Origin of the sequence: Pseudomonas sp. KK4 (assembly GCF_001984065.1) — a bacterium.
Lineage (GTDB): Bacteria > Pseudomonadota > Gammaproteobacteria > Pseudomonadales > Pseudomonadaceae > Aquipseudomonas.
Map to the genome: position 1 here is coordinate 1 of NZ_LYVP01000030.1, position 57,307 is coordinate 57,307.

The following is a 57,307-nucleotide window of genomic DNA, read 5'->3' on the forward strand; positions in this document are numbered from 1 at the left end:
TTACTCATGTTATGCCCGAACACAAAATTTCTGACACCCTCGCTCCCGTCGACTGCGCAGCAGTCACCTTGGGGCCGCTTCGCAGCCCAACGGGAGCAAGCTCCCTCGCCACAAAAGCTCATCTGCCACAAAAAACTCGCCTCGCTGCAAAAACCCTCAACCAGCAGCCGCCATCTGCATCGGCCTATTCAACCGCTTGTTGAACTCCAGCCACGCCCCCAGCAGCGCCATCAACCCGGCACCCACCAGTGCGGTAAAAATCTGCATGGCAAAGGCGTCGTCGGTCAGGGCATTGAGCATGTCGGCCAGGGGGGCGAGCAGTACGCCCAGGCAGAAGATTTCCAGGGAGAAACGCCCCATGCGGCAGCTTTGCCGGGCCAGCCAGTGTTGCGTCCAGCCGTTGTCGGGCAGCAGTTTGGCGGTGACGTAGGCCAGGGCGAGGAAGTGCAGCAGGCGGGCGGGTGACAGGTTGGTCTTGCTGATCGGGTACAGCCACTCACTCACTTGGGCCGGCACCAGGGCGTCGTGTATTTGCGGCCAGCGCCAGGCAAGGCTCATTACCCCGGTGATCACCACGTACACCGCCGCGGTCATGAACAGCGGCTGGCGGATCAACGGCTGCGTCTGCGGCAGACGCGGGCGCTGGGTGTGGATCGCCGCCGCACCGCCCAGCACGAACAGCAGTTGCCAGGCGACGGGGTTGAAGTACCACACGCCGTCCTTGATGGCGGCCAGGTTCCAGCCGAACCACTGCGCGCCCAGGTACACCGCCAACGACAGTGCCACCACCACCCAGGTGTTGCGCACCATCAATGGCAGCGCCAGCGGCAGGCCTGCCAACAGCACGATATACAGCGGCAGCGGGTCCATCAGGTTGGGCTTGAAGCGCAGCAGCAGTTCATCGATCAGGGCTTGCTGCGGGTCGCTGATGAAGTGATGCATGCCCATTTCTTCCACCAGGTCCCGGGTTTCCACGTGGCTGTTGGCGAAGAACACGATGCCCATCAGCATCGCCAGCAGGAAGATATGCACCACGTACAGCACCCAGGCGCGGCGCAGGATTTTCACGCAGGCAATCAGGAACCCTTCCCGCGCCAGCACTTTGCCGTAGGCCAGCACGGCGGCATAACCGGCCAGGAACACGAAGACTTCGGCCGCATCGCTGAAGCCGAAGTTACGCAGGGTGATTTGCCCCAGAGGGTTGTGGGGGACGTGATCCCAGAAGATGAAGATCAGTGCCAGGCCGCGAAAAAAATCGATCCGGTGATCGCGCGCTATCGTCATGACGGCATGCTCGTAAACAGGTGTTGAACAAAGGACTAGCCGAAGCCTCGGAATGTTGCCCGCCGCTCATCGGCGGCGCGCAGGGTGGCCGCAAATGCCGGCAATTGCAAAGTCGGGGTATTACCGGATGTTGATAAGGCGTTTAACCGCTGGTCTGAAAGGTGCCGTTGCCTGTGATTTCTGACAGTAGACGGGCTCCAATGCTTGAGTGACTTTGAACCGTACTCAGCCAGGGACTTCACTATGAGCAGGTTGTGGAAGGGCTTTTCCAGCTACACGGTGATCGGCGTCGCCAACACCCTCATTCACTGGCAGATCTTCTTCCTGCTGAGCGTGGCCGCGGAATTTCGCCAGGCGGTCAGCAATCTGGCCGCGTTCTGCGTCGCCGCTTCGTTTTCCTTCTACATGAATGCCCTCTTCACCTTTGAACACAAGATGTCGGTTGGCGGCTATCTGCTGTTCCTGGCAGCGATGGGCGCGCTGAGCTATGGCGTCGGGCATTTCGGCGATGCGTGGCGACTGCATGGCCTGCTGACCGTGGCGTTGTTCTCTGCCCTGAGCCTGGTGTGCGGTTTCCTGTTTTCCAAGTACGTGGTGTTTCGCGAGCGTGCAGCATGAAGGTTTCGCTGATCGTCCCGGTATTCAACGAAGAGCAGGCGATCGAACTGTTTTATCGCGCCGTGCGCCGCGAACTGACGCTGGTCGACACCGAGGTGGAAATCGTCTTCATCAACGACGGCAGCAGCGACAGCACGGCACAAAAGGCCGCTGCGCTGGCAGAGATGGACGACCTGGTGGTGCTGATCAATTTCTCCCGCAACTTCGGTAAGGAACCGGCGCTGTTCGCCGGCCTGGAACATGCCACCGGTGACGCCGTGATCCCCATGGATGTCGACCTGCAGGACCCGATCAACGTGATTCCGTTGCTTATCGAGCAATGGCAGAAAGGCGCCGATGTGGTGTTGGCCAAACGCCGTGACCGACGTTCCGACAGCTACTTGAAGCGCCACAGCGCGTCGATGTTCTATCACCTGCTCAACCGCATCTCCTACACCCGCATCGAAGAAAACGTCGGCGATTTCCGCCTGATGGATCGCAAGGTGGTCGATGTGATTCGCGCATTGCCCGAGCACCAATTGTTCATGAAAGGTGTGCTGTCCTGGGCCGGTTTCAACACCGTGGTGGTCGAGTACGAGCGCGCTGCGCGGGTGGCGGGCAGCAGCAAGTTCAACGGCTGGAAGCTGTGGAACCTGGCGTTGGAAGGCGTGACGTCGTTCAGCACCGTGCCGTTGCGGCTCTGGACTTATGTCGGTGGCCTGGTGTCGTTGTTCGCGGTGCTGTACGCGGTGTACATGGTGCTGGACAAGGTTTTCAACGGCAACAGCGTTCCCGGTTACCCCTCCTTGATGACGGCCATTCTGTTCCTGGGCGGTGTGCAACTGATCGGCATCGGCATCCTCGGCGAGTACATCGGGCGCATCTACATCGAGGCCAAGCATCGGCCGCGGTATGTCATCAAGGACATCGTCAAGCGTGCTCGCCAGACCGCAGAAAAACCCTCGATGACCAAGAGCCTGTGAACACCATGACGCGGTTGGCTGAGGCGCCGGTGAGCCAGCAACGGCTGTATCGTTCAGCGTTGATGGCGTTGGTTGTTCTGGCGTTGGTGCTCAGGTTCCACGGGATTTCAGTGCCAGTCATCTGGTATGACGAAGCCTTCAGCGTGTTGCTCAGCCAGCGCTCGCCAGCGCTGATCTGGGCGACGACGGCCCGTGACGTTCACCCGCCGCTGTATTACGTGATTCTGCATTATTGGGGGCTGTTGTTTGGCAACAGCGTGATGTCATTGCGTGGGCTGAGTGCGGTGGCCGATGTCGGCACGCTGGTGCTGTGTCTGAAACTGATGAGCCTGGTCGCTACCCCAAGAGCGACCTGTTTTGCCGCACTCATGCTGGCGCTGTTGCCGATATCCGTTCGCTACAGTCAGGAAGTGCGGATGTACGCCATGCTCGGCTTCTGGCTGATGGCGGCCACGGTCGCATTGGTGTGCTGGCATCGGCAATCGCAATCCAAAAGTTACGCGGCCCTCTACGCAATGCTGATGAGTGCCGCGTTCTATACCCACTATTTTGCGGCGCTTTGCGTGTTGGTGCATTGGCTGTACTGGTCGGGATTGGGGACGGGGCAAACTGTCGCATTGCCGGCTCGAAAATGGTTGATGGCCAATGTCGCGATAGTCGCGTTGTACCTGCCGTGGCTGCCTCATCTGGTGGATCAGATGAGGCGCATGAACGGCCTCGAATGGGTGCCGCCAACGACATGGTCGATGTTGCCGGGGCTCGTGTCCCAATGCACGGCGATGATTTCGGCGGTCGATGGCGGGTTGTGGTGGGCGCTGCTGCTTTGCGCCTTGATGATCGCCTGTTGCGTCATCGCGCTGTTCAAGGCACCTGTCGACCGTCGCGCAACCGTGCTGCTGATCAGCTATTTCTTTGTCCCGGCCATCACGGTGTTCCTGGTTTCCTTGATCGTTCCCGTGTTCGTCACCCGCTACCTGGCCTTCGCCGCCGTCGGCTTACCATTGATTGCGGCGCTGGCGCTGCAGGTAATGGCCAGGCACCGACCGGTAATGGCCTTGATCTGTTTGAGTCTGTTCGCTGCCTTGGAAGTGCAGGGCGTGCTGACGGTGTATGCGCAGCAAGATGCCTCGAACGGGACCGAGGTTCGCAGGTTGGCCCGGCTGGACACGATCGCCGGGGCAATCAATCGTCAGGCCCAGGCGGGCGATGAGATTATCGTCGACGGCTTGTTCTGGTATTTGCCGTACACCTACTACAACAGCACGGGCATACAGCCGCGGTTGTACATCAGCCAATCCGCCAGCGGGACGGCGCGCAGGCCCAGTGACTACGGCGGCTGGAGTCTGATCCCGCAGCGTCTGGACTGGATTTTTTTCAGCGATGTCTCGAGGTTCAAGCCCGCTGCGAAAAGAGTCTGGTGGGTGACGGGCAAGCCCAAGCCAGAGGACGTGGTGACTTTCCCTGAGAGGTGGAAGCAAACCCTCAAGATCGACGGTGGCGGTGTCGAAGCCTGGTTGTTCATCCTGGACGGCGGACGCTGAAGTCTGCCCAGACCTTCAGCGCCGCATGATCGGCATCAGGCCGCTGCGATTTCATTGGGCTCGAAACTGTCCGCCCGCGCCATCTGCCACATCCGCGAATAGAACTCGCCATTGACCTCGCCGGTCAGCAGCTCGCCCGGTTTGAGGAACACATGCAACTGCGAGAACAGCTTGATCTCGGTGGCCGACATGCGTCGCACCAGGTGCTTGGCCGACAGTTGCGACGGGTGTTCCAGGCCCGCAGCGGCGAGCATTTCCGCCAGGCCCTTGAGGGTGTTGCGGTGGAAGTTGTAGACGCGCTGGGCCTTGTCCGGCACCACCAGTGCGCGCTGGCGCAGGGTGTCCTGGGTGGCGACGCCGGTCGGGCATTTGTTGGTGTGGCAGCTTTGAGACTGGATGCAACCGATGGCGAACATGAAGCCGCGCGCCGAGTTGGCCCAGTCGGCGCCGATGGCCAGGACGCTGGCGATATCGAACGCACTGACGATCTTGCCGCTGGCGCCGAGCTTGATCTTGTCCCGCAGGTTCAGGCCCACCAGGGTGTTGTGCACGAATAAGAGGCCCTCGCGCATCGGCACGCCGATGTGGTCGGTGAACTCCACGGGCGCGGCGCCGGTGCCGCCTTCCTTGCCGTCGACCACGATGAAGTCCGGAAGAATGCCGGTCTCCAGCATGGCCTTGGCGATGCCCATGAATTCCCACGGATGACCCAGGCAGAACTTGAAGCCCACCGGTTTGCCGCCGGACAGTTCACGCAGTTGCGCGATGAAATGCATCATCTCGATCGGCGTGGAAAACGCACTGTGCCGCGACGGCGAGACGCAGTCCTCGCCCATCAGGATGCCACGGGTTTCGGCGATCTCTTTAGTGACCTTGTGCTTGGGCAGGATCCCGCCGTGGCCGGGCTTGGCGCCCTGGCTCATCTTGATTTCGATCATCCGCACCTGAGGCGTTCGTGCCTGGGCGGCAAAGCGTTCCGGGTCGAAACGACCGTCGCTGGTGCGGCAGCCGAAATAGCCGCTGCCCAGCTCCCAGGTCAGGTCGCCGCCGTGTTCGCGGTGGTAGGGGCTGATGCTGCCTTCGCCGGTGTCGTGGGCGAAGTTGCCGAGTTTGGCGCCCTGGTTCAACGCACGGATGGCGTTGGCGCTGAGCGAGCCGAAGCTCATGGCCGAAATGTTGAACACCGACGCCGAATACGGCTGGGTGCATTGCGGACCGCCCACCGTGACCCGGAACCCGGCGGGATCGCTCAACGGCGCCGGGCGCATCGAGTGGCCGATGAATTCGAAGCCGGATTGATACACGTCGATCAAGGTACCGAAGGGTTTGTCGGCGCTTTCATTCTTGGCCCGCGAATACACCAGCGAACGCTGGGCCCGGGAAAAGGGCAGGGCATCGCTGTCGGATTCGAGCAGGTACTGGCGGATTTCCGGGCGAATGGCTTCGACCAGATAGCGGATGTTGCCCAGGATCGGGTAGTTGCGCCGCACCGCGTGAGGGCTTTGCAGCAGGTCGCCGATGCCGATCAGGCTGAGCACGAAGGTGACGGCGGTGATTGGCCAGAGCCAGTCGTGGTGGAGAAAGGGCAGGCTGGCGAGGGTGAATATCACGCAGACGGCAAAGAAGGCGTAGCGGCTCAGGAGTGACAGGCTCATACGGTTTCCTTGGGTTCGGACTCAGTCAATGTGGCTACATGCAAAACTGCTGTTGCTCGCGAAAACGGTGTGTCAGCCGATATCGATGTTGGATGCGATGGCCTCTTCGCGAGCAAGCCCGCTCCCACATAAAAGCGGTTCAGTTTTGTTTCAGGCGTTCTGGGCCTGGAGAAAAATTGAAAACAGCTCCGACTGGGACTTGATCCCCAGCTTGCTGTACATGTGTTTCTTATGGACTTTCACGGTTTCGATGGAGATTTCCAGTTTGCGGGCGATTTCCTTGCTGGAGCAACCGCTGAGCATCAGGCGCCCCACATCCAGCTCCCGGGCGGTCAACTGCGCGCCCTTGAGCTGTTGCACCGACTCCTCCAACTGCACCCGCCAGTCGCCTTGCACCGACGCCGGCACAAGGGCCACCACTTCGTTGATCTCGTAAGGCAGGCGCTGACGCAGCAAGCCCAGTACCCACGGCTGGATCAGCGACAGCAAGGCAATCTGCTCGGCGCTGAAGCGCTGCTTGCTGCCCAGTGACAGGCACAGCGTGCGGTCGCCCTCCAGTTGACAATTAAACTGGATTTCGTCGGCCACGACATTCACACGAAAGTATCGTTGATAGTACTCGGTGAGTTCGAAATGCTCCGGCGCCACCTCCGACAAACGGTACAGACCGGTGCGCGACTGCTCGCGGCAGGCGATGTAGAAGGGATCGAGCAGGTACAGGCCGCGCAGGTAATCCTGGAACAACTGGTCGGGGCTGCCGTCCTCTCCCGGGCATTCGGCGAACACCTGGGGGTGCTGGTCGGCGCTGAACAGCAGCGCGACCCAGCTGTCACAGGGCACGTACTGACCCAGCAGGCGCACGAGTTGGGTCCAGAAGTTAGGCTTGTCCAGGGCGTCGATCAGTTGCCCCACCGAACGGTGCCAGGCGATGTCGTCCAACGAGAGTGTCATGCATCTACCCCTATCGTGTTACCCCGGCGGCGTAATTCCCCGGCCGCGTGCTTGCTGCGCATACTGGCGCACAGACAGCGACCGGGCAATCTTTCCGGCGCCCAGAACAAGGACTACCCATGAAAGTCGAACTCGCCCAATTGGCGGGCCGTGACAACGACACGGCTTACAACCTCGAGCGCGCCCTGGCGGCAATCAATGCCTGCGCTGCCGACACGCAACTGATCATGTTCCCGGAAAGTCATTTGATGGGTTTTCCGTCGGCCGAGTCCGTGGCGGCAGTCGCCGAGCCGCTGGACGGCCCGACCGTCAGCGCGATCATCACCGCCGCCCGTGAACGCAACATTGCGGTCGTCATCGGCACCGCCGAGAACGACAACGGTCGTTTCTACAACACCACCTTGCTGATCACCCCCGAAGGCATCGCGCTCAAGTACCGCAAGACCCACCTGTGGGCGTCGGATCGCGGTGTTTATGAAGCGGGCGATCGTTACGCCACCTGCCTGTGGAACGGTGTGCGCGTGGGCCTGCTGATTTGCTACGACATCGAATTCCCCGAGTCCGCCCGTGCCCTGGCGCAACTGGGCGCCGAAGTGCTGCTGGTGACCAACGGCAACATGGACCCCTACGGTCCCACCCACCGCACCGCGATCATGGCCCGTGCCCAGGAAAACCAGGCGTTTGCGCTGATGGTCAACCGGGTGGAAGCGGGTGATGGCGGGTTGCTGTTCGCTGGGGGGAGTGCGCTGGTTGATCCGCTGGGCACGCTGTTGTTCGAGGCCGGGCGCGAGGAAGGGCAGTTTGCCGTGACGCTGGACCTGAACCGGTTGAAGGCCGCGCGCCAGGATTATCGCTATCTGGATGATCAGCGGCTGAAGTTGCCGGGGGAGCTGGTTGAGCAGGCTGGTGGATTGCGCGAGCTGCTGATTCCCAAGGGCTGATCCGGACTCAGTGGTGTCCGGCCTGGCGCCTTCGCGAGCAAGCCCGCTCCCACAGGGGTAAGCATTCCAAAGGTGGGAGCGGGCTTGCTCGCGAAGAGGCCATGACAGGCAACACAGCTGCCTGATCGATCACCCAACAACAATAATCGCAACACCCGAAACTCTCTGCGCCGAACTCGGCTCTGCCATAAATCCAATAACATCCGGAGTAGTCGCTCATGGCTCGTTTGCAACGCACCCTGTCATTAGGGTCGGTGGTGCTGTTTGGCATCGCCTACATGACGCCGATCATTGTCCTCGGCACCTTTGGCATCCTCGCTCAATCCACCGCTGGCATGGTGCCGGCCGCTTACCTGGCGGCGCTGGTGGCGATGTTCTTTACCGCCATGAGCTACGGCCGCATGGCTTCGGCCTTCCCGGTCGCCGGTTCCGCCTACAGTTATGTGCGCAAGGCCATCAGCCCGAAACTGGGGTTCATCGCCGGTTGGGCGGTGCTGCTCGATTACCTGTTCCTGCCCATGGCGATCTGGCTGATCGGCGCCGCCTACCTCAATTCCGCGTTCCCGGCCGTGCCGCAGTGGATCTGGGTGCTGGCGTTCATCGGCATCACCAGCGCCATCAACATCGTCGGCCTGAAACTGGCCAACGGCATCAATGCCCTGCTGATGCTGGTGCAGTTCCTGGTGCTGGTGGCCTTCGTCGCGCTGTGCGTGCACTACGTCGGTGGCGATGCGAGCACGCCGTTGTGGTCGATCAAACCGTTCTTCAATGGCGACATGCAGATGCCGTTGATCATGAGCGGTGCGGCCATCGCCTGCTATTCGTTCCTGGGTTTCGATGCGGTCAGCACCCTGACCGAAGAAACCCGCGACCCGCGTCGCACCATTCCCCGGGCGATCATGCTGATCACCCTGATCGGCGGGTTGATCTTTGTCGGCGTGTCGTACTTCGTGCAGATCGCCCATCCATCGTTCCAGTTCGACAGCGTGGATTCGGCCGCCTATGAAATCGCCCGCAACATCGGCGGCGACCTGTTCGTGTCGATCTTCCTCATCGGCCTGATCGTCGGCCAGTTCGCATCGGGCCTCTCCGCCCAGGCCAGCGGTTCGCGCCTGCTTTACGCCATGGGCCGCGACGGGGTCTTGCCCAAATCGTTTTTCGGCACCTTGCACGAGCGCTTCGGCACGCCGATCAACAGCATCCTGCTTTGCGCTGTGGTGGCCTTGCTGGCGTTGAAACTCGACGTCACCACCTCGACCTCGTTCATCAACTTCGGCGCGTTCCTGGCCTTCAGCCTGGTGAACCTGTCGGTGATCTTCCATTACTGGATCGGCGGCGAAAAACGAGGACTGCGTGAGTTCGTGCTGTTCCTGCTGTTCCCGTTCATCGGCCTGGCAGCGGACCTGTGGCTGATGGTCAGCCTCGACCACCTGGCGATCTACCTCGGCCTGAGCTGGCTGGCGATCGGTGTGGTTTACCTGGCAGTGCTGACCGGCGGCTTCCGTCGTCAGCCACCGGAGATGGATTTCCAGGAAGCCACCTGACCGCCCCCAACCTGTAGGAGCGAGCTCGCTCGCGATGGACTTCAATACGCCGCGGGGCATCAGGCACCCAGCGTCATCGTTGACGACCATCGCGAGCAAGCTCGCTCCTACATGGCGGACATGTGATCCTTGCCGTTTTCGAGTCAAAGGCCTTTTTCATGTCGACCTGTATCCATATCGCCGCCGCCCTGTTGATAGGCCCCGACAGCCGAACCCTGCTGGTGCGCAAGCGCGGCACCGAGGCGTTCATGCAGCCGGGGGGCAAGATCGAAGCCCATGAGCTGCCAACCCACGCCCTGGCCCGCGAGCTGGAAGAAGAGCTGGGGCTGGTGATCGATCCGGCGCAGGCGACCTTCCTCGGCCAATTCTCCGCCCCTGCCGCCAACGAACCGGGGTTTGTCGTCAAGGCCGAGATTTTCCTGCTCAATATCGATGCGGATGTCACCCCGGCAGCCGAGATCGAAGAGGTGATCTGGATCGACCCGGCCACCGACGGCGGTCTCTTTCTTGCGCCATTGACACGGGACCTGATCCTGCCGTTTTATCGGGCTTCGCTGACCGCGATCGCCTGATCCTCCACGCCAGGGAGCCACCATGATCCCGCTTCAAGACTTGCTGATTTTCGCCGCGGCGCTGCGCCTGATGCTTGAACAACGGCGGATGGTCTGAGCATGTGGATCGAGCGGCTGCATGCCAGTCATGCACTTGCCTACCGGGAGCTGATGCTTGAAGCCTATGACCGCCATCCGCAGGCGTTCACCTCCAGCGTGCGCGAGCGGGCGTCGATGCCGTTGAGTTGGTGGGAGTCGAGGCTGACCGGCAAGCTGGACGTGGTGTTCGGTGGGTTTGAGGAGGGGAGGTTGGCGGGTATCGCGGGACTGGCCTTCGAGCCCCGAGAAAAGGCTCGGCACAAGGCGACGTTGTTCGGCATGTATGTCTCCGACAATGTGCGTCAGCGGGGGCTTGGGTATCAACTGGTGGAGACAGTGCTGGCCGAGGCGCGCAGCCATCAGGAATTGCGGTTGATAAAGCTGACCGTCACTGCCGGCAACGAGGCTGCGTTCAACCTCTATCGGCGCTGCGGCTTTATCCAGTTTGGTCTGGAGCCCATGGCCGTGCGAGTGGGGGAAGAGTACTTCGACAAGATTCACATGTGGCGCAAGATCTGAGGATCACCGCCATCCCCCTGTAGGAGCGAGCAGGCTCGCGATGGTCGTCAACGATAACGCTGCAAGCCTGACGCCCCGTGTCGCTCTCAGGTCCATCGCGAGCATGCTCGCTCCTACAGGGGATCATCGCTTTAGCGAACGGCGCTGACGCCATCCAGCGTCGAAAACGACGTGTCCTTGGCCGTCAGCAGGAAATCGCGCATGTACGGCGCGTCCAGCATGTCCGCACGAATCGCCGCGTACAGCGTCGCAAACAATCCTTTCTCCCCCAGGCGCTTGCCCTTCACGTAGCCCCGTGAGCTGTATTCATGCAGCGCCCAGTGGGGCATGCCGCATACGCCGCGGCCGCTGGCCACCAGTTGCATCATCATCACCGTCAATTCCGAAGTACGGACCTGGGCCGGTTCGATGTCGGCCGGTTCCAGGAAGCGGGTGAAGATGTCCAGGCGATCGCGCTCCACCGGGTAGGTGATCAGGGTTTCCGTGACCAGGTCCTCGGGGACGATGTAGGCCTTGCTCGCCAGCCGATGCTGGTTCGCCACCGCAAGCATCGCTTCGTAGGTGAACAACGGCACATAGGTGATCCCCACCAGTTCCAGCGGGTCGGAGGTCACCACCAGGTCCAGGTCGCCACGGGCCAGGGCCGGCAGCGGCGCGAAGGAGAAGCCCGAGGCCAGGTCCAGCTCGACTTCCGGCCAGGCATCGCGGAACTGGTCGATGGTCGGCATCAGCCACTGGAAGCAACTGTGACACTCAATGGCCATGTGCAGGCGCCCGGCGGTGCCACCGGCCAGACGACCGATGTCGCGCTCGGCGGCACGCAGCAGCGGCAGGGTGGCGTCGGCCAGTTGCAGCAGGCGCAAACCGGCGCTGGTGAAGCGCACCGGTTTGGTCTTGCGCACGAACAGCGGCATGCCCATGCGCTCTTCCAGTTCCTTGAACTGGTGGGACAGCGCCGACTGGGTCAGGTGCAGCCGGTCGGCTGCATCCACCAGGCTGTCGGCTTCGCGCAAGGCGTGCAGGGTCTTGAGGTGACGGATTTCAAGCACCGGATGGCTCCATGAGGAAAACTTGTGATCAACACGAAAAGGTTGAGTTTGTCTCATGTTGGTCTGGCTGTCGACAATAGCGCCATCTTTTACCCGGGAGCAATTTGACATGGCCGTGGCCCACACCCTAGGTTTTCCGCGCATCGGCGCCGACCGCGAACTGAAAAAAGCCCTGGAAGGCTACTGGAAGGGCGACCTCGACCAGGCCACGCTGCACAACGTCGGCCGCCAGTTGCGCGCCACCCACTGGCAGTTGCAGAAAGACGCCGGCATCGACCTGCTGCCGGTGGGTGACTTCGCCTGGTACGACCAGGTGCTGACCCACTCCCTGACCTTCGGCGTGATCCCGGAGCGGTTCGACAGCACTAAGGACGAACGCGGCCTGCCGACCCTCGACACCCTGTTCGCCATGGCCCGTGGTGCCACGGCGAGTTGCTGCGGCGGCGAGCATGGCCAGGCGCAATATGCCCAGGAACTGACCAAGTGGTTCGACACCAACTACCACTACCTGGTCCCGGAATTCACTGCCGATCAGCGCTTCAAGTTGAGCTGGGAGCAGTTGTTCGATGAAGTCGAGCAAGCCAAGGCTCTCGGTCACAGCATCAAGCCGGTGATCATCGGCCCGTTGACTTACCTGTGGCTGGGCAAGGCCAAAAGCAACGACTTCGACAAACTCGACCTGCTGGAACGGCTGCTGCCGATCTACGGCGAGATCCTCGGCCGTCTCGCTGCCCAGGGCGTGGAGTGGGTGCAGATCGATGAGCCGATCCTGACCCTCGACCTGCCGCAGGAATGGAAAAACGCGTTCGAACGCGCTTACCACATCCTGCAGTATTCGCCGTTGAAAAAACTGGTGGCGACCTACTTCAGCGGCCTGCAGGACAATCTCGGCCTGGCGGTCGGCCTGCCGGTGCAGGGCCTGCACATCGACGCCGTGCGTGCGCCGGACCAATTGCTGCACGTGCTCGATCGCCTGCCCATCTACAAGGTTCTTTCGGTGGGACTGGTCAACGGTCGCAACGTCTGGCGCTGCGAACTGGAGCCGGTGCTGGAGCAACTGCAGTTTGCCCAGGAGCGATTTGGCGACAACCTGTGGGTCAGCAGTTCCTGCTCGCTGCTGCACAGCCCGGTGGACCTGGAGCGCGAAGACAAACTCGACCCTGAGCTGAAAAGCTGGCTGGCGTTTGCCGTGCAAAAGTGTGGCGAAATTGCCGTGCTGCGCGATGCGCTCAACGATCCCCAGGCACCGACAGTACAAGCCGCGTTGGCCGAAAGCCGCGCCACTGCCGCCAGCCGTGCGCAGTCGCCACGTATTCATAAAACCGAAGTGCAGGCACGGATCAACGCCATCGGTGCCCAGGACAGCCAACGTCAGTCGCCGTTTGCCCAGCGCATCGAGCAGCAGCGCGCACGCCTGAAACTGCCGACGTTCCCGACCACCACCATTGGCTCGTTCCCGCAGACCGGTTCGATTCGGCTGGCGCGTCAGGCGTTCAAGCAGGGCAAGCTGTCGGCCAACGATTACAACGATGCCATGCATCACGAAATCCGCCATGCAGTGCAGATTCAGGAGCGCCTGGGACTGGACGTGCTGGTGCACGGTGAAGCCGAGCGCAACGACATGGTCGAGTATTTTGCCGAGCAGCTTGACGGGTATGCCTTCACCCGTTTCGGTTGGGTGCAGAGCTACGGTTCGCGCTGTGTGAAACCGGCGATCATCTACGGCGACCTTAGCCGCCCGAAAGCCATGACCGTGGACTGGATCAGCTATGCCCAGCGCCAGACCGACAAGGTCATGAAGGGCATGCTAACCGGCCCCGTGACCATGCTGATGTGGTCGTTCCCCCGCGAAGACGTATCGCGCAAAGTCCAGGCACAGCAGTTGGCGCTGGCCCTGCGCGACGAGGTGGTGGACCTGGAGGCTGCCGGCATCAAGATCGTGCAGATCGATGAAGCGGCGTTCCGTGAAGGCCTGCCGCTGCGCCGTGAGCAATGGCGCGAGTATCTGGATTGGGCGGTGGAAGCGTTCCGCTTGAGCGCCAGCGGCGTGCGGGATGAAACCCAGATCCACACTCACATGTGCTACAGCCAATTCAATGATGTGATCGAGGCCATTGCGGCGATGGACGCCGATGTGATCACCATCGAAACCTCGCGCTCGGACATGGAGCTGCTGGAGGCGTTCAAGGCGTTCGACTACCCCAACGACATCGGCCCGGGCGTCTACGACATCCACTCGCCACGGGTGCCGGACACGGCCGAGATGGTCAAGTTGATGAGCAAGGCGGTGCAGCGAATCCCCGCCGAGCGCCTGTGGGTCAACCCCGATTGCGGCCTGAAGACCCGCGCCTGGCCGGAGACCGAAGCGGCCCTGGTAAACATGGTCGCCGCCGCGCGGCAGCTGCGCAGCCAATTGGCGTAAACATAACCTGTGGGAGCGGGCTTGCTCGCGAAGGCGGTATTCCGGGCACAGCAACTGTGTTGGATGTACTGGCCTCTTCGCGAGCAAGCCCGCTCCCACAGGGTGGTGACTCAGAGGTTATTGAAGTACGGCAGCACCGCCGATTTTTTGCCGATGTCGGCATAAGGCAACTCGGCATTGTCGGCGTGGGTCAGGAAGCGGTGCTCGGGCAATTTCAGATGCGCTTTTTCGAAGCCGCCAAACGCCGGCGCGGCCTTGGAATAATGGAAATGGGCATACCACAGCACTCTGGGCGGTGTGTGCGTACGGTCCCAGATCTCGTACTCCTGCATGAAATCGTGGCGACCATCCTTGCGCTTGCTCAGGTGCTTGAGCGGGCTGGTCTTGCGGATCTCGACCGCGTCTTGCCTGAGCAGATCCTCGAGCATGCCATCGGTGGGGTTCTGGCTCGCCAGCGACTGGCGGGTGCGTAGCCTGCGGCCGGTGGCGATCAACTCGCTGGCTTTGTCCCGCAACTGCTGCACCAGCACATCCCTTGGAGCCAGCTCTTCGATCGCCAGGGCGCGACGGCTCAGTTCCTTCGCCTCGCTGAGCATCATGTGTTCCAGGTCCACCGGCAGCATGTCCTGATTGGCGTAGGCTTCGACCCGACCTCGATAGGTGTCCTGGGATTGCAGGCGCTGTCGGGCCTCGGCCAACAACAACTCGAGGTTGCGGGGTTGGGCCTGAGCGGGCTGTGGCGGCGGGTTCAGCAGTCGGGCCTTGCCATTGGCGCCCAGCTCCCAGGTCTCCAAGTAACCCCGTTGCCCGGTCAGGGTATAGCGATGGGTCCGGGTCGTGGGCTCCCAGCGCTCCTCGCCGATCAGCCATTGATCGTTCTCGGCGCGGAAGACCTTTTTGCTGCTCGGCCCTGCTGGCGTCGCCGGAGCAGGCAGGTTGATCGCCTTGCGTGCGCGATCGGTCAACTTCAGCAGGCCGTCAATCAGCCGCGGCACCGCCGCCAGATGAAAATGCTGTGGGTAACTGGCCGTCCAGGCATTCATCTCGCGCAGGAACTCGCTGTACTGCTCGATGCAATCCTGAAGAATCTGGCTGCGTTGGGCGCGGGTCGCACTGACCTGCGGCAGACTGAATTGGGTGAACAGCGCCCGTTCGACCCGCTCCCTGATATTCAGCATCTGCCCCTGAAGAAAGAACCACGACAAATCCGTGCTGGTGTCAAAACGCGTCACCACATCCAGCAGGTGGCCGGTTTTCAGATTGAGCAGGTTCACCTCGGTCAGGCGTGAGTTGAACATCATCACTTCCGGGGTCAGTTTGGCCTTGTCTGCATTGATCGTGATGCGCTGGTACCAATGGTTGAGCTCGCGCAGGTGAGCTTCGATCGAGTCGAAGGTATCGAGCATTTCAAGTCGCAGTTTCCTGATGTCTTCCAGTACCCGCAGCCGTTGTGCCAGGCCGGCGACAGGCATCGTCGACAGCGTGTCCGTGAGCGCATCAATGCTATCGAGCAACTCATCGGCGCGATGATTGACCAGAAACGTGCGCTGCTTGAAACGGTCGGCGAGTATCAGCGCGGCATCGCTCTGGAAGTCCAGGAGCACGCGCTTTTTGTTGCCGTGGGTCAACGGCGCCAGATCAGCCAGGGTCTGGTAATAGCGCCCGGCCATTTCGATATCGGCTACGCAGGCGGCTTCCGCTTGTTGCCTGAGCGTCAGCACACGATCGCTTCGCAACCCCTCGTTGTAGGCGGCCAGAGTGGCTTCGGTCTGTTTAAGGCGCGCATCGATTCGCGGCGCGAAATCATCGGCGGCCTGGGTCAAGGCATGCACACGGCGGAAGGTCTCGTCGACCCACCAGCGCGGCAGGCGCTCACGGATCGCCTGTGGCCAGACCGGGTCGAGGGTGTCCGCCAGATGCCCGAGCATATTGCCGCCACCCAGGCCGCCGCCTTCGAACGCCACGCCATACACGCCAAAGTAGGTATCCCAGTGTCCAGTTTCATCCAAAGCGATGGGCTGCTTGAAGGTCTTCTGGGTGGTGCCTTTCAAACGCCAGTTGCGCGAATCCTTGCTGCGCTCGACCTGGAACACTCGCCCCTGACGCACGATGAAATCGCCATCGGCATGCCGATAAATATTGCGATAAACGCCATGGGCGGCTGGTCGCCGCCCCGCCAGCGAGAGCGGTCTTTCATACTCGTAACCGTCGAAGCGCTGAGCCAGTCGGCGAGCAATGTCCAGGGTGGACGATTGCAGGGCGCCCCGTTGATGCATGGCCGTCATCTGGCGCGTTCGGGTCGCTGCGCGAGCGCTGTTAGGCGGGCCGACGACAATGCCGGGCAGGATGTCCATGGCCGCATCGATCAGGCACAGCAGCACCGATTCGACTTCTGCCAGACCATCGCCCACCTCGCCGCGCACGAAGGCCGAAACCGCCAGGTTGGCGCTGTTCCAGGCATCGTACAAAGCCAGCGCGGTGCCGACGAAGGGCACCATGCCGAGGGCCATCTTCATGTAGTTGAAGGCGCGTGGACCCTGCAGCGCATAGCGCTCCCGGTACAGGTCCGCGTTGGAGCGGGAGGTGACGCGATGGGCTTCGATCAGGCGGCCCATGTGGGTGTTGAGTTGGTGCGCGGCCAGGGAGGTGGTGGCGGGCCAGCGCGTTCCCAGCGCGATCATCCCGTCAAAATGCTTGAGCATGGCCTGATTGATCCGGCTGGCGTGGGCCTGCACCGAACCCTGCAAGGCGCGCCCCGCCAGGTAGCTGACCATCTCGTCGCGCAGGCACAGGTTGAACAGGGCTTTGCGCGCCGCCTCCAGGGTGTCGTACCGCCGCAGGAACTGCCCGTCGGGGCTGTCCGGCAGATAGAGCAGGGTCATGCCACTGTGCCGTTCTTCGATGAAAGTCACGCCGGCCAGGGTGACGGGGCCTTCATTGGGCGTGTCCTTGCCGCCGGCACTCAGGATCGCTGGCCACAGCGCGATGCGTTTGCCGTCGGTGGCCCAGGCCTGTGGGGTATCGGCGTCGATGGCGATGTACAAAACCTTGAGCTCATCACTATTGATCTGCTGTTGCAGGCGAGCGGTTTCGCCTTGCAGTTTGAGCATCAGGCGCCAGGGTTCGAGCAGGCACTCACGTCGATGCTCGCTGACAAATGTCGCCTCGTCGTCGGCGCCCATGAAGGTTTTGCGGATCAACGCTTCATACGCCTGCGCCAGATCCAGCTCGGGCAGAACCTTGCGCAGCCAGGGCAGGGTGATGGCGCGGCTCAATGTCTGGCGCTCATTGGCATCGGTGCTGCCGACCTCCACCTTCATGAACGACAGGCGCAGCAGCAAGGGCTCCAGGTTCATCGACGGTGTGTTGTCGATGTTGAGCTGGGCCAGGTCTTCGAGGGCCATTTTGCTGCGGGCGGTACTGGGGATCAGCGCCAGCTTCTGCGGGGTACCGGGTGCGCCGGGGGCGGGGATGGACTGTTTCTGCCAGGACACCGAATCGGGCAGATCGAGCAGCACCTGAAAGTCCCCCTTGATGGCGAAATCCTTCTTCAGCCGGGCATGCAGTCGCTGCCGAGTGAAGTCCTTGCGCGGCATCAGGGCGATTTCCAGTTGCTCGTGGCTGCGGTGCATCGCCTGGATGTAAGCCTCGATCAGCCCCTTGAGCTCGATGTTCTCTTCCTTTTTCCTCAGCCAATCGGGCAGGTTCGTGGCCAGGGTAGCGCTGCGGTTCTGTTCCAGGCGCTGGGAGAACATCAGGCTGCGGGCGGCATGCACCGGCACCTGCAAATGGGCGAGGGCCTGGCGGCGACAGTCTTCCAGCTGTGCCGCCCGGGAGTCGCCAGGTGGGCGCTGACGGATCTGCGCGGCGTTTGCTTCAAAGTCATCGGTCAGTTGATTGAGGCTGTACTGGAGCGGGTCTTCGCCGATGGGGTTCAAGCGCAACGCCAGCCCCTCATCGGCGTCATGAATCTTGAACACCTCGCGCTCCAGTGCCTGCTGATTGGCGAAGCGTTGCAGGCCGCCGCCGCTGCCGGGCCAATACAGCAACAGGCCCGTGTGCGGTGATGAGCCCGAAGGCTTGATGACCCATGGGCCGCTGAGTTCGTGGCTGGTTTGATCGGCTTTTGTGGCGGTCAGGACCAGGCTGGCGACCATTGTATTGGCATCGGGTGCGGAGTCATCGGGCTGCTCCAACAGGTTTTTGATCAGGTGATATTCGTCTTCGGTCAGTTGCTCGAGCGCACGCTGCAATTCGATCTCCGCGCGCAGGCCAGCCTTGTGCGCCTGATACAAGGCGGTGAATTGATGATTGATCGTGGCCGTGTCCAGCACGCGTTCCCGGTAGAGCAAAGCGCTGGCGGCCTGATCGGCGGATTGGCCGGCGGTTTCCAGATCCGAGAGCCGTTCAGCGATTTGCTGATGGCGGGCGCTTTCCAGCTCCTCACCCAAATACCGGTCGAGCGCCTGGCGCTGAAGGTCGAGGGCTGCCTGGCGCACTGACCACGGGACATCGGCATACAGGGCGCCAAACAGAGCCGGTTGATCGTTGTAGGCGTTGATGTTCGGGGTCTGCTCAAGGGTGGGGGGCAAGGCGAATTCAGTGGTGCGGGCCAAATGTGCAGGTTGGCGCAGCAAGTCGGTGATGTCCTTGGCCAACGGCGGCGTGGCGGTGCCCTTGGCGAAGGCGACCTGGGCAACAGCCTCGCAATACTCACCATACAGCTCCACGGCCCGATCCCGTCGTGACAGCGGAGTGCCGGGGGCTCGGGCGTGCCAATAGGTGCTGGCCGAACCTGACGCAATCGGCACATTGGCAAACAACGCGTTCAAGCCAAGGCTGCTGTCGCGCCAGCGGGCTGTGGCGGTCAGCAGCAGGCCTTCGTCGATGTTGACCGGCAGGGGCGACAGGGTGGGGCTGAGGATCGGAGCGGGGGAAATGGCGTCAGGTAACAGTTTATCGGTCATGGGTACATGGCTCGGTCCGGGTGGCGCGGCAAATCCGCTCCACGAGTGGGCCATTTAAAAAAAGACCGGCGCGGCACTGGCGCTACATAGTTATCGCCTCGACCATTGGGCAAATTTCATCAAACTGTCACGCAACTGTGGCAGCGCGCTTGAACAAACTTCATCAGACTCGCGCTCTACTGGGGTTCTGCGTTTCGGTGTTTCTTCATGCGTGCTTTGTTTTTTTCCGCGGTCATTTTTTTTGCCGCATTGATCAGTCTGCCAAGCGTGGCAGCGTCGCGTTGCGATGTGAATGTTCCGACCGAACGGGTCGATCTGGCGCAGGTGAGCCTGGCGTACCAGAGCATCGGTCGTGCGTCCGATCCGGCATTGCTGCTGGTGATGGGCCTGGGCGGACAGTTGATCCACTGGCCGGACGAGGTGGTGGTTGCGCTGTGTCAGCAGGGTTTCCGGGTGATTCGCTATGACAATCGCGATGTCGGCCTGTCCACCTGGCGGCAGGCACCGCTGGAGGCCAACCTGACCTTCGAGGTGTTGCGCTACAAGCTGGGTTTGCCGGTGTCGGCGCCTTACTCGCTGACCGACATGGCCGATGACGGCCTGGGCCTGATGGATGCGCTGCACATCGATCAGTTCCACGTGCTGGGCGCCAGCATGGGTGGGATGATCGCCCAGCACATGGCGGCGATGGCGCCGCAACGGGTCGAGAGCCTGACGCTGATCATGACCACCTCCGGCGCCGAAGGCCTGCCCGCGCCGAGTGCGGCGCTGGTGCAGTTGCTCGCCCGACGTGGCGCGCCGAACCGCGAGGTGGCCCTGGAACAACAAGCCGATCTGCTCGCCGCGCTCGGCAGCCCACAGGTGACCGATGATCGACAGGCGTTGCTCCATCAAGCGGCGCTGTCCTACGACCGTGCGTTCAATCCCGAGGGCGTGAAGCGCCAGATCATGGCGATCCTCGCCGAACCGAGCCGGGTGCCGCTGCTCAATCAACTGCGGGTGCCGGCGCTGGTGGTGCATGGCACGGCCGACCCGTTGTTGCCAGTGATGCATGGCGTACACCTGGCGGCGCATCTGCGCGGCAGCCAGCTGAAATTGATCCCGGGCCTGGCCCATCGCTTTCAGGAGGCGTTCAAGGCGCCGTTGCTGGCGGCGGTGTTGCCGTATCTGCGGGCGCATCGTGAAGACACCTCGCACTGGGCGCAGATCGAGCCGGTGGCCGACCAAAATCTCCTATAACACTTGCAACCCCCCCTGTGGGAGCGGGCTTGCTCGCGAAGGCGGTGTGTCAGTCGACATGTATTTGGCTGGCCCACCGCATTCGCGAGCAAGCCCGCTCCCACAATGGATCTGTGTGTGTTCTATCTGTCGGGTGTATCGTTCGAACTTTCCGGCGCGTTTGAGCCAGCGAGGTGAGTGATGAGTGCTCCATTGAAAATCGATTTCGTCAGCGACGTGTCCTGCCCATGGTGCGCGGTGGGTTTGTACGGGCTGCTCAAGGCCCTGGATATCCTGCGCGACGAGGTTCGTGCCGAGATCCGCTTCCAGCCCTTCGAGCTGAACCCGAAAATGGGCCCGCAAGGGCAGAACATCACCGAACACATCACCGAGAAGTACGGCTCTACCCCCGAACAATCGCAGAAGAACCGCGAAATGATCCGCGCCCGCGGCGCCGAGGTCGGCTTTGCGTTTCGCACCGACGGCAACAGCCGAATCTACAACACCTTCGACGCTCACCGCTTGCTGCATTGGGCGCAGCTGCAAGGGCGGCAACAGGAACTGAAGGAAGCGCTGTTCAAGGCCTACTTCACCGACGGCGGCAACCCGTCTGACCCTGCACAACTGGTGCAGATTGCCCAAGGCGTCGGGTTGGATCGGCAGCGGGCCGAAGCGATCCTGGGGTCGGATGAATATGCCGAAGAGGTTCGTCACGAAGAACAGCTGTGGCTGTCCCGTGGGGTCAGCTCGGTGCCGACCGTGGTGTTCAATGGTCAGTACGCGGTCACGGGCGGGCAACCGGTGGAAACCTTCGTTGGCGCGATTCGGCAGATCATCAGCGAAGCGAAGGGCGGCACGGTCATCTGAGCAGGCGACTTGCTGCGAGAGGGGAGCGGTGCCTAGCGCACAATCTTGTCGACGTGAATGCCCAGCTTCTTCAGCCGGTACCAGAAGCTGCGTTCGGAGATCCCGATCAGTTGCGCCGCGGCTGCCTGCACGCCGTTGCTCTGCGCCAGCGCCGCCAGAATGTAGGCTTTCTCGACCTCGGCCAGCGCCGCTTCCAGATTCGCCGGCACGTTACCTTCGGTGATCAGTGCGTCGCTCTCGGCAGGACGTGAGGCAAACAGGTAGGCCGGCAAATCTTCCTCTTCAATGACTGCGCCTGAGGCGACGATGGTCGCCCGCTCCACACAGTTCTGCAGTTCGCGGATGTTGCCCGGCCAGGAATAACGGGCCATGGCTTGCAATGCCTGCGCGCTGAAGCCGGTAAACCTTTTTCCCGCCGTGGCCCCCAGCGTATGGGCGAAATGCCGGGCCAGGGGCGCAATGTCCTCGACCCGTTCGCGCAGGGCCGGCAAGGGAATCGGGAACACGTTGAGGCGGTAGTAGAGGTCCTCACGAAACTCCTTCCTGGCCACGGCCTCCAGCAGGTTTTTATTGGTGGCGGCGATCACCCGCACGTCGACCTTGCGTTCGCGGGGGTCGCCCACCGGCTCGATCACCCGTTCCTGCAGGGCTCGAAGGATCTTCGCCTGCAGGGCCAGGGGCATTTCGCCGATTTCATCAAGAAACAACGTGCCCTTGTCGGCCTGCAGGAAGCGCCCGATGCGATCGGCCACCGCGCCGGTAAACGCCCCCTTGCGATGTCCGAACATTTCGCTCTCGAGCAGCCCTTCGGGAATCGCCGCGCAATTGACCGCGACAAACGGGCGGTCGCAGCGGTTGCCGTGATTGTGGATCGCCCTGGCGACCATTTCCTTGCCCGTGCCGCTTTCGCCGGTCAGCAGGATCGTCGCGTTGCTGTCGCGTACCGAGTCGATGGCCTGCAGCACCCGTCGAAAACTCGGACTGTCGCCAATCAGGCTGTCGATCTGCCGGTGTTCATCGAGTTCGGCGCGCATGCGCTGATTGTCTTTGAGGATGTCGCGAAATTGCAGGGCTTTACTGACGGTGATGTCCAGCTCATCAATATCGAAAGGCTTGGGGATGTAGTCGAAAGCACCATTGCGCATCGACTGCACGGCGTTTTTCACCGTGCTGTAGGCGGTCATGACGATCACCGGCAATTGCGGGAAACGGCTTTTGATTTCCGCCAGTAATTGCGGGCCGTCCATGCCCGGCATGCGCCAGTCGCTGATGACCAGGTCGATGTCCTCGCTTTCGAGCACCTTCAGCGCATGCAGGCCATTGCCGGCGGTGAACACCTGGATACCGTTCTGACTCAAGGCCGAGGCCAGCAGGTCGCAGAGCTTGGGCTCGTCGTCGACCACCAGTACGTTATGTGTCATCGCTGCCCTCGTTCAAGTCGTTGCCGCTGGCCGGAAGGTACAGGCTGAACGTCGCCCCGGCATCCTTTTCACTGACGCATTCGATGCGGCCGTCATGACTCTCCATGATCGAGAAGACCTTCGCCAGCCCCAGCCCGGTGCCGGAGGCCTTTGTGGTGACGAACGGTGTGAAGATCCGCTCAAGCATGTCCGGTTCGATGCCATGCCCGGTGTCGCTGATGCTGATGACCGTGTAGTGCCGGTCACTGCTGATCCCCAGGGTCAGCCGCCCGCCGTCGGGCATGGCGTCGATGGCGTTGACGATCAGGTTCAGCCCGGCCTGTTTGATTTGTCGCGGGTCGGCATACAGGAAGGCGCCGGGAGCCTGATCGTCGATGCGCAAATCGATGTTATGGCTGACCAGTTCCGGTGTGCAGAACCCGGCCAGCTCATCCACCAATGGTCGCGCCAGTTGCGTTGAGCGCATTGGCTCACCGGGTTTGGCGAAATCGAGAAACTCAGTGATCAGGTCGTTGATCCGGCTGACTTCGCTGACCACGTATTCCAGATGTCGCTTGTCGTTTTCGGGCAGATCCGCCCGCCGGTGCAGCAACTGCGTGGCGGTTTTGATGATGCCCAGCGGGTTGCGGATTTCGTGGGCCAGCCCCATGGCCACTTCACCCAGCGCGTGCAAGCGGTCGCGTCGGCGCAGCTGTGATTCAAGGTGCTGCAACTCGCCAAGGCGTTCGCTCATGTGGTTGAAGGTGCTGCTCAGTTCGGCCAGTTCATCGCCCCCTGTCACCGGCAGGCGCTGGCGATAATCCCCGGCGATCACCGCTTGTACCCCTTTGGACAGGCCGCGCAAAGGTTGGGTCAAGCGCTGCGATACCAGCCAGCCGGCTGCCAGGGATGCCGCCGAGCTCAGCAGGAAAATCAGCATGAACAGGCTGCTCTGGTTGACCAGGCCGACCAGGCTGCTGTGGCGCAACAGGCCACTGAAAATCACCCCCTGCAGCTCGCCGTTTTCGTTGAGGATCGGCCGATAGATACCGCTGTAACGGTTGGTGAATTGCTCCATCGGTTGCTTGGTGCTGCGCAAAATCTGTTCGATTTTTTCCGGCACGGCCGCCGGGTGATCCTCGAAGCGCTGGGTGGAAAATATTTCCGAGAAGACATTGCCCTTGGCCAGGTAAAGGCGCAGGTCCAGGGAATGCACATCGGCCACGCTGGTGAGGAAACTGCTGTCGAGATAAGTGGCGATCACCAGTTTGTAATCGACCCCGGCCTGGTCGGTTTCGAAAGTCGAGACCACCGTGCCCGTGGCCACACCACCGACTTGCAGGGTCTGAAGGACGGCGTTCGGTGCGGTGCTGATCTGACGGACAATGTCGTCGGCGGCGTTGCTGTACACCACTTTGTGATCGCTGTTGCGCACCAGCGCCACCACGTCGATGCCAATGGCGTCGGCGATGTCGGTGGTCAGCTTGTCGTTCTTCACTGAAAGACCATCGATGGGGGGGCGGGTGTAGCCCAGGAACAACTGCGCGACCCGGGCGTTGTCGCGAAGGATTTCGCTGATCTCGTCCTCGACGATCTTGGTCGATTCCTGCAGCCAGATCCGTACGTTGTTGTCGAAAATCTGCGACAGCGTGGCGGCCGCCAGTTCGGCGGCGATCATGGTCGGGATCACGCTGACCAGCCAGAACGCCAACACCAGTTTGCGCTGCAGGCTCCAGCCGGAGAGGGCGAAAGGTCGGTTTGCGGTGCGGGAGTCTTTGATCATCTTGCTTCGCTTATCGCAGCAGCCATGGCGGGGTCGGAACGGTCCGGTCGGATGAACGTTTTCACCACGCGCAGCAGGTTGTCGAGCAGCCGGTTGCGATGGCGGAACAACAAGGTGTTGCCAATGAAGGAGCAACCCAGGCGCAGCTTAGTGGCATAACCGGCCTGGCCGCATGCGTAGATCGCAATGCCGTGCTCAATACAATAGTCGACATTGGCCAGCCAACTGCGCACGTACAGGTTGTGCTCGCGGGTCCGGGCCAGGTCGTGGGCGAAAAATTTGTCCACCAGCCGTTGCTCATCGAGCAGTAACAGGTTGAACGCCACCAGTTCGTCGCCGACCCAATACAGTACGCAGGCAGCGCGTTCATCAAGATTTTCCAGAACCTGGCGGAAGTAGTCCGGGGGCAGGCGTTCGAAGGTCAGGTCGCTGCGACTCAGTGTTGCGTCGTAAAGCTGCATCATGCGCGGCAGCAAGCCGTCGACACAGCGCCGCCACTCGATTCGCGGTCCGGGGGCGCGCAGCGTGCGACGCAAATCTTTACGGGTGGATTTGCCGAGGGTGCCGAGGTAAGCGTCCATTGATCCGAAGTTGATCGGCAGTTCGGCGCTGGGCAGTCCCGGCATGCTGTGAAGGCCGGCCGCCTGGCAAACCTGCAACCACTGCCCATTGCGGTGAGACGCGTCCTTGACGGCAAGCAGGCCGATCCCGAGCTGATTGGCATCACGGCGTGCCAGGCTCAATACCTGCCGCAGCAGATCGCCCCGCCGTTCTGATCCAACATGCCGCGCCGTGCCGACATGGCATTGCTCGGCCACGGGAGAGCCGAGGGCGTACAGGCGGATGTCGAACAGCCCCGGCCACCATCGACGCAGCTGTTCGCTGAGGCGCTTGACTGGACCCTGAAGTGTGGTGTCCAGCGAATAAGCCGTGGTAAATGCCACGGCGGCTGCGATCAACGCGCCGTCCTCGTACAGTGCCAGGTAACGCCACGCAAATCCGGGCAGCCTGGCCTGTTCAACGGCCCGGTAGTAATCCCAGTCCTCAAGTTCGGCAGCAAAACAGTCGTTCCAGGCGTCGCGGTCGATTGACTCGATCGTCGAGTAGGCAAGGGCTGTGATCACATCGCTTCCTTAAAAAATCTCACCATGGCGGCCATCGCCCTGCCACTGTCGGCGCGCTACGCAACAGCTGCAGCCGCGGGCGGCAGGCAGGTTCAGGCCAGTTGTCTGTATTGCCGTGGCAACGGTGGCGCATGGGTGCGTTGTTCCATGAAACGATGCTGGATGAAGTCCGCGCTCAGCTCTATGACGCGACGGTATTGCAGGTCGACCGTAATCATGTGGTAACAGTCGTCGAGCAGGACCTTGACCACCGGGCCGCCGAGTTTGCGTTCCACGTAGTCGGCGTTCCAGCGACTGGTGATGTCGTCTTCGCGCGAGTGCAGGACCAACGCCTGGGTGGTGATGGCCGGCATGCGTTTTTTTACCGCCGCCACCAGACGGTGCAGTTCCCGCACGCTCACGCCGGACATGGTCAGCAGCCCGGCATTGCTGCTTTCGCCGGCGTTCATCTGCCGCTCGACGATCGCGCGCAAGCGTTGGTCCTTGATTCCGAACGGGGACTTTTCGTTGAAGCGGCACAGGTGCACGCCAAAGGGAATCGACATCACCAGGCCACTCAATTTCGCGACCCAGGGCATGTTCCAGCCGTCGTAACGCAGGGTCGTTGAATAGAGCAGCAAGCCTTCGATCTGTCCCGGGTGCTCGGCGGCGAGGTACATCGACAGCACCGCGCCCATCGACAGGCCGCCGACGAACACATGCTCATGTTTTTTCCGGACACCGACGAAGGTGTTGCGGGCGCTCTCGTACCAATCGCGCCAACCGGTGGCCGCAAGGTCGGCGTTGTCCCCGCAGTGCCCGGCCAGCGTCGGCACGTATACCGTGCATCCCGCCTTGGCCAGACCGATGGCCACCCGCCGCAATTCAGTGGGGGTGCCGGTCAGGCCGTGGATCAACAGCACCGCGACCTCCCCGCTGCCGAGCACGAAACCGGCGTTGCCTTCGCCCATGTCGATCTGCGTGGCATTCATCGTTTCATGGCCCGGTCGAGCAGGCGGTCGAGCAGGGCAATGCCCAGGTCAATTTCCGGGTAGCTGATTTCCAGCGACGGCGCCAGGGTGATCACGTTTTTGTAGTAACCGCCCACATCGAGAATCAGGCCCAGGCGTCTACCGTCGATTTCAATGTCGCCCTTCATGCCTTCATCCACCATGAAATCGAGCGTTGCCTTGTCCGGCGTGAAGCCATCAGGGCCACAGATTTCGCAGCGCAGCGCCAGGCCCAGACCGTCGACATCGCCAATGATCGGGTAGCGCTTTTGCAGATCCCGCAGACCTTCGAGGAAGTACTTGCCCTTGTTCATGACCATCGAGCCGTAGTCGATCTCGCTGGTCATCTTGAACATTTCCAGGCCCACAGCGGTGCCCAGGGGATTGGAGGCGAAGGTCGAATGGGTCGAGCCAGGCGGGAACACCTTGGGGTTGATCAGCTCTTCCCTGGCCCAGATACCGCCCAGTGGATTGAGGCCGTTGGTCAACGCTTTACCAAAGACGATGACGTCCGGTTTGACGTCGAAGTGCTCGATCGACCACAACTTGCCGGTGCGATAAAAGCCCATCTGGATTTCATCGACCACCATCAGGATGCCGTGCTGATCCAGCACGTGCTTGAGTTCGCTGTAGAAGTTCATCGGCGGGATCACGTAGCCACCCGTGCCCTGGATCGGCTCGACGTAGAACGCGGCGTATTCGCTCTGGCCGACTTTCGGGTCCCAGACGCCGTTGTATTCAGTCTCGAACAGCCGGGCGAATTGCTGCACGCAATGGCTGCCGTACTCTTCCTTGGTCATGCCCTTGGGACCGCGGAAATGGTAGGGGAAGGGAATGAAATTGGCACGCTCGCCGAAGTGGCCGTAGCGGCGACGATAGCGGTAGCTGGAGGTGATCGAGGACGCACCGAGAGTGCGCCCGTGGTAACCGCCCTCGAAGGCGAACATCAGGCTCTTGCCGTTGGTGGCGTTGCGCACCACCTTCAGGGAGTCCTCGATCGATTGTGATCCGCCGACGTTGAAATGCACGCGACCGTCGAGTCCGAACTTGTTCCTGGCATCGACCGCGATCATTTCCGACAGCTCGATCTTGCCCTTGTGCAGATACTGGCTGGCGATTTGCGGCAGGGTATCGATCTGCTGTTTCAGTGCGTTGTTCAGACGCGGGTTGGCGTAGCCGAAGTTGACCGCCGAGTACCACATTTGCAGGTCGAGGTAAGCCTGGTCTTCGGTGTCCCAGACATAGGAACCTTCGCAGCGGCTGAAGATGCGCGGTGGATCGATGTAATGGACGGTGTCGCCGTAGGAGCAATACCGGGCTTCCTTATTCAGGAGAATCTGGTCTTCAGGGGTAGCGATGCGAGTCTCAGACATGGTGGAAGTGTTCCTGTGTTTCTGTGTCGAAAGAGGTGGCGTTGGCGGCGTTGGCACTGGGCAGCAAAGCCAGCAATGCAGGCAGTTCGGCGAAGCTGTCGAAGCGCGCGTAAGCGATGCCATTGCGTTCGCAGTGTTCGGCCAGGCGATCTTTGGCGAACACGAAATCGGCGGTGCCGGCCACGCACATGTCAGACTGACCGTCGCCGATCACCAGCACGCGCCGGGTGTCAGGGGTGGATTTGCATTTGCAGTTGCCGGAGGCGGCGCGGCAGGCGTCGCTGGCATGCGGGAAGTCGATGCGCCAACTGTCACTGTCGAGCTGGCGCAGGCGATTGGCGAGAATCGGCAACAGGCTGACGTAGTTGCGCGCCAGGATGCGGGCGATGCCCTGCTCAATGCCGTCACTGACCACTTCGAAGGAAGCGCCCAGGCCGATCACGTGGTCGACAAAGTCGGGAAAGTCCGGATCGATCTCAATGGTGTCGAAAAAATCGAGCAACTGCGACGGTGTGGCCTTGACCAGCGAGAGCTGGCGGCTAAGGCATTCACGGGAGCCGATGTCGCCCGCCAGCCATTGGGTCTCGATCGCTTCCCAGCTCGGGTCGGCGAACCGTTGGAGCATGCTGTCGATGACGTCGGTACGGGTGATGGTCCCGTCGAAATCACACACGATATGCCAGTCAATCATCTGCGTTACCTATTGGGCAGTTTGCGCCGTCTGCGCTTGCCAAGGGGGTAGAGCAGGGACTGTGCCAACCGGCCAGGACCCGGCGGGCCGGGGCTTGCGAGGATATCGGCAGCGGCGAAGCTACAATTTTTGTAGGTCGCTACAAACAACATGAGTGCTTGCGTGCATCGAACGATTCGGGGATTGATGCGCGGGTATCCAGCTGCGGGAACTGCCTCATGTCGAAAATGCCCTTTGCTCTGCTTGCTGCGCTGACCTGCGTTTCGGCCCATGTTTTTGCCGACGGCATGACCGGTGAGGCGGGTGCCGGCATCAGCTATCAACCCCACGATCCCAGTGGCAGCCGCTATGAGACCCGGCCGGTGCCGTACCTCGATTTGGGCTGGGGCGATGTCAGCCTCAGTACTGATGACGGACTGACCTGGAGCGCGTTGAATGCCAATGGTTTCAGCGCCGGGCCGTTCGTCAATTACCTGCCCGGCCGGACTTCGAACCGTCAGCTGCAAGGCCTGCGTGATGTTCCGGACATGGGCGAGGTGGGTGGGTTCGTGCAGTACGCCCCGGCCGATTTCTGGAGAGTGTTTGCCTCGGTCGGCCAGGCAGTGGGCGGCCGAACCGGGCAGGGTGGCGTGCTGGGGCAGGTCGGTGGGGAGGTCGGTTATCCAGTGGGTGGCGGGGTGATTGGCAGCACCAACCTGACGGCGCATTTCGCCGACGCCCGGCAAACACAGACCTTCTTTGGTGTCGGTGCCAGCGAGTCGCAGGCGTCCGGGATTCGCCCGTACAACGCCGGTGGTGGCTTGCAGAACGTGGCGCTGACCCAGAGCTTCGAATTGCCGCTGGCGCCGCATTGGTCATTGCTGACCAGTGCAAGCTGGATTCACCTGACGGGATCGGCAGCGGACAGCAGCCTTGTCAAAGAGGTCGGCCGTGTCGATCAGGTGCAGGTGCAGGCGGCGATTGCCTACAAGTTTGATTGAGCGCTGACGCCTTCGCCCGTTCAACAGGCGTCAGGTCTGTTCACCCTCGGCGAGCAAGGCGATTCCGCCCATGATGACCGCCACACCGACCCAGTGCAGTACGCTGATATGCTCGCCCAATCCCAGCCACGATCCCAGCAGAACCCCGATAAACACCAGCGAACTCAATGGAAACGCCAGGGACAGGTTGCTGCGTCGCAGAATCAGCATCCACACGAAAAATGCCCCGATGTAGCAAACGATCGCCAGCCATACCCCGGGCGTTACCGCCACGGCCATCAGCCATTTCAAGTTGAAATCCATCTGCCCCAGTTGATCGCCACCGACCTTGGTGGCGATCTGGCCGGCACTTTCAAACCCGATCAGCAACGCCCACAGCACCACCGTGCCAAGCCGCTCGTGTAACCAACCGACCTTACCGTTGGTCATCGATTGAGTCTCATGCATGGGCGACACACACGAGCATCACGCCCGCCGTAATGACGAAAGTACCGAGCCAGCGTCGGCGGCTGACGCGTTCACCGAGGATCAGCCTGCCGGCCAGCACCACACCGCAATACGCCAGCGCAGCGGCGGGAAACAGCAGGCTCAGGGGCGCGCGGGACAGGGCTTCGAGCCAGACGAAAAATTCGATCACGTAGGCGCCGATCCCGCACCAGAGCAGCGGTGCGTTGAACACCTGGCCCCAGAACGCATTCAAGCGAAACCCGCCGTCGAGTTCCGGCAATCGGTCCAGCCCCAGCTTGAAACAGAGCTGGCCAGCGACGTCCAGCACGATGGACAGCGCCACCAGCAAAATCACGGTCGCCGTCATGGAAACAATGCCTCGAACAGTTCGATCAGCGCCTGATTGGTCGCCGAATTGCGCAGCAGATCGTCGGCGCTCCAGCGTTCGGCGGGCGGCTGGTCGGCGTGGGCTTCCCAGCGTTTGAGAGCGTTGCTGAAAGAGGGGGCGGCGTATTCGCCGCAAATGTCGATGCCGATGATGCGCTTGCTCGCAGCCAGCTGGAGTATGGCTTGCAGCAAATGGGTCAGGCGCATGCCGCCCTGATCCCAGTTGGTCGCGGCGTCTTCGTTGGCCAATACGTCTTTGTCGATGGTGATCCACACGGCATCGGTGGGCAGGCTGGCAATCATCTGTTCCAGGAACACCGGCCAGTCCAGATCGGCGAGGTTGCGCCAGTGCAGCAGGTTTTCCTGCTGTTGATGGCCGGCGCCGTCGCCGACCACACCCCAGACTTTCGACGGCGGGTGCCGCCACGGGAACACCTGCAACACGCCACGTTTCAACGCGCCGAGGTTGCCGCCCTTGAGTTGCGGATTTTGCAGGTCATCACTGCACGGACCGAGTGTGACAATGCGCTCGACGTTCGGCAGTTTCAGCGCCTGGTTGACCCACGAACCACAGTGCCGACGCGGCGCAAAACGAACCCAGTCGGGGTGATTGTCGAAGTGGATCAGGCTCACCCTGGTTGGCAGGTCGGTGAGAAACGCGGGGGTCAGATGGTGGTAATCGCCGGACCCGACGAAGTAGATTTCCGGTTGCGGACCGCGATGGCGTGCACGCTGCCGCAGGCGTTCGGCAAACTGGCGCCAGGTGCGCTCGCTGGACCAGAGCCGCAGTTTGGGGCCCAGGTCCAGCAGGTCAAGACGCTTGGCACGGCCGCTGTCGAGCAACCGCGCGATGGGGGCCTGAGCCGTCAGGCTGTGATCGAGATCTAAAATGTTCAAGGTCGCTCATTACCCTTGGCAGACCCTGCCCGACACCAGCCTCATCGATCATGAAGGCCAGCCGGGCAGGCTGTCGGGGGTAAATGCAAGGGACGGGCCAGCGATGCGCTCACCCTCACCGCCGCCTCAAGGCACATCCGGTCGACCATCACTTGCAAGGTCGCCGGATTGCCGAAATGGGCGGTGATAATCAGCTGCCCACAGGTTTGGCTTAATGGCTCAGGCCGTACTTTTTCACTTTGTCGAACAGCGTGGTCTTGGCCATGCCCAGTTCCTGGCTGGCCTGGGTCAGGTTGCCGCCGCTGCGCTGCAAGGCATCGCTCAATAGATTGCGCTCAAAGGCTTCTACCGCCTCGGCGAAGGCCAGGCCCTGGGGGCTGCCTGCGGCGCCGGGCTTCTTGAAGGCCGGCAGGCCGAGGGCGAAGCGCTCGGCAACGTTGCGCAGTTCGCGCACGTTGCCCGGCCAGTCGTGGCTCATCAGGCTGGACAGGGTCTGGTTGTCCAGTTGCGGGGCGACGCGGTCGAAGCGCAGGGACGACTGCTGCAGGAAATACTCGAACAATTGCAGAATGTCTTCGCGGCGTTCGCGCAGCGGCGGCAGTTCCAGGGTGACCACGTTGAGGCGGTAGTAGAGGTCGCTGCGGAATTCACCGGCCTTGCTCGATTCGTCCAGATCGGACTTGGTGGCGGCAATCACGCGGCAATCCACCGCCACGCTCTGGTTAGAGCCGAGGCGTTCGAGGGTGCGTTCCTGCAACACCCGCAGCAGTTTGATCTGCAGGGGCAGGGGCATGCTTTCCACTTCATCGAGGAACAGCGTGCCGCCATCGGCGTGCTCGATCTTGCCGATGCGCCGCTTGCCGGCACCGGTGAAGGCGTTGGCCTCGTGGCCGAAAATCTCGCTTTCGAACAGGTTCTCCGGCAGGCCGCCGCAGTTGAGCGCGACAAATTGCCGGGTATGCCGACGGCTGAAGTCGTGCAGGCAGCGCGCGACCAGTTCCTTGCCGGTGCCGGTTTCGCCTTCGATCAACACGTTGGCCGATGTATCGGCGACGTTGGCGATCAATTCGCGCAAGTTCTGCATGGCGGGGGAACGGCCGATGATCCGGCCCTCAAGGGAGTCGCGCTCCGCCAGTTGCCGGCGCAACGACGAGACTTCCCGCGCCAGGCTGCGTTGTTCCAGCGCACGGCGAGCCACATCCACCAGGCGTTCCGGGGAGAAGGGTTTCTCCATGAAGTCGTAGGCGCCTTTCTGCATGGCGCCGACGGCCATGGAGATGTCGCCGTGGCCGGTAATCAGCACCACCGGCAGGCTGCGGTCACGCTCCTTGAGCCGGGTCAGCAGTTCCAAACCATCGATGCCCGGCAGGCGAATGTCGCTGATGACGATGCCGGCAAAGTTGTCGCCCACCCGCTCCAGGGCTTCTTCGGCACTGCCGACGCCGATGCAGGGAATGTCTTCCAGGGACAGCGCCTGCTGGCAGCCGAGCAGCACATGGGGGTCGTCTTCGACGATCAATACACTAAGGTCGTTGTTCATATTGGCTCGGCGGGAGTGGGGCTTACCAACGGTAAACTGAGGACGAATGCGGTGCCACCGCTGGCGGGGTGCTCGACACCCAGGTGACCGCCGGTGGCGGCGGCCAGGCTGGCGGAGAGGGTCAGGCCAAGGCCCAGGCCTTGCTCGCCGGGTTTGGTGGTGAAGAAGGGTTCGAACAGGTGCTTGCGTGCTTCGGCGTCGATGCCGTGGCCGTTGTCGCGGACACGCAGCCGATATTTGCCATCGACTGCGTCACCTTCCAGCCACAACACCGGCTGGGGTTGCGCCTGCATGGCGTCGAGGGCGTTGCCGACCAGGTTGACCAGAATCTGCTCCAGACGCGTCTGGTCGATCTGCACCTGTACATCCTCAAAATGACGATGCACTTGCAGGTGGGCGTTCTCCACCCGGGCGCCGAGCAATTGCAAGGCGGCGTCCACACCTTTGCCCAGGCACGCCTGGCCCTTGTCGTCACCGCGCCGAGCGAAGGAACGCAGGCTGGCGGTGATGCGGCCCATGCGGTCGATCAGTTCATTGATGGTCTTGAGGTTGGTGCTGGCCACGTCCAGTTGACCGCGCTCGAGGAAGCGCACGGTGTTGCCGGACAGGGTGCGCAGCGCCGCCAGCGGCTGGTTCAGTTCATGGGCGATGCTGGTGGACATCTGGCCGATGGCCGCGAGTTTTCCGGCCTGTACCAGTTCATCCTGGGCACGCCGCAAGGTCTCTTCCGCCTGGCGCCGTTCACGGATCTGGCCCTTGAGCCGTTCATTGCTGGCGCGCAGGTCGGTGGTGCGTTCGGTAATCCGACGCTCGAGTTGATTGTTGGCTTGCTGCAAGGCTTCCCGGGCGGCCAGGCGGGTGGCGATCACCTTGCGTCGCTCGTTCCAGGCAATCAGCAGGAAGGCCACCAAGGCAAACGCCACGGCCACCAGGATGCCCTGATTGATCGCTTCGCGACGCAGATCCTGCAACGGGGTGAGCAAGGTGAAGTTCCATGGGGTGTCGCTCAGTTGCCGGGTTTGCGACAGGTAACTGATGTTCTCGTCGTCGGACTCCAGCTCGCTGTTGGCGGGAAAGGTCAGTTTCTCCACGCCTTCGGACAGGGTTTCCCGGGCCAGCGGTTGCAGTTCGTTGAGCGGGAACCAGTAGTACTGCAGGCTGCGGGCGAGTTTTTCCTTGGTCTCGTCGCTCAGGGGGATCACTGACTTGAGACGCCGGGCAGGATCGCTGGAGAGAATGATGATGCCGTTCTCGTCGCTGACGAAGGCTTCCAGGCGCGCACGCTGCCAGCGTTCTTCCATGGCTTCGAGGCGCACCTTGACCACGGCCACGCCGATGATCTTGCCGTGCTCTTCCAGGCCATGGGCCAGGTAGTAGCCGGGTTCGCCGTTGGTGCTGCCGATGCCGTAGAACCGCCCCGGCTGGCCGCGCACGGCGTTCTGGAAATAGGCGCGGAAGGACAGGTCTTCACCCAGGTAACTGTCGACATCACGCCAGTTGCTGGTGGCCATGACCCGGCCGGTGGTGTCCATCACGTAAATGGCCCGACTGCGGCTGCGCCGGTTCAGGCCTTCAAGGTAATCGTTGACCGTTTGCCGGTGTTCCGGGGTCGGGTCGTCCAGCAGCTTGGAAACGCTGGTTTCGAGTTCCAGCAGGCTGGGCAGGTAGGTGTATTTGCTGATTTCGCTTTCGACGGCGCGGGCGTGCAATTCCAACTGGCGCTGGCCGTTCTCGCCCAGGCTGCGGATGCCGTAGTGCTCACTGACCCAGAAGCCGATGTAACCCAGTCCGATCATCAGGGCGATGATCAGCGGCGGCAGGAACAGATGGCGGATCAGACGGGGTTTCACGGCGAGTGATGGCGACGTGTCGCTGTAGGGATTGGGGTCGCATTTCATCACAGATGCCTTGGGTCAACCAGCGCCCGCCTGTGGGAGCGAGCTTGCTCGCGATGGTCGTCAACGATGACGCGTTCATTCTGGATGTACGCGGTGTCTTTGATTTCTTCGCGAGCAAGCTCGCTCCTACAGGGAAGGGCGTACAACTGTTAGTGCTGCAGAATCTTGTTGAGGAAGTGCTGCGTACGTTCGGCGCGGTGGCTGATGTCGCCGAAGAAGTCCTCTTTCTGACAGTCTTCGATGATCTTGCCCTGGTCCATGAAGATCACCCGGTCCGCCACTTTGCGGGCGAAGCCCATTTCGTGGGTCACGCACATCATGGTCATGCCTTCGTGGGCCAGTTGCACCATCACGTCCAGTACTTCGTTGACCATTTCCGGGTCCAGCGCCGAGGTCGGTTCGTCGAACAGCATGACGATCGGGTCCATCGCCAGCGCGCGAGCAATCGCCACACGCTGTTGCTGGCCACCGGACAATTGGCCCGGGTGCTTGTGGGCGTGGGCCGAGAGACCGACGCGCTCGAGCAGTTGCAGGCCTTTCTTGGTGGCTTCTTCCTTGCTGCGACCCAGCACCTTGATCTGCGCGATGGTCAGGTTCTCGGTGATGGTCAGGTGTGGAAACAGCTCGAAGTGCTGGAACACCATGCCCACGCGCGAGCGCAGTTTCGGCAGATTGGTCTTCGGGTCGGCGATGGAAGTGCCGTCAACCACGATGTCGCCTTTCTGGAACGGTTCCAGGGCGTTGACGCATTTGATCAGGGTCGATTTGCCGGAACCGGATGGCCCGCACACCACAATCACCTCGCCTTTCTTGACCTCGGTGCTGCAATCAGTCAGCACCTGGAAGTCCCCATACCACTTGTTGATGTTTTTGATAGAGATCATACGGCGAACCTTTTTTGCAGACGCTTGACCAGCTGCGAGGCGGCAAAGCTGATGATGAAGTACACGAGACCTGCGAAGATCAGGAACTCATTGGAGCGGCCAATGATGTCGCCACTGGCGCGCGAAGCATTGAGGAAGTCCACCAGGCCGACGGCGTACACCAGCGAGGTGTCCTGGAACAGGATGATGCTCTGCTGCAGCAGCAGCGGGGTCATCTTGCGGAACGCTTGCGGCAGGATGATCAGGCGCATCATCTGGCCGTAGGTCATGCCCAATGCTTGCGCGGCACCCATCTGGCCTTTGGGGATCGATTGCACGCCGGCACGGACGATTTCGCAGAAATACGCCGCTTCGAACATCATGAAGGCCACGATGCACGAGGCGAACGCGCCGATCGGTGTGTCCTCGCCGGTGATCCAGCGCAGCACGAACGGTACCGCCAGGTAGAACCAGGTGATGACCAGCAGCAATGGAATCGAACGGAAGTAGTTAACGTAGGCGCCGGCCAGGTTCGACAGCAGTTTGCTGTGGGACAGGCGCATCAGGGCCAGGATGGTCCCCAGGATGATCCCGCCGACCACGCCCAGGGCCATCAGTTGCAGGGTCATGACCATGCCGTTCCACAGGCCCGGCAGGGATGGCACGATGCCAGAAAAGTCAAATTCCATCATTTACCCCCTGCGGAGATCAGGCCCGGTACGGCGACTTTCTTCTCGACCAGGCGCATCAGCAGCATCAGGCTCATGTTCAGGGTGAAGTAGATCAGCGTGGCCAGGGTGAAGGCTTCGAACAGGTTGGCGGAGAACTCGGCGGTCTGTTTGGTCTGCGCGAGCAGCTCCATCAGGCCGATCAGCGAGGCCACGGACGAGTTCTTGAAGACGTTGAGAAATTCCGAGGTGAGCGGCGGAATGATGATCCGGTAGGCCTGGGGCAGCAGCACGTTCCAGTAGATCTGCGGCAGCTTGAAACCCATGGCGCGAGCCGCCGATTCCTGACCCTTGGGCAGCGCCTGGATGCCGGTGCGCACTTGTTCGCAGACGCGGGCGGTGGTGAACAGGCCCAGGCACACGACGACGCTGAGGAAGGCCGAGGTGGTCGGGTTCAGGTCCTGTTTGTACCACTCTTGCAGGTCCGGTGGCAGCAGGTCGGGCACCAGGAAGTACCAGATGAACAGCTGAACCAGCAGCGGCACGTTACGGAAGAGTTCGACGTAGCAGGTGGCGATGCCTGATACGAGGCGGTTCGGCACGGTACGCATGACGCCCAGGATCGAGCCCAGTGTCAGGGCAATGATCCAGGCCGCGACGGCGATGGCAATGGTCCAGCCAAGCCCCGAAATGTACCAGTCGAGATAAGTCTCGCTGCCCACGCCGGTGGACTTGAAGAACACGCCCCAGTCCCAGTTGTAATTCATTAGGGTCTCCCCTTGAGTCAATCGATGTACAAGTACCCGCTTGGGGGAAGCTCCGTTCCCGCCCGATCTTGACGATCAGGCACACGCGAACGGCTCGATAGCCACCGGTTCGAGTGTTTCCAGAAATGCCAGCAGGAAGTGACACCTCCTGAAAGGGCAGTGCCCTGTCAGGAGATAAGGTTAGTCAGAAATCAGGACTTTTTTTCTGCAGCCTTGTCGTCAGCCGCTTTATCAGTCGGATTGGCGATCAACGCCTTGAGCTCGTCGCTCATCGGGAAATTCAGGTTCAGGCCTTTTGGCGGGATTGGCTGCATGAACCATTTGTCGTAGATCTTGTTGATCTCGCCCGAGGCATAGGTGGCCTTGATGGCGTCATCCACAGCCTTTTTGAACGGCTCGTCGCCTTTGCGCACCATGCAGCCGTAGATTTCGTAGGACTGTGGAGTACCGGTGACGGCCCAGTCCTTCGCGTTCTTGGCCTTGGCGGCTTCGCCTGCCAGCAGGGCGTCGTCCATCATGAAGGCAACGGCACGGCCGGTTTCCAGCATCTGGAAGGATTCGCCGTGGTCTTTGGCGGAAATGACGTTCATGCCCATCTGCTTGTCGGCGTTCATCGCCTTGAGGATGCGCTCGGAGGTGGTGCCGGCGGTGGTCACGACGTTCTTGCCGGCCAGGTCCGGGAAGTCCTTGTACTTGGAGTCTGCCTTGGACAGCAGGCGGGTACCGATTTCGAAGATGCCGACGGAGAAGTCAACTTGCTGCTGACGCTCGACGTTGTTGGTGGTGGAACCGCACTCCAGGTCCACGGTGCCGTTCTGCACCAGCGGGATACGGGTTTGCGAGGTGACCAGGTTGTATTTGACTTGCAGGTTCGGCAGGTCCAGGTCTTTTTTCAGCGCTTCGACGACTTTGAGTTGGATGTCGTGGGAGTAGCCGACCGGTTTGCCGGTAGCGTCTGCAATGTAGGAAAAGGGAATGGAAGCGTCGCGATGTCCGAGGGTGATGACGCCGGATTCTTTGATCTTCTTCAAGGTGCCGGTGAGTTCGGCGGCGAAAACTGGAGTGCTGATCAGAGCGGCAGCAATGGCTGCGCCCAGGATATGGGGAACGATACGCATCAAATTTTCCTCGACATTGTTTTTTTTATGGAGCCAGTTCACCGGCCCTTTTGTGCTTCGAATGCCTGACGGCTCCTGTTGTGTTGGCGCAGCAGGCATTCGTCGAAGAAGTGTAGAGCATGACTCGTGCCAGACCAGTCGCTATGAGTTAACTGGTTGATTTAAAAGGCGATTAAATATTTGTGGCGCTGTTTTTTACGCTGGGAAATCCGGTTAACCGAACCGACCCTGAGGTCGCGTTCGGAAAACCGAATAGTGCGGCGGCGCAACCCGCTGTCAGCTGTATTTGCGCTTGTCCGGCGCAGGCGGGAAGTATTGGTACAACCAGGTTTCACTCAGGGTGCGATCGTTGGTGCGAATGAACAGGCGCAGCTCGACCGGGTCGACGCTGTCATTGGTCGGGTACCAGTCGAACAGGATCCGGAAGCCTTTGATGTCATCGAGCACCAATACGCTGAAATCCTTGACCTGCCCGTTGGAGCAGGTGACCACCGGTTCGATGCCGGCCCCGGCAGGCAAACGGTCCAGACCACCCCCGGTGAAGTCCACGGCAAAGCGACGGGCCCAGACCTGCGGGTAGTGCTCGCCCGGCGCCCAGCCTTCGGTGAAACCGCCCATGCCCGAGCGAGTCGCGTGGACTCGCGCCAGCGGCGTCCCGACCGGTGGCAAGGCGCTCCAGTAGAGTTTGTAGCCGTAGTTCAGCGAGTCGCCGGCCGCCACCGGTTTCTTCGGTGTCCAGAAGGCGACGATGTTGTCCAGGGTCTCGCCAGTGGTCGGGATCTCCAGCAGATCCACCGAGCCCTCGCCCCATTGGGTGGTCGGTTCGACCCACAGGCTCGGGCGCCGGCTGTACCAGTCGACGGTGTCCTGGTAGCTGGCAAACTCGTGATCGGTCTGCACCAGGCCGAAGCCTTTCGGATCGGTATCGGCGAACGCGTTGAATTGCAGGGTGGCCGGGTTGTTCAGCGGACGGCAGATCCATTCGCCATTGCCGCGCCACATCGCCAGGCGATCGGAGTCGTGGATCTGCGGGTGAATGGTGTCGCACATCCGCCGCTCATGGGTGCCGCAGCTGAACATGCTGGTCATCGGCGCGATGCCCAGTTGATCGATGGCAGTACGCGCGTTGACGTGGGCGTCGACCTCCATCACCACGCGCTCGGCCTGGCAATCGATGTCAAAGCGGTAGGCACCGGTGGCGCTCGGCGAGTCGAGCAGGGCATAGACCACGAAGCGGGTGCTGTCCTTGTCCGGGGTCTCGAACCAGAACTTGGTGAAATCAGGAAACTCTTCGCGCTTCTTGGCGTAGGTGTCGATCGCCAGGCCGCGGGCCGACAGGCCATATTGGCCAGTGGCGTCCACCGCGCGGAAGTAGCTGGCGCCGAGGAACGACACCACATCGTGCTTATCCAGCTCCGGCGCCTTGAACAGCTTGAAGCCGGAAAACCCCAGGTCGCCGCCCAGCTGTTTGGTGTCGACCGTGGTGTTTTCATAGTTGAACAGCGAAGGCCGGAAATGCACCTCGCGGGCCATGCGGGTCTTGGGGTCGACGCTGTACATGCGCACCGGCTGCTTGAACCCCATGCCCACATGGAAGAACTGCACGTCCAACTGACCCTTGTTGTCCTTCCACAGCGAATGGTCGCCGTCGTAGCGGATCGCATTGAAATTCTGCGGGGTCATGGTCGCCAGGGTCGGTGGCAACACCTGCTTGGTGTCCTGGTAGCGGCTGCTGGCGAGCTGCTTGGCCTGGATCTTCAAGGCCTCGAAGTCGAAGGCCTGGGCTTCGCCATCGGCCGTCCCGTTGCCGCTGGCCGCCCAGGCTTGGGTGGCGAGCAGGCCGGTGGCGGACAAACCGGTGTAGGCGGCAATGGCCATGGAGGCTTTGAGCAAGTTCCTGCGGTGCATAAATACAACCTGTCGTGAACAATCCCGCGCCGTTCCTGGCGCTGCTGGATCAGAAATTACGGTTCGGACATGCCTTCGGCCAAACGCGACGGACTTTAAACAGATGCCCAATAGCTTAAACCGTTCGATTGCAGAGCAAAAATCATTGATGGCACGACGATAGCCCGGCAATGAAACAAGACATGTCGGGAAACATTTCCGACAGGCCCGTCTGAATTACAGGGCATAACTGCTTTTTTTGACTAATTACTCTAAAAACCGCTTTTCAGCGCCGAGAATATTTCTATTCTGTGCTCATGACCGGTTTATGCCCTTCGGGCCGGTACGGTTCAGTGGCCATGTGGCGCTGCCGGAAAAAAGGATTGAGGGCGATGCGGTTTCTGAAGTTTTCTTTGACGTAGAGAAGGACATCGTCCATGTCGAAAGTACAAGGCATCACCGAAATGTTGGGAATCTTTCCATGCCTGGGCCTCGGACGGCGAAGGCGCCGACTGAATTCCGAAGAAATGAAGCTGGTGGAACGCTATCGGGAATTGTCGGAGGCCGACCGGATAGCGATGAGGTATCTGGTAGATGCGATGAGGAGTGTTTCGCGGTTTTAGGGAGTAAACATCACAGGGCGGACTGCAAAGTCCGCCCCTTTTTATCGAATCGATTCAATAGGCGCTGGCAATCGGGAATGGTCGTTGTACTTGCATCAACTCAGGCATGTCCCGCCACTTGATCCAGGCGTGATGCTGATAGTGCAACAAAGGCACCGTGATTCCGGCCCAGTTCAAGGCGCTCAGGCTCGGCAGGTTTTCCACGGTCGCCGTCTGCGCATTGCGCAACATGGGCACGACTTCGTTGCTCAGCCATTGCCTCAAATTACGGTTTTCCGGGATGAAATGGTGAACCAGCAGCGCGTAGACCCCTGACTCACTGATCACCAGGCCTTCGAAGGTTTTGCCGTTCTTGAGCAGACATACAGTGCGACGCTGATCGGGATCAAGCTTCTGGATGAGTCGTTCGTTCAGTGGTTGGCCCATCAGACGGCCCAGGTCCTGAATGCAGAACCAGGCTTGATGATCCTGCATGAAGGCGTGGAGGAAACGGTTATGGCGGGTGAAGGCGGTGGGGGTGAAGCAGGATTGAGTTTCTTGTGGACTGGACGTGAGCTTATGCATTTTTTGACTCCATGTTGAGAGAGTCGCCACCAATCCTTCGACAGATTTGGGTGGCGGACCGTGCGGCGTTCGAAGTCGGAACATTCTCGATCAACATGTAAGCCGAGAGGCCCGCGCCGCACGACCCGCCATAACGCAAAACTGAAAGGCAAAGAATTGCCCCAGCTCGTATGGGGGCGCGGATGCGCCATGTTGATAGGTTCCGGCTTCGACTCCGGGTCGCTGATTTGGCAGCGACAGGACAAAGCCTATCGGTCAGGCGCTCGCGGCGCCAAGTCTACTCTGGCGACGCTAGTCGTAGGAAACAGAGCCTTCACTCGAAGGCACGGTCTGTAGGAATTTCCTGTTTTTGCACCGCTTGTAGCCAAACAACACCTGACTTGCAGTTTTTCCTTTATTAATTCAATTCCAGGGAATGAACTGCAGGTTTTCTCCATGTTGATTGAATTTTCGGTTTCCAATTACCGCTCGTTCCGTGACAGGCAAACCCTGTCCATGGCAGCGACGCCTCGTCTGAGCAAGGCGCGTAACCTGTTCAAATCATCCGCGAGTTCAGAGCGCCTTCCTGACTTGCTGAAGGTGGCTGCGATATACGGTCCGAACGCCTCGGGCAAATCTTCGTTGATCCGTGCGATGGGCATCGTTGGCCGCTTGCTCGCCGGCGCTTCGGGCTCGAATGACGAACCCATGCCGGTATCGCCCTTTCGTTTTGATCGTGCACTGAAGGATGAACCCAGTATTTTTGAATACAACTTCATTCAGGGAGGGATGCGATATCGGTTCGTGCTCGGATTGACGAGCCAACGGATCGTTCGGGAGCAACTGGTCTGCTTTCCAAGAGGGAAAGAAACGCTTCTGTATGACCGCCAATTCGACGCTGAAGGCGAACACTATGTTTTTGGCAAAACACTGGAGGGCGGCAAAGACGTACACGGCGCATGGCGTCGCCTGACGAGCCCAAGGATGCTGTTTCTCGCGCAGGCGGTGATCAACAGCAGTGAGGAGTTGGGCCAGTTGCGAGCGCCGTTCAGTTGGTTTCAAACCGGCCTTCTGGTCATCGAGCAGAACAACATGATCGGGTTATCCACAGCGTCAATCCGATTCCTGAAGATGGTGTCCAACCATACCAATGATCTTCGGGATTTTCTTAAAGCGTTGGACATTCCGGTATCGGCCATCGCGCTCGATTCGGACGATTGCACTTCGCTTCAAAGCCCTGGAAAACTTACCCTGAAGGACTTCCTTGCCGCTGCGCAAAAAGACAAGGTGACGCTGACTCACTCCACTGTTTCAGGCACCGCGGATTTTGATTTCTCCGATGAGTCGTGCGGCACAAAGAACCTGATTGGCTTTTGGCTACCCTGGTTCATGATGAATCAGGCTGGTGGCAGCGGCATCCTTTGTGTCGATGAACTGGACAGTAGCCTGCACCCTGAAATCGTCGCTGATCTGATCGGCAAGCATCTGGACAGCGGGCTGGATACTCAGTTGATCTTTACCACCCACGACACTCACCTGATGAACGAAAAAATTCTGCGCCGCGATCAGTTCTGGATTACCGAACGCGATGCCCACGGCGCCACGAGCCTGTTTTCGGTTCATGACTTCGAAGGCCGGGAGAGCGAGGATGTCGAAAAACGCTATTTTGAGGGCCGCTATCGCGGGTTGCCGCTATTAAGGCAGGGTTGAGCATGGCGAATTCGTACAGGTCATTCGATCGCAAGGCTCCACGGTTCAGGTCTCAACCCAGTGCGCTGGTGCTCGGTGAGCCGAACCCCAGCACCGAGATCCATTTGCTGATAGACGAATTCGAAGCCCTATCCAGACCACAGCCAATCTAGCCCTCCGACCCTGCCCGCATGACTGCGGGCAGGGTGTCCATCAAAAGACTACTACCGCCCAACCTTCCAGGCATCCCCGGCAGGCGCCGTCCCGTGGTCATACGGCTTGCCAATCCACATGTAAAGCAACCCCAACCCAATCACGATGGCCGTGCTCAGCACCATTGCATAGTTGATGTACCACGCCGCATCCGGTGTACGCGGCCAGGCCATGTTGATGATGGCGCCGACGCCGTAGACCAGCGCGCCGATGTTCACCAGCCAGCCCCAGGCACCCAGGGTGAATTTGCCACTGGGTTTCCAGCCCTTGAGGCGTGCGTAGAGTGCGCCGAGGACGATCATCTGGAACGCGAGGTAGATGCCGATGGCGGCGAAGCTGACGATGGTGGCGACGGCGTCTTGCAGGAAGAAACCGAGGATGATGATCAGCGCCGGCAGCACGCCGGACACGAACAATGCGGCGACGGGCACCTGGGTGTTCGGGGAGATCTTTTTCAGCAGTGAGCTGCCGATGACCATTTCATCCCGGGCGTAGGAATACAGCAGGCGACTGGCCGCCGCTTGCAGGCTGATGACGCAGGAGATGAAGGAAATCATCACCACGCCCATCACCACTTTCGAACCCACCGGGCCGAAGGCGTTGTTGAGGATGGTGGTGACCGGGTCCTTGTCGGTGCCGTTGATCACCGCCTGCATGTCGGGCACGGCGAGGATCAGTGCCAGGCACGCGAACATCGCGGCGATGCCGCCGATGTAGATGGTCATGCGCATGGCCACCGGGATCTTCTTGCTCGGGTTCGGGGTTTCTTCGGCCACGTCGCCACAGGCTTCGAAGCCGTAGTACAGGAACATCCCCGCCAGCGAGGCGGTGAGGAAGGCCGGCAGGTAGGAGCCGTTGACGCTGATGTCGAAGGTGTTGAACAGCACGCTGATCGGTTGATGACGCTCGAAGATCAGCAGGTACACGCCGACGATCACCGCGCCCACCAGTTCGCAGAGGAAGCCAAACATGGCGATGCGCGCCAGCACCTTGGTGCCGCTGAGGTTGACCAGGGTGGCGAACAGCGTCAGCACCAGGGCGATGACGATGTTGGTGTTGTTGCTGGGCTCAAAGCCGAGCATGGCTGCCAGATACGGGCCGGCACCCACCGCAACGGCAGCGATGGTCACGCACAGGGCGATGGAGTAGATCCAGCCGACCATCCACGCCCAGCGCTTGCCCACCAGGCGACGGGCCCACGGGTACACGCCACCGGAAATCGGGAATTGCGAGACCACTTCACCGAAGATCAGGCACACCAGCAACTGGCCGCAACCGACCAGCAGATACGCCCAGAACATCGGTGGCCCGCCTGCCGCCAGGCACAGACCGAAGAGGGTGTAGACCCCCACGACCGGCGAGAGGTAGGTGAAGCCCAGGGCGAAGTTTTCCCACAGGCTCATGCTGCGGTTGAAGTTGGAGGTGTAGCCGAGTTTGCGCAGTTGCTCGGCATCGCTGTCGGCAACGGCTGCAGAGAGATCGGGTGATGCACTCATGTGTGTTTGCTCCGGAAAATCGGCAGATTTCGGATGGCCGACACCGGGGCGGGGCCATGGAGGTGCCGCCCGGATCGGTAGTTATTGTTGTGTTTGAATCCTGGTGGTGCGTAATGCCGGTTTCTACCCTGAAACCGAGGTGACGCCTTCGCGAGCAAGCCCGCTCCCACAGGGGAATGCATTCCAGGCTGTGGGAGCCAGCCTGCCGGCGATGCTTTCAGTGCTTGAACATCACATGCCGCACAACGGTGTAATCCTCCAGCCCATACATCGACATGTCCTTGCCGTAGCCGGACAGTTTCTGCCCGCCATGGGGCATTTCGCTGACCAGCATGAAGTGGGTGTTCACCCAGGTGCAGCCGTACTGCAGGCGCGCCGAAAGGCGATGGGCGCGGCCGACGTCGGCGGTCCACACCGAGGAGGCCAGGCCGTAGTCCGAATCGTTGGCCCAGCCCAGCACCTGCGCTTCATCGGTGAACTTGGTCACCGACACCACCGGGCCGAACACCTCGCGGCGCACGATCTCGTCGTCCTGTTGCGCGTCGGCCAGCACCGTCGGTTCGAAGAAGAAGCCATTGCCTTCCACCGCTTTGCCCCCGGTGATCAAACGGATGTGCGACTGCGCAACGGCACGCTCGACGAAACCGGCCACGCGATCGCGGTGCTGTGCGGTGATCAGCGGACCCAGTTCGGTCGACGGATCATCCTGCAAGCCGTACTTGATGCTGCTGACTGCTGCGCCGAGCTTCTCGACGAATTTTTCGTAGATGCCGGCCTGCGCGTAGATGCGGCAGGCCGCGGTGCAGTCCTGGCCAGCGTTATAGAAACCGAAGGTACGAATGCCCTCGACAGCTGCATCGATGTCGGCATCGTCAAAGATGATCACAGGCGCCTTGCCGCCCAGTTCCATGTGCATGCGTTTGACGGTGTCGGCGGTGCTGGAAATGATGTTCGAGCCGGTGGCGATCGAGCCGGTCAGCGACACCATGCGCACTTTCGGGTGGGTCACCAGCGGGCTGCCGACCGTAGGCCCACGGCCGAACACCAGGTTAAGCACGCCGGCGGGGAAAATCTCCGCCGCCAGTTGCGCCAGACGCAGGGCGGTCAGCGGAGTCTGTTCCGACGGCTTGAGCACCACGGTGTTACCGGCGGCCAGGGCCGGGGCGATTTTCCAGGCCACCATCATCAGCGGGTAGTTCCACGGCGCGATGGAGGCGATCACGCCCACCGGGTCGCGACGGATCATCGAGGTGTGGCCGGGCAGGTATTCGCCACCGGCCGAACCGCTCATGCAGCGGCTGGCACCGGCGAAGAAGCGGAACACGTCGGCAATCGCCGGGATCTCGTCGTTCAGCGCGGCGCTGTAGGGCTTGCCGCAGTTGTCCGATTCCAGCTTGGCCAGCTCTTCGCCATTGGCTTCGATGGCGTCGGCGAGTTTGAGCAGCAGCAGCGAGCGATCTTTCGGCGCGGTCTGCGACCAGCTGTCGAACGCGGCATCGGCGGCGCGCACGGCGGCATCGACCTGGGCTTCGCTGGCCTCGTTGATTTCCACCAGCACCCGGCCCAGCGCCGGGTTGAACACCGGTTGGGCGGGGCCTTCGCCGGTGACGAATTGGCCGTTGATCAGGAGTTGGGTTTGCATGGCATTGTCCTCTTCGAAGCTGTTTATTTTTATCTGTAGAAACCGGGTCGGATGTGGGAGCGGGCTTGCTCGCGAAAGCGATAGATCAGCCAGCATCGGTGTCGAAGGTGATGGCCTCTTCGCGAGCAAGCCCGCTCCCACAGGGGACCGTGGTGTCTGTCATGAAGTTATTTCCCGCCGCTACCGGCCACGCTCTCGCCACCCCGTGTCAGGTAATAGGCGCCCAGGATCGGCAGCATGGTCACCATCATCACCAGCATCGCCACGACGTTGGTCACCGGCACGTCCCGGGGGCGGCTGAGCTGGTTGAGCAGCCACAGCGGCAGGGTGCGTTCATGGCCGGCGGTGAAGGTGGTGACGATGATTTCGTCGAACGACAGCGCAAACGCGAGCATGCCGCCGGCCAGCAGTGCCGAGCCGAGGTTGGGCAGGATGATGTAGCGGAAGGTCTGCCAACCGTCGGCGCCGAGGTCCATCGAAGCCTCGATCAAACTGTGGGAGGTGCGGCGCAAACGGGCGATGACGTTGTTGTAGACGATCACCACGCAGAAGGTCGCGTGGCCGACGATGATGGTGAACATTCCCGGTTCGATCCCCAGCGTCTTGAAGGTCGCCAGCAGCGCGATCCCGGTGATGATCCCCGGCAGCGCGATCGGCAGGATCAGCATCAGCGAGATGCCTTGCTTGCCGAAGAAGTCCCGACGGTACAAGGCCGCCGAGGCCAGTGTGCCGAGCACCAGGGCGATCAGCGTGGCCACCGAAGCGATCTGCAACGACAGCTTGATCGCTTCGAGCACGTCGGGCCGCGAGAACGCCACGCCGATCCACTTCAGGGTGAAGCCCTTGGGTGGAAAGCTGAACGCTGCGTCTTCGGTGTTGAAGGCGTAGAGGAAGATGATCAGGATCGGAAAGTGCAAAAACACCAACCCGCCCCAGGCTGCGATGCGCAAGCCAATAGACGCTTTCTCAGAGTGCATCGAAGGCCCCCAGTCGCTTGACGATGGTCAGGTAAACGGCGATCAGAACGATCGGCACCAGCGTGAACGCAGCAGCCATCGGCATGTTGCCGATCGCGCCTTGCTGGGCATACACCATGCTGCCGACGAAATACCCCGGTGGGCCCACCAGTTGCGGCACGATGAAGTCGCCCAGGGTCAGCGAAAAAGTGAAGATCGAGCCGGCAGCGATGCCTGGCACCGACAGCGGCAGGATCACCTGCATGAAGGTCTGCCGGGGCTTGGCGCCTAAGTCGGCGGACGCTTGCAACAAAGAAGGTGGCAAACGCTCCAGCGAGGCCTGGATCGGCAGGATCATGAACGGCAGCCAGATGTAGACGAACACCATGAACCGCCCCAGGTGCGAGGTCGACAGCGTACTGCCACCGATCCCCGGAATCCCCAGCACGAACTGCAGGACCGGCTCCAGCCCAAGGTGCTGGACGAACCACTGCGCCACACCGCCTTTGGCCAGCAACAGCGTCCAGGCATAAGCCTTGACGATGTAGCTGGCCCACATCGGCATCATCACCGCGATGTAGAAAAACGCCTTGGTCTTGCCGGTGGTGTAGCGCGCCATGTAGTAGGCGATCGGGAAGGCGACGATGGCGCTGGCGATCGACACCACGATGGCCATGCTCAGGGTGCGCAGGATGATGTCGAAGTTCGACGGCTGGAACAGCGCGGCGAAGTTGGCCAGGGTCAGGTCCGGAGTGACCGCCATGGTGAAGTCGTCGAAGGTGTAGAAACCTTGCCACAGCAGGGTCAGCAGCGAACCGAGGTAGATCGCGCCGAACCACAGCAGCGGCGGCACCAACAGCATCGACAGGTACAGGTTCGGCCGGCGATACAGCAGGTTGGAGAACCTGCGCAGCGGTGAGCTGCCTGCGGCCGGTTGAGAGATTGCCAAGGTGTTCATCTCACACCCCGCCCGCAACGGTGTCGTGCAACGGGATCATCGCTTCCCGGGCCCAGCGCGCACTCAGGCGTTGCCCGGTCTGGTGCTGCGCGCTGGTGTCGAGCCATTGATTGTTGGCCTGGCTGATGTTCAGGGTCTGGCCGTTTTCCAGCTTCAGCTCATAGCGGGTGGCGCTGCCCTGGTACTGGATATCGTGCAGCAGGCCGCTGACTTCGATCTCGTGGCTGGCCAGCGGGCCTTCGGCGAAACGCACGTGTTCCGGACGGATCGAAAACGGCTGTGGATTGCCGCTCAGCTGTTTGGCCAGGTCGCCGCGAATCACGTTGGAGGTGCCGACGAATTCGGCGACGAAGGTGGTCGCCGGTTTCATGTACAGGTTGCGCGGCGAGTCCACCTGTTCGATGCGGCCCTTGTTGAACACGGCCACGCGGTCGGACATCGACAGCGCTTCGGTCTGATCGTGGGTGACGAAAATGAAGGTGATGCCCAACTGGCGTTGAAGCTTCTTCAACTCGCTTTGCATCTGTTCGCGCAGCTTCAGGTCCAGTGCGCCGAGGGGTTCGTCGAGCAGCAGCACCCGTGGACGATTGACAAGGGCGCGGGCCAGGGCCACCCGCTGGCGTTGGCCGCCGGAAAGCTGCACCGGTTTACGCTCGCCGTAACCGCCGAGGGCGACCATGTCGAGGGCTTCTTCGGCGCGCTTGCGGCGTTCGTTTTTGCCGACGCCTTTGACTTTCAAACCGTAGGCGACGTTGTCGAGCACGTTCATGTGCGGGAACAGCGCGTAATCCTGGAACACGGTGTTCACGTCACGCTGATACGGCGGCAGCCCGGCGGCTTCCTCGCCGTGAATGCGGATGGAGCCTGCGCTCGGTTGTTCGAAACCGGCGATCAGGCGCAGGCAGGTGGTTTTGCCCGAGCCCGAAGGCCCCAGCATGGAGAAGAACTCGCCGTCCTGGATATCGATGGAAACCCGGTCAACGGCTTTCACTTCGCCGAACTGACGGGAAACGTTGGTGAACTGGACTGCAAGCGTCATGGTGCGGTGCTCCCAAAAGGCGAAGGCCGTCGCAGCGGCCCTGCCTGGACTTCTGAAAAAACGAGGCGACGTTCTGTAGGGGTGAAAAGGGTGGTAGCAAGGGTGGAGATCTGATGTGGGAGCGGGCTTGCTCGCGAAAGCGTTGTGTCAGCCACCCTCACTGTTGAATGTGATGGCCCTTTCGCGAGTAAGCCCGCTCCCACAATTGAATCTGCGTCAGTTCACAACCTATCGGCCGCCCATGATCGCGATGTAGTCCTGGGTCCAGCGGCTGTATGGCACGAATTTGCCGCCTTCAGCCTGCGGGGTTTTCCAGAAGGCGATCTTGTCGAACTGGTCGAAACCGTTGGTCTTGCAGCCTTCGGCGCCGAGCAGTTCGCTTTCCTTGCACGCTGCCCGCACCGCTGGCAATGAACCGAACCACGCTGCCACGTCGCCCTGGACTTTCGGGGTCAGCGACCAGTCCATCCACTTGTAGGCACAGTTGGGGTGCTTGGCGTCGGTGTGCAGCATGGTGGTGTCGGCCCAGCCGGTGGCGCCTTCTTTCGGAATGGTCGAGGCGATCGGCTGTTTCTCGTTCATCAGGCCGTTGACCTGATACGGCCAGGCGCCGGAGGCGACCACACCTTCGTTCTTGAAGTCGCTCATTTGCACGGTGGTGTCGTGCCAGTAGCGGTGGATCAGCGGCTGTTGGGCGCGCAGCAGGTCGAGTACCGCCTTGTACTGTGCTTCGGTCAGTTCGTAGGGGTTCTGGATGCCCAGTTCCGGCTTGGCGGACTTGAGGTACAGCGCCGCGTCGGCGATGTAGATCGGGCCGTCATAGGCCTGCACACGGCCCTTGTTCGACTTGCCGTCCGGCAGGTCTTCGGCGTTGAACACCACGCCCCAACTGGTCGGCGCGGTCTTGAACACGTTGGTGTTGTACATCAGCACGTTCGGGCCCCACTGATAGGGTGTGCCGTAGGTCTGCTTGTTGACCACGTACCACGGCGCATCCTTGAGGCGCGGGTCGAGGTTCTTCCAGTTCGGGATCAACGCGGTGTTGATCGGCTGCACACGCTTGCCGACGATCAGGCGCAGGGACGCGTCGCCGGACGCGGTCACCAGGTCATAACCCCCCTTGGCCATCAGGCTCACCATCTCATCGGAGGTGGCGGCGGTCTTCACGTTGACCTTGCAGCCGGTTTCCTTCTCGAAACCGGTCACCCAGTCATACGCCTTGTCGCTTTCACCACGTTCGATGTAGCCAGGCCACGCCACGATATCCAGCTGGCCTTCGCCGGCGCCGACCGCCTTGAGCGGCTCGGCGGCCTGGACACTGGCACTGGCCAGCAGCGCGGTGGTGATTGCACTGAGCAGTGCGGTCTTGTGCACGAACATGGGAATTCCCTCTTCTTCAAATTATGGTCGGGGCAGTTGTGAACGTGGTGAAGCATGCCGTTGGCGGCTTGTTATTAGCGTAGTCAGAGATGCTGGCCGTGGCGCGCCATGATGTGCCGCACCACGCTGTAGTCCTGTAGTGAGTCGCTGGACAGGTCCTTGCCGTAGCCCGAGCGCTTGAGGCCGCCATGGGGCATTTCGCTGACCAGCATGAAGTGGCTGTTGATCCAGGTGCAGCCGTACTGCAAACGCGCGGCGACCTGCATCGCCTTGTCCAGGTTCTGGGTCCAGACTGAGGACGCCAGGCCATATTCCGAATCGTTGGCCCAGTCCACGGCCTGTTCCAGCTCATCGAAACGGGTCACGGTGACCACCGGGCCGAACACTTCGCGCTGGACGATTTCGTCGCTCTGTCTGCAACCGGCCAGCAAGGTCGGCTGATAAAAGAAACCGGCACCGGAGTGCACCGCCGCACCGGTCACACGCTCGATGTGCGGCTGACCGAGGGCGCGCTCGACGAAACTGGCCACGCGGTCGCGCTGGCGAGTGCTGATCAGCGGGCCGATCTCGTTGTCGGCGTCGCGCTTGCCGGCAAAACGAATGCTGCTGACCGCCGCGCCGAGTTCCGCCACCAGCCGATCGTGAATCCCGGCCTGTGCATAAACCCGGCACGCCGCCGTGCAATCCTGCCCGGCGTTGTAGTAACCGTAGGTGCGCACGCCTTCGACCACGGCCTGAATGTCGGCATCGTTGCAGACGATTACCGGGGCTTTGCCGCCCAGTTCCAGGTGAGTGCGCTTGAGGGTTTTGGCTGCGGCCTGAAGGATCTTCTGCCCGGTGACGATATCGCCGGTCAGCGACACCATGCGCACCTTGGGATGGCTGACCAGATGGCTGCCGACGCCTTCGCCACCCCCGCAGACAATGTTGATCACGCCACGCGGCAGGATCTCGGCCAAGGCTGGCGCCAAGGCCAGGATCGACAGCGGCGTGTGTTCCGATGGCTTGAACACCAGGGTGTTGCCGGCGGCCAGGGCCGGGGCGATTTTCCACGCGGCCATCATGATCGGGTAATTCCACGGCGCAATCGATGCGACAACGCCAATCGGATCGCGGCGCACCATGCTGGTGTAGCCCGGCAGGTATTCACCGCTGAGTTGACCGGTCTGGCAACGCACGGCGCCAGCGAAGAAGCGGAACACATCGACGGTGGCGCTCAGGTCGTCCTGACGGGCCAGGTGCAACGGCTTGCCGCAGTTCAGCGCTTCGAGACGGGCCAGCAGGTCGGCGTTTTTTTCGATGGCGTTGGCAATGTCCAGCAGCAGGTTCGAGCGTTGCTGCGGGGTGGTGCGTGACCAACCGGCGAAGGCGCGGTGGGCGGCGAGGATGGCGGCTTCGACCTGTTCGGTGCTGGCTTCGGCGATCTGTGTCAGCACCTCGCCCGTGGCCGGATTGATGATCGGCTCGACGAAGCCTTGCCCGGCGACCAATTCGCCATCGATCAACAACGCGGTGAACAACGGGGTCTGCGCGCCAGCCATTTTTCGCGATCTCTTTTCTTGTGTGGCCATGCTGCTCCCAATGCCTGGGGGCCGGCCCGTCTTATATAGATGCAGCAAGACTAGTGCGCGGACCCGAGGTCGACAAATACTAAATACTGAAGGTGGCGTTCGATTAAATAGATGGCTTGCGCCCGCCGTGGGGCTGCTCTCGGGCGACGGTCAGGAACGGGTCGACCAGCGCCGGCCGTGCAGTGCCGCGCCGCCAGGCGAGGCCGACGTCCAGGGTCTGGCTGAGATCGGCAATCGGCCGCGCTTCGATGATGTCGCCTTCCAGCGACCAGGGGCGATAAGTCATGTCCGGCTGGATAGAGACCCCCAGCCCGGCGGCCACCAGGCTTCGCACTGCTTCGGTCGAGGCGGTGCGCAAAGTGATGCGCGGTTGCAGGGAGGCGGCGGTCCACATGCGCTGGGCGTTGCGGTCCATTTCATCGACGTTCAGTTGAATCAATGGCTCCCGGGCCACGTCGGCCAGGTTGATGCTGTCGTGTTCCAGCAGTGGATGCTGGGCTGGCAGCCACAACCGATGGGGCGAGTGAGTCAGCACTTCGGTCTGCAGGGCATGACGGTCTTCCAGGTTGGACAGGATCAGTACACCGACATCGATCTCGCCGCTGACCAGCAAATGCTCGATGTATGGGCGCTCGTCCTCCATCACGCGAATTTCCACGTTGGGGTAGGCCCGCTGGAAACGGGTGAGCAAATCCGCCAGGTAATAACCGGCCACCAGGCTGGTCACGCCGATGATCAACTGCCCGGCCACCTGGTCGGTGCTCTGTTGCAGGCTGCGCTTGGCGTTGTCGACGGTGGCCAGGATCAAGTGCGCCTGGCGCAGGAATTGGTGGCCCTGGTGGGTGAGGGTCATGCCCTTGGCGTGGCGATTGAACAGGCCGACGCCGATTTCCTGTTCCAGTTGCTGGATCGCCAGGGTCAGGGTGGACTGGGAAATGAAGGCGGTCTGCGCAGCGGCGGAGATCGAACCGGTCTCGGCCACGGCGATGAAATGACGGATCTGACGCAGGGTCATCATGGAAGGGTACCCGGTGGGCGGTTTTTATCGATTTGTTCGAGTGTATATCTAAAAAACAGAAAGCAGCCGCAAGGTTCATGCACAAGGCTGCGGGCAACATCTGGAAGCACTCTTGCTGGCAGGCGCCGGGCACTTTCGATCTAGTCTGGTTGCCTCAAAATCCGGTTACACCTTTTTTGGAGGCGGAAAATGAACACCCGTGGATTGCTCGATCAACTGCTCAAGTCCGGCCAGGATCTGTTGCAGAACAAGACGGGCGGGGCGCAGAACAAAGCGTCCGCTGGTTTGGGCGGGTTGCTCGGCGGCAACAGTGGCGGCTCGGGCGGGCTGGGTGGTTTGCTCTCGGGCGCTGGCGGCGGCGCTCTGGCGGCGGGGGCCATGGGGCTGCTGCTCGGTAGCAAGAAGGCGCGCAAGGTGGGCGGCAAGGTCGCGGTGTACGGCGGTCTCGCGGCGCTGGGTGTGCTGGCCTACAAGGCTTACGGTAACTGGCAGGCCCAGCAGGGCACCGCGCCGAAGAACGAACCGCAAACCCTGGACCGCCTGCCCGCCGCGCAGGTCGAGCAACACAGCCAGGCGATCCTCAAGGCCCTGGTGGCCGCGGCCAAGGCCGATGGGCACATCGATGAGCGTGAGCGGGAGTTGATCGAAGGCGAGTTCACCAAGCTCGACAATGATCAGGAACTGCAGCACTGGCTGCACGCGGAGCTGAACAAGCCCCTGGACCCAACTGATGTCGCCCGCGCCGCCAAAACCCCGGAGATGGCGGCCGAAATGTACATCGCCAGCGTGATGCTGGTGGACGAGGAAAGCTTCATGGAGAAATCCTACCTCGATGAACTGGCGCGACAGCTCAAGCTGGAACCGGGGTTGAAGGCCGAGTTGGAGAAGCAGGTGCGCCTGGCTGCTGTTTAAGGTTTGAAAATACCATCGCGGGCAAGCCTCGCGCCTACAGGATTCGCATCGAGTCCTGTAGGAGCGAGGCTTGCCCGCGATGGCGTCTTCATTATCGCCACCGCCCTCCATGACCATTCCACGGTCCCTTTGTGCCAAATCACCACTGGCACACCTCCCGCCAGTAGCGGACAGTCCCCATCCAGAGCCAATCCCGGCTTTTTCCAAGCGGGATGAGAAGTGGTGCGCACCCGTCTTATTAATGAAACACCGCCCTCGGCTATACTCCCCGCATTTCGAAACGACCCCGAGGACAGCCTGTGAAGAACTGGACGTTGCGCCAACGCATTTTGGCGAGTTTTGCAGTCATCATCGCCATCATGCTGTTGATGGTGGTCGTCTCGTATTCAAGGCTGTTGAAGATCGAAGACAGCCAAGCCAGTGTGCGCGAGGATGCACTCCCTGGCTTGTTCTACAGTTCGATGATTCGCGGCGCCTGGTCCGACAGTTTCCTGCGCATTCAAGCCATGCTCGGCCTTGAGCAAGGGCAGGGCTTCAACACCAAGGATGCCGCGGATTTCAGTGGCTATGCCGTGCGCCTGCAAGAACAGATGGACCTGTATCGCCAGACCATCACCGACGATGAGGACCGGACCGAGTTCGCCGCGTTCCAGAAGGCCCACGACGATTACCATCGGATACTGGCGGCGGTCATCGATCTGCATAAGCGCAACCAGAATGCCGACGCGATCACGATGTTCAACGACGAGCTGACGCCAGCCTGGACGACGGGACGGATGAAGCTCAACGATATTCTGCTGCATAACAAGGCCGTGGCCGACAGGGACATTGTCGCCATCGATGATGCGGTGCTCACCGCTAAAGTCATCATGGGCATATCGCTGCTGATCGCGGTACTGGCCGCCGGTCTCTGCGGCCTGCTGCTGATGCGCGCGATCATGGCGCCGATGAACCGCATCGTGCAGATCCTCGAAGTGATGCGCACCGGCGATCTCAGCCGTCGCCTGAACCTGGATCGCAAAGACGAATTCGGCGCCGTCGAAACCGGCTTTAACGACATGATGACCGAGCTGACCGCCCTCGTATCCCAGGCCCAGCGCTCGTCGGTGCAGGTCACCACCTCGGTCACCGAGATCGCCGCCACCTCCAAGCAGCAGCAGGCCACCGCCACCGAAACCGCCGCCACCACCACCGAAATCGGCGCGACGTCCCGTGAAATTGCTGCCACTTCGCGGGATCTGGTGCGCACCATGACCGAAGTGTCCACCGCCGCCGATCAGGCCTCGGTGGCCGCCGGCTCCGGGCAGCAAGGGCTGGCGCGCATGGAAGAAACCATGCACTCGGTGATGGGCGCGGCCGATCTGGTCAACGCCAAACTGGCGATCCTCAATGAGAAGGCCGGCAACATCAACCAGGTGGTGGTGACCATCGTCAAGGTCGCCGACCAGACCAACCTGCTGTCGCTCAACGCCGCTATCGAGGCCGAGAAGGCCGGTGAATACGGTCGCGGTTTTGCCGTGGTCGCCACCGAAGTGCGGCGCCTGGCGGACCAGACCGCCGTCGCCACCTACGACATCGAGCAGATGGTGCGTGAGATTCAGTCGGCGGTGTCGGCCGGGGTGATGGGCATGGACAAGTTCTCCGAAGAAGTGCGCCGGGGCATGTCCGAAGTGCAGCAGGTGGGCGAGCAGTTGTCGCAGATCATCCATCAGGTGCAGGCGCTGGCGCCGCGGGTGCTGATGGTCAACGAGGGCATGCAGGCCCAGGCCACCGGTGCCGAGCAGATCAACCACGCGCTGGTGCAACTGGGCGATGCCAGCAGCCAGACTGTCGAGTCCCTGCGCCAGGCCAGCTTCGCCATCGACGAACTGAGCCAGGTGGCCGTCGGGCTGCGCGGTGGCGTTTCGCGATTCAAAGTCTGATGAGCGAGCTCACCGTCAAGCGCACTGCTATCAAGCAGGCGCCCCATGCGCTGTTCCTGGTGTTTCGCATTGGTTGCGAGCGCTATGCCCTGCGCGCCACTGAAGTGGCCGAAGTGCTGCCGCGCCTGCCCTTGAAGCCGATTGCCCGGGCGCCCCAATGGGTGGCCGGCGTATTCGCCTGGCGTGGCGTCGTGGTGCCGGTGATCGACCTCAGCGCGTTGACCTTCGATGCGCCTGCCCAGGCCCGGACCAGCACGCGACTGGTGCTGGTGCATTACCGCCCGGATCAAAGCGCACCGGCGCAACTGCTCGGCCTGATCCTGGAGCAGGCCACTGACACCTTGCGTTGCGATCCGGCGGACTTTCAGCCCTATGGCCTGGACACTCCCCAGGCCCCTTACCTGGGGCCGGTGCGCAAGGACGAGCAGGGTTTGCTGCAATGGGTGCGGGTCGTCGATCTGTTGGACGAGCGGGTCCGCGCGCTGTTGTATCCGTCGCCCCCATTGGACCTCACGCTGCTTGAGGAACAGTCATGAGCAACGACCAGCGTTTTTTCGATTTCCTCAAGGAACGCATCGGCCTCGACGTGACCTCGGTGGGCCCGGCGATCATCGAGCGCGCGGTGCGTCAGCGCAGCACGGCATCCAATGCGCAGACGGCCGACGAGTACTGGCGCAGGCTGCAAACCTGCGGTGACGAGCAGCAGGCATTGATCGAAGCGGTGATCGTCCCCGAGACCTGGTTCTTCCGGTACCCGGAATCCTTCGCCACCCTGGCGAAACTGGCGGCCCGGCGCCTGAGCGAGATCAATAACCTGCGGGCCCTGCGCATTCTCAGCCTGCCGTGCTCTACCGGCGAAGAGCCGTATTCGATCGCCATGGCGCTGCTCGATGCCGGGTTCAAGCCGCACCAGTTCAAGGTCGACGGCATGGACGTGAGCCCTTTGTCGGTGGACAAGGCCCGGCGTGCGCTGTACGGCAAGAATTCCTTTCGCGGCGAGGACTTGAGCTATCGCGAGCGCTATTTCACCGCCGAAAACGATGGTTATCACCTCAACAGTCGAGTGCTGGACCAAGTGCGCCTGCAAGTCGGCAATGTGCTGGATCCGACCTTGCTCGCCAATGAGCCGCCGTTTGATTTCGTGTTCTGCCGCAATCTGCTGATCTATTTCGACCTGGCCACGCAAAAGCAGGTGTTCGAAGTACTCAAGCGCCTGACCCACGTCGATGGCGTGCTGTTCATCGGCCCGGCCGAAGGCAGCCTGCTGGGGCGCCTGGGCATGCGCTCGATCGGTATCCCACAGTCGTTTGCCTTCAGTCGCCACAGTCCTGCCGAGCCCGAACCG

At 61.4% G+C, this 57,307-nt stretch carries 47 protein-coding genes and 1 pseudogene; 18 read left to right on the forward strand and 30 right to left on the reverse strand.

What is annotated here, in order from left to right:
* Nucleotides 1–156 precede the first annotated feature (156 nt).
* Entirely contained in the window at nt 157–1,284 is a 1,128-nt protein-coding gene (locus B0W55_RS12765) for an OpgC family protein (protein WP_077046354.1), read from the reverse strand.
* Between the two features lie 243 nt (nt 1,285–1,527).
* Here B0W55_RS12765 and B0W55_RS12770 point away from each other — a divergent pair, with 243 nt between their 5' ends.
* Genes B0W55_RS12770 through B0W55_RS12780 form a run of 3 tightly spaced genes read left to right on the forward strand, consistent with a single transcriptional unit; the run spans nt 1,528 to nt 4,405 of the window.
* The gene (locus tag B0W55_RS12770; protein ID WP_077046355.1) at nt 1,528–1,902 is read left to right on the forward strand and encodes a GtrA family protein; all 375 of its coding nucleotides are present in this window, start codon (nt 1,528–1,530) and stop codon (nt 1,900–1,902) included.
* Complete coding sequence (locus B0W55_RS12775) at nt 1,899–2,864, forward strand: glycosyltransferase family 2 protein (protein ID WP_077046356.1); 966 nt, start codon at nt 1,899–1,901, stop codon at nt 2,862–2,864. Before B0W55_RS12770 ends, B0W55_RS12775 begins: the two co-directional genes overlap by 4 nt.
* A gap of 5 nt (nt 2,865–2,869) precedes the next feature.
* Complete coding sequence (locus B0W55_RS12780) at nt 2,870–4,405, forward strand: glycosyltransferase family 39 protein (RefSeq protein ID WP_077046396.1); 1,536 nt, start codon at nt 2,870–2,872, stop codon at nt 4,403–4,405.
* A 35-nt stretch (nt 4,406–4,440) separates the two neighbouring features.
* On the opposite strand, the gene B0W55_RS12785 is transcribed toward B0W55_RS12780, so the two are convergent.
* The gene (locus B0W55_RS12785) at nt 4,441–6,060 is read right to left on the reverse strand and encodes an FMN-binding glutamate synthase family protein (protein ID WP_077046357.1); all 1,620 of its coding nucleotides are present in this window, start codon (nt 6,058–6,060) and stop codon (nt 4,441–4,443) included.
* A 150-nt stretch (nt 6,061–6,210) separates the two neighbouring features.
* Nucleotides 6,211–7,011 carry a LuxR C-terminal-related transcriptional regulator gene (locus B0W55_RS12790; protein ID WP_077046358.1) on the reverse strand — a complete coding sequence of 267 codons (801 nt, stop codon included), beginning with the start codon at nt 7,009–7,011 and terminating at the stop codon, nt 6,211–6,213.
* Nucleotides 7,012–7,130: 119 nt separating this feature from the next.
* On the opposite strand from B0W55_RS12790, the gene B0W55_RS12795 reads away from it, so the two are divergent.
* From B0W55_RS12795 to B0W55_RS12810, 4 genes are all read left to right on the forward strand, one after another.
* The gene (locus B0W55_RS12795; protein WP_077046359.1) at nt 7,131–7,952 is read left to right on the forward strand and encodes a carbon-nitrogen hydrolase family protein; all 822 of its coding nucleotides are present in this window, start codon (nt 7,131–7,133) and stop codon (nt 7,950–7,952) included.
* A 218-nt stretch (nt 7,953–8,170) separates the two neighbouring features.
* Nucleotides 8,171–9,496, forward strand: a complete 1,326-nt coding sequence (locus tag B0W55_RS12800; protein ID WP_077046360.1) for an APC family permease — start codon at nt 8,171–8,173, stop codon at nt 9,494–9,496.
* Nucleotides 9,497–9,654: 158 nt separating this feature from the next.
* A complete protein-coding gene (locus B0W55_RS12805) occupies nt 9,655–10,068 on the forward strand; it encodes an NUDIX domain-containing protein (RefSeq protein ID WP_077046397.1) in 414 nt (137 codons plus the stop codon).
* A gap of 99 nt (nt 10,069–10,167) precedes the next feature.
* A complete protein-coding gene (locus tag B0W55_RS12810; RefSeq protein ID WP_077046361.1) occupies nt 10,168–10,665 on the forward strand; it encodes a GNAT family N-acetyltransferase in 498 nt (165 codons plus the stop codon).
* A 131-nt stretch (nt 10,666–10,796) separates the two neighbouring features.
* Here the strand turns inward: B0W55_RS12810 and metR are convergent, their stop codons facing one another.
* Complete coding sequence (gene metR, locus B0W55_RS12815) at nt 10,797–11,714, reverse strand: transcriptional regulator MetR (RefSeq protein ID WP_077046362.1); 918 nt, start codon at nt 11,712–11,714, stop codon at nt 10,797–10,799.
* Between the two features lie 109 nt (nt 11,715–11,823).
* On the opposite strand from metR, the gene metE reads away from it, so the two are divergent.
* Nucleotides 11,824–14,136: a 5-methyltetrahydropteroyltriglutamate--homocysteine S-methyltransferase gene (metE, locus tag B0W55_RS12820; protein WP_077046363.1), complete on the forward strand. Its 2,313-nt coding sequence runs from the start codon at nt 11,824–11,826 to the stop codon at nt 14,134–14,136.
* Between the two features lie 110 nt (nt 14,137–14,246).
* Here metE and B0W55_RS12825 read toward each other — a convergent pair whose 3' ends face one another.
* The gene (locus B0W55_RS12825; protein WP_077046364.1) at nt 14,247–19,103 is read right to left on the reverse strand and encodes a dermonecrotic toxin domain-containing protein; all 4,857 of its coding nucleotides are present in this window, start codon (nt 19,101–19,103) and stop codon (nt 14,247–14,249) included.
* A gap of 207 nt (nt 19,104–19,310) precedes the next feature.
* On the opposite strand from B0W55_RS12825, the gene B0W55_RS12830 reads away from it, so the two are divergent.
* Both B0W55_RS12830 and B0W55_RS12835 read left to right on the forward strand, forming a co-directional pair.
* Complete coding sequence (locus B0W55_RS12830) at nt 19,311–20,342, forward strand: alpha/beta fold hydrolase (protein WP_077046365.1); 1,032 nt, start codon at nt 19,311–19,313, stop codon at nt 20,340–20,342.
* 180 nt (nt 20,343–20,522) lie between these two features.
* Complete coding sequence (locus B0W55_RS12835; RefSeq protein ID WP_077046366.1) at nt 20,523–21,188, forward strand: DsbA family oxidoreductase; 666 nt, start codon at nt 20,523–20,525, stop codon at nt 21,186–21,188.
* 32 nt (nt 21,189–21,220) lie between these two features.
* On the opposite strand, the gene B0W55_RS12840 is transcribed toward B0W55_RS12835, so the two are convergent.
* From B0W55_RS12840 to B0W55_RS12865, 6 genes are all read right to left on the reverse strand, one after another.
* Nucleotides 21,221–22,609: a sigma-54 dependent transcriptional regulator gene (locus B0W55_RS12840; protein ID WP_077046367.1), complete on the reverse strand. Its 1,389-nt coding sequence runs from the start codon at nt 22,607–22,609 to the stop codon at nt 21,221–21,223.
* Nucleotides 22,599–24,371, reverse strand: coding sequence for a HAMP domain-containing sensor histidine kinase (locus B0W55_RS12845; RefSeq protein ID WP_077046368.1), 1,773 nt, complete (start codon nt 24,369–24,371; stop codon nt 22,599–22,601). Before B0W55_RS12845 ends, B0W55_RS12840 begins: the two co-directional genes overlap by 11 nt.
* Nucleotides 24,368–25,495: a GNAT family N-acetyltransferase gene (locus B0W55_RS12850; protein WP_077046369.1), complete on the reverse strand. Its 1,128-nt coding sequence runs from the start codon at nt 25,493–25,495 to the stop codon at nt 24,368–24,370. Before B0W55_RS12850 ends, B0W55_RS12845 begins: the two co-directional genes overlap by 4 nt.
* 92 nt (nt 25,496–25,587) lie before the next feature.
* On the reverse strand, nt 25,588–26,466 hold the full coding sequence (locus tag B0W55_RS12855) for a carboxylesterase (protein ID WP_077046370.1): 879 nt from the start codon (nt 26,464–26,466) through the stop codon (nt 25,588–25,590).
* The gene (locus tag B0W55_RS12860; protein ID WP_077046371.1) at nt 26,463–27,857 is read right to left on the reverse strand and encodes an aspartate aminotransferase family protein; all 1,395 of its coding nucleotides are present in this window, start codon (nt 27,855–27,857) and stop codon (nt 26,463–26,465) included. The genes B0W55_RS12855 and B0W55_RS12860 overlap by 4 nt, the downstream gene beginning before the upstream one ends.
* A complete protein-coding gene (locus tag B0W55_RS12865) occupies nt 27,850–28,548 on the reverse strand; it encodes an HAD-IB family phosphatase (protein WP_077046372.1) in 699 nt (232 codons plus the stop codon). The genes B0W55_RS12860 and B0W55_RS12865 overlap by 8 nt, the downstream gene beginning before the upstream one ends.
* A gap of 218 nt (nt 28,549–28,766) precedes the next feature.
* On the opposite strand from B0W55_RS12865, the gene B0W55_RS12870 reads away from it, so the two are divergent.
* A complete protein-coding gene (locus B0W55_RS12870; protein WP_077046373.1) occupies nt 28,767–29,528 on the forward strand; it encodes a MipA/OmpV family protein in 762 nt (253 codons plus the stop codon).
* A gap of 30 nt (nt 29,529–29,558) precedes the next feature.
* Here B0W55_RS12870 and B0W55_RS12875 read toward each other — a convergent pair whose 3' ends face one another.
* The 10 genes from B0W55_RS12875 to B0W55_RS12920 all read right to left on the reverse strand — a co-directional run bounded on the left by B0W55_RS12875 (nt 29,559) and on the right by B0W55_RS12920 (nt 40,021).
* Nucleotides 29,559–29,957, reverse strand: coding sequence for a transporter (locus tag B0W55_RS12875; protein ID WP_077046374.1), 399 nt, complete (start codon nt 29,955–29,957; stop codon nt 29,559–29,561).
* A gap of 10 nt (nt 29,958–29,967) precedes the next feature.
* Nucleotides 29,968–30,342: an EamA family transporter gene (locus B0W55_RS12880; protein WP_077046375.1), complete on the reverse strand. Its 375-nt coding sequence runs from the start codon at nt 30,340–30,342 to the stop codon at nt 29,968–29,970.
* Nucleotides 30,339–31,259, reverse strand: a complete 921-nt coding sequence (locus tag B0W55_RS12885; protein ID WP_077046376.1) for an arginase — start codon at nt 31,257–31,259, stop codon at nt 30,339–30,341. The genes B0W55_RS12880 and B0W55_RS12885 overlap by 4 nt, the downstream gene beginning before the upstream one ends.
* 211 nt (nt 31,260–31,470) lie before the next feature.
* The gene (locus B0W55_RS12890; RefSeq protein ID WP_077046377.1) at nt 31,471–32,799 is read right to left on the reverse strand and encodes a sigma-54 dependent transcriptional regulator; all 1,329 of its coding nucleotides are present in this window, start codon (nt 32,797–32,799) and stop codon (nt 31,471–31,473) included.
* Nucleotides 32,796–34,697: a sensor histidine kinase gene (locus tag B0W55_RS12895; protein WP_077046378.1), complete on the reverse strand. Its 1,902-nt coding sequence runs from the start codon at nt 34,695–34,697 to the stop codon at nt 32,796–32,798. The genes B0W55_RS12890 and B0W55_RS12895 overlap by 4 nt, the downstream gene beginning before the upstream one ends.
* Before the next feature lie 149 nt (nt 34,698–34,846).
* Nucleotides 34,847–35,581 (reverse strand): amino acid ABC transporter ATP-binding protein, encoded by a 735-nt coding sequence (locus tag B0W55_RS12900; RefSeq protein ID WP_077046379.1) that lies wholly within the window; start codon nt 35,579–35,581, stop codon nt 34,847–34,849.
* The gene (locus tag B0W55_RS12905) at nt 35,578–36,249 is read right to left on the reverse strand and encodes an amino acid ABC transporter permease (protein WP_077046380.1); all 672 of its coding nucleotides are present in this window, start codon (nt 36,247–36,249) and stop codon (nt 35,578–35,580) included. The genes B0W55_RS12900 and B0W55_RS12905 overlap by 4 nt, the downstream gene beginning before the upstream one ends.
* The gene (locus B0W55_RS12910; protein ID WP_077046381.1) at nt 36,249–36,995 is read right to left on the reverse strand and encodes an amino acid ABC transporter permease; all 747 of its coding nucleotides are present in this window, start codon (nt 36,993–36,995) and stop codon (nt 36,249–36,251) included. The genes B0W55_RS12905 and B0W55_RS12910 overlap by 1 nt, the downstream gene beginning before the upstream one ends.
* 191 nt (nt 36,996–37,186) lie before the next feature.
* Entirely contained in the window at nt 37,187–38,113 is a 927-nt protein-coding gene (locus B0W55_RS12915) for a glutamate/aspartate ABC transporter substrate-binding protein (RefSeq protein WP_077046398.1), read from the reverse strand.
* 276 nt (nt 38,114–38,389) lie between these two features.
* Nucleotides 38,390–40,021 (reverse strand): glucan biosynthesis protein D, encoded by a 1,632-nt coding sequence (locus tag B0W55_RS12920; protein ID WP_077046382.1) that lies wholly within the window; start codon nt 40,019–40,021, stop codon nt 38,390–38,392.
* Nucleotides 40,022–40,437: 416 nt separating this feature from the next.
* On the opposite strand from B0W55_RS12920, the gene B0W55_RS12925 reads away from it, so the two are divergent.
* Nucleotides 40,438–40,623: a hypothetical protein gene (locus B0W55_RS12925; RefSeq protein ID WP_077046383.1), complete on the forward strand. Its 186-nt coding sequence runs from the start codon at nt 40,438–40,440 to the stop codon at nt 40,621–40,623.
* Between the two features lie 54 nt (nt 40,624–40,677).
* Here B0W55_RS12925 and B0W55_RS12930 read toward each other — a convergent pair whose 3' ends face one another.
* On the reverse strand, nt 40,678–41,187 hold the full coding sequence (locus B0W55_RS12930) for a Bro-N domain-containing protein (RefSeq protein ID WP_077046384.1): 510 nt from the start codon (nt 41,185–41,187) through the stop codon (nt 40,678–40,680).
* Nucleotides 41,188–41,622: 435 nt separating this feature from the next.
* On the opposite strand from B0W55_RS12930, the gene B0W55_RS12935 reads away from it, so the two are divergent.
* Nucleotides 41,623–42,876 (forward strand): ATP/GTP-binding protein, encoded by a 1,254-nt coding sequence (locus B0W55_RS12935; RefSeq protein WP_077046385.1) that lies wholly within the window; start codon nt 41,623–41,625, stop codon nt 42,874–42,876.
* Between the two features lie 68 nt (nt 42,877–42,944).
* Nucleotides 42,945–43,028: pseudogene (locus B0W55_RS31140) on the forward strand (RloB domain-containing protein); the annotation flags it as partial.
* Between the two features lie 51 nt (nt 43,029–43,079).
* Here the strand turns inward: B0W55_RS31140 and B0W55_RS12940 are convergent.
* The 8 genes from B0W55_RS12940 to B0W55_RS12975 all read right to left on the reverse strand — a co-directional run bounded on the left by B0W55_RS12940 (nt 43,080) and on the right by B0W55_RS12975 (nt 53,128).
* A complete protein-coding gene (locus B0W55_RS12940; protein ID WP_077046386.1) occupies nt 43,080–44,564 on the reverse strand; it encodes an APC family permease in 1,485 nt (494 codons plus the stop codon).
* A gap of 217 nt (nt 44,565–44,781) precedes the next feature.
* Nucleotides 44,782–46,206, reverse strand: coding sequence for a gamma-aminobutyraldehyde dehydrogenase (locus tag B0W55_RS12945; RefSeq protein WP_077046387.1), 1,425 nt, complete (start codon nt 46,204–46,206; stop codon nt 44,782–44,784).
* A 167-nt stretch (nt 46,207–46,373) separates the two neighbouring features.
* Entirely contained in the window at nt 46,374–47,183 is an 810-nt protein-coding gene (locus B0W55_RS12950; RefSeq protein WP_077046388.1) for an ABC transporter permease, read from the reverse strand.
* Nucleotides 47,173–48,120: an ABC transporter permease gene (locus B0W55_RS12955; RefSeq protein ID WP_077046389.1), complete on the reverse strand. Its 948-nt coding sequence runs from the start codon at nt 48,118–48,120 to the stop codon at nt 47,173–47,175. The genes B0W55_RS12950 and B0W55_RS12955 overlap by 11 nt, the downstream gene beginning before the upstream one ends.
* Nucleotide 48,121: 1 nt before the next feature.
* Nucleotides 48,122–49,159, reverse strand: coding sequence for an ABC transporter ATP-binding protein (locus B0W55_RS12960; protein ID WP_077046390.1), 1,038 nt, complete (start codon nt 49,157–49,159; stop codon nt 48,122–48,124).
* Nucleotides 49,160–49,387: 228 nt separating this feature from the next.
* A complete protein-coding gene (gene ydcS / locus B0W55_RS12965; RefSeq protein ID WP_077046391.1) occupies nt 49,388–50,539 on the reverse strand; it encodes a putative ABC transporter substrate-binding protein YdcS in 1,152 nt (383 codons plus the stop codon).
* A gap of 83 nt (nt 50,540–50,622) precedes the next feature.
* Nucleotides 50,623–52,110 carry a gamma-aminobutyraldehyde dehydrogenase gene (locus B0W55_RS12970; protein WP_077046392.1) on the reverse strand — a complete coding sequence of 496 codons (1,488 nt, stop codon included), beginning with the start codon at nt 52,108–52,110 and terminating at the stop codon, nt 50,623–50,625.
* A 103-nt stretch (nt 52,111–52,213) separates the two neighbouring features.
* Nucleotides 52,214–53,128 (reverse strand): LysR family transcriptional regulator, encoded by a 915-nt coding sequence (locus B0W55_RS12975; protein ID WP_008151654.1) that lies wholly within the window; start codon nt 53,126–53,128, stop codon nt 52,214–52,216.
* A gap of 189 nt (nt 53,129–53,317) precedes the next feature.
* Here B0W55_RS12975 and B0W55_RS12980 point away from each other — a divergent pair, with 189 nt between their 5' ends.
* The 4 genes from B0W55_RS12980 to B0W55_RS12995 form a co-directional block, all read left to right on the forward strand.
* Entirely contained in the window at nt 53,318–54,040 is a 723-nt protein-coding gene (locus tag B0W55_RS12980) for a tellurite resistance TerB family protein (protein ID WP_077046393.1), read from the forward strand.
* A gap of 299 nt (nt 54,041–54,339) precedes the next feature.
* Nucleotides 54,340–55,962 (forward strand): methyl-accepting chemotaxis protein, encoded by a 1,623-nt coding sequence (locus B0W55_RS12985; RefSeq protein WP_077046394.1) that lies wholly within the window; start codon nt 54,340–54,342, stop codon nt 55,960–55,962.
* Entirely contained in the window at nt 55,962–56,498 is a 537-nt protein-coding gene (locus B0W55_RS12990) for a chemotaxis protein CheW (protein ID WP_077046395.1), read from the forward strand. The genes B0W55_RS12985 and B0W55_RS12990 overlap by 1 nt, the downstream gene beginning before the upstream one ends.
* Nucleotides 56,495–57,307 (forward strand): protein-glutamate O-methyltransferase CheR (locus B0W55_RS12995; RefSeq protein ID WP_139340909.1); only part of this gene is annotated, 813 nt, incomplete at its 3' end. The genes B0W55_RS12990 and B0W55_RS12995, both read left to right, overlap by 4 nt.

Excerpts from the sequence above, each read along its gene's own strand:
- B0W55_RS12765 (WP_077046354.1), bottom strand. The coding sequence starts at position 1,284 with ATGACGATAGCGCGCGATCACCGGATCGATTTTTTTCGCGGCCTGGCA.
- B0W55_RS12770 (WP_077046355.1), top strand. The coding sequence starts at position 1,528 with ATGAGCAGGTTGTGGAAGGGCTTTTCCAGCTACACGGTGATCGGCGTC.
- B0W55_RS12775 (WP_077046356.1), top strand. The coding sequence starts at position 1,899 with ATGAAGGTTTCGCTGATCGTCCCGGTATTCAACGAAGAGCAGGCGATC.
- B0W55_RS12780 (WP_077046396.1), top strand. The coding sequence starts at position 2,870 with ATGACGCGGTTGGCTGAGGCGCCGGTGAGCCAGCAACGGCTGTATCGT.
- B0W55_RS12785 (WP_077046357.1), bottom strand. The coding sequence starts at position 6,060 with ATGAGCCTGTCACTCCTGAGCCGCTACGCCTTCTTTGCCGTCTGCGTG.
- B0W55_RS12790 (WP_077046358.1), bottom strand. The coding sequence starts at position 7,011 with ATGACACTCTCGTTGGACGACATCGCCTGGCACCGTTCGGTGGGGCAA.
- B0W55_RS12795 (WP_077046359.1), top strand. The coding sequence starts at position 7,131 with ATGAAAGTCGAACTCGCCCAATTGGCGGGCCGTGACAACGACACGGCT.
- B0W55_RS12800 (WP_077046360.1), top strand. The coding sequence starts at position 8,171 with ATGGCTCGTTTGCAACGCACCCTGTCATTAGGGTCGGTGGTGCTGTTT.
- B0W55_RS12805 (WP_077046397.1), top strand. The coding sequence starts at position 9,655 with ATGTCGACCTGTATCCATATCGCCGCCGCCCTGTTGATAGGCCCCGAC.
- B0W55_RS12810 (WP_077046361.1), top strand. The coding sequence starts at position 10,168 with ATGTGGATCGAGCGGCTGCATGCCAGTCATGCACTTGCCTACCGGGAG.
- metE (WP_077046363.1), top strand. The coding sequence starts at position 11,824 with ATGGCCGTGGCCCACACCCTAGGTTTTCCGCGCATCGGCGCCGACCGC.
- B0W55_RS12825 (WP_077046364.1), bottom strand. The coding sequence starts at position 19,103 with ATGACCGATAAACTGTTACCTGACGCCATTTCCCCCGCTCCGATCCTC.
- B0W55_RS12830 (WP_077046365.1), top strand. The coding sequence starts at position 19,311 with ATGCGTGCTTTGTTTTTTTCCGCGGTCATTTTTTTTGCCGCATTGATC.
- B0W55_RS12835 (WP_077046366.1), top strand. The coding sequence starts at position 20,523 with ATGAGTGCTCCATTGAAAATCGATTTCGTCAGCGACGTGTCCTGCCCA.
- B0W55_RS12840 (WP_077046367.1), bottom strand. The coding sequence starts at position 22,609 with ATGACACATAACGTACTGGTGGTCGACGACGAGCCCAAGCTCTGCGAC.
- B0W55_RS12845 (WP_077046368.1), bottom strand. The coding sequence starts at position 24,371 with ATGATCAAAGACTCCCGCACCGCAAACCGACCTTTCGCCCTCTCCGGC.
- B0W55_RS12855 (WP_077046370.1), bottom strand. The coding sequence starts at position 26,466 with ATGAATGCCACGCAGATCGACATGGGCGAAGGCAACGCCGGTTTCGTG.
- B0W55_RS12860 (WP_077046371.1), bottom strand. The coding sequence starts at position 27,857 with ATGTCTGAGACTCGCATCGCTACCCCTGAAGACCAGATTCTCCTGAAT.
- B0W55_RS12865 (WP_077046372.1), bottom strand. The coding sequence starts at position 28,548 with ATGATTGACTGGCATATCGTGTGTGATTTCGACGGGACCATCACCCGT.
- B0W55_RS12870 (WP_077046373.1), top strand. The coding sequence starts at position 28,767 with ATGTCGAAAATGCCCTTTGCTCTGCTTGCTGCGCTGACCTGCGTTTCG.
- B0W55_RS12875 (WP_077046374.1), bottom strand. The coding sequence starts at position 29,957 with ATGACCAACGGTAAGGTCGGTTGGTTACACGAGCGGCTTGGCACGGTG.
- B0W55_RS12880 (WP_077046375.1), bottom strand. The coding sequence starts at position 30,342 with ATGACGGCGACCGTGATTTTGCTGGTGGCGCTGTCCATCGTGCTGGAC.
- B0W55_RS12890 (WP_077046377.1), bottom strand. The coding sequence starts at position 32,799 with ATGAACAACGACCTTAGTGTATTGATCGTCGAAGACGACCCCCATGTG.
- B0W55_RS12895 (WP_077046378.1), bottom strand. The coding sequence starts at position 34,697 with ATGAAATGCGACCCCAATCCCTACAGCGACACGTCGCCATCACTCGCC.
- B0W55_RS12900 (WP_077046379.1), bottom strand. The coding sequence starts at position 35,581 with ATGATCTCTATCAAAAACATCAACAAGTGGTATGGGGACTTCCAGGTG.
- B0W55_RS12905 (WP_077046380.1), bottom strand. The coding sequence starts at position 36,249 with ATGGAATTTGACTTTTCTGGCATCGTGCCATCCCTGCCGGGCCTGTGG.
- B0W55_RS12910 (WP_077046381.1), bottom strand. The coding sequence starts at position 36,995 with ATGAATTACAACTGGGACTGGGGCGTGTTCTTCAAGTCCACCGGCGTG.
- B0W55_RS12915 (WP_077046398.1), bottom strand. The coding sequence starts at position 38,113 with ATGCGTATCGTTCCCCATATCCTGGGCGCAGCCATTGCTGCCGCTCTG.
- B0W55_RS12920 (WP_077046382.1), bottom strand. The coding sequence starts at position 40,021 with ATGCACCGCAGGAACTTGCTCAAAGCCTCCATGGCCATTGCCGCCTAC.
- B0W55_RS12925 (WP_077046383.1), top strand. The coding sequence starts at position 40,438 with ATGTCGAAAGTACAAGGCATCACCGAAATGTTGGGAATCTTTCCATGC.
- B0W55_RS12930 (WP_077046384.1), bottom strand. The coding sequence starts at position 41,187 with ATGCATAAGCTCACGTCCAGTCCACAAGAAACTCAATCCTGCTTCACC.
- B0W55_RS12935 (WP_077046385.1), top strand. The coding sequence starts at position 41,623 with ATGTTGATTGAATTTTCGGTTTCCAATTACCGCTCGTTCCGTGACAGG.
- B0W55_RS12940 (WP_077046386.1), bottom strand. The coding sequence starts at position 44,564 with ATGAGTGCATCACCCGATCTCTCTGCAGCCGTTGCCGACAGCGATGCC.
- B0W55_RS12945 (WP_077046387.1), bottom strand. The coding sequence starts at position 46,206 with ATGCAAACCCAACTCCTGATCAACGGCCAATTCGTCACCGGCGAAGGC.
- B0W55_RS12950 (WP_077046388.1), bottom strand. The coding sequence starts at position 47,183 with ATGCACTCTGAGAAAGCGTCTATTGGCTTGCGCATCGCAGCCTGGGGC.
- B0W55_RS12955 (WP_077046389.1), bottom strand. The coding sequence starts at position 48,120 with ATGAACACCTTGGCAATCTCTCAACCGGCCGCAGGCAGCTCACCGCTG.
- B0W55_RS12960 (WP_077046390.1), bottom strand. The coding sequence starts at position 49,159 with ATGACGCTTGCAGTCCAGTTCACCAACGTTTCCCGTCAGTTCGGCGAA.
- ydcS (WP_077046391.1), bottom strand. The coding sequence starts at position 50,539 with ATGTTCGTGCACAAGACCGCACTGCTCAGTGCAATCACCACCGCGCTG.
- B0W55_RS12970 (WP_077046392.1), bottom strand. The coding sequence starts at position 52,110 with ATGGCCACACAAGAAAAGAGATCGCGAAAAATGGCTGGCGCGCAGACC.
- B0W55_RS12975 (WP_008151654.1), bottom strand. The coding sequence starts at position 53,128 with ATGATGACCCTGCGTCAGATCCGTCATTTCATCGCCGTGGCCGAGACC.
- B0W55_RS12980 (WP_077046393.1), top strand. The coding sequence starts at position 53,318 with ATGAACACCCGTGGATTGCTCGATCAACTGCTCAAGTCCGGCCAGGAT.
- B0W55_RS12990 (WP_077046395.1), top strand. The coding sequence starts at position 55,962 with ATGAGCGAGCTCACCGTCAAGCGCACTGCTATCAAGCAGGCGCCCCAT.